Source organism: Streptomyces sp. NPDC096079, assembly GCF_040303145.1.
Lineage (GTDB): Bacteria > Actinomycetota > Actinomycetes > Streptomycetales > Streptomycetaceae > Streptomyces.
This window is the reverse complement of record NZ_JBEOST010000004.1, coordinates 127,805-185,475: the sequence shown is the minus strand read 5'-3', so window position 1 is coordinate 185,475 and position 57,671 is coordinate 127,805. Positions and strand designations below refer to the sequence as shown.

Here is a 57,671-nt window from a genome sequence, read left to right as displayed (position 1 = left end):
CCCTCCTCGACCGGGCGTTCCGCGGCGCCGACGCCGTCGTCCACCTGGCCGCGCTCCCCTCCGTACCGCGCTCCCTGCGAGACCCCCTGGCCAGCCACCACGCCAACGCGACCGGCACCCTCCAGGTCCTCGAAGCCGCCCGCCGCGCCGGCGGCCCGCACGTGATCGCCGCCTCCTCGTCCTCCGTCTACGGCGCCAACCCCCATCTGCCGAAACACGAGGACCTCGCGTCCGCCCCGATGAGCCCGTACGCGGTCACCAAGCTCACGACGGAGGCGTACCTGAGCGCCTACCACCACAGCTTCGGCCTTCCGGTCCTGCCCTTCCGCTTCTTCAACGTCTACGGCCCTGGCCAGCGCGCCGATCACGCGTACGCCGCCGTCATCCCGAAGTGGATCAGCGCCGTCCTCGCCGGCCGGCCGGTGACCATCCACGGCGACGGCACCCAGACGCGCGACTTCACCTACGTGGGCACGGTCTGCGACGTCCTCACCGACGCGCTCCTCCGCCGGGTCGTGGACCCCCGCCCGGTGAACCTCGCCTTCGGAACCCGTACCTCGCTGCTGGACCTGCTGGAGGAGATCGAATCCGCGACGGGGCAACTCGTCGACCGGGAATACAAGCCTCCGCGCGCCGGCGATGTCTCTCACTCACAGGCGGACAGTGCTCGCCTGCGAGCACTTTTCCCCACAGTGACACCATTACTGATCCAGAAGGGAATCGCGACGTCGGCGGGCTGGTTCCGTTCGCAGACCGGAGTCACACCATCGATCTGAGCCGTCAACCCGGTCACCGCCTTGAAGGCTTGCAGAGTAGTGAGCTTCTCACCCCCTGCGAGCCTTCTCTCCAACCTCTCACGTCAACATCTGCCGAAGACGGGCCTGCGCCACGAACGAGACCCTGCGCCGGGCCGCGGTCAATAAAGAAGGCCACTTCTTAGAACGGAAGACCATGTCGGCTATACGGCGCACCTTCGGGGGCGTCTTCGAAAGCCACCCGACGGTACAGCCCATTTCCTCCGACAGCTCAGTGAAAGCTTCCTCCGGGGCATCTAACCCGGCGACGTCCTCCTGGCCACCCAGCCCGTCCCTCGGTGAGACGTGTATTTCACACGCCTCAAATGCTCCAGATGGAACAGTCCGTTGCAGGCTCAGCAGGCAAGGTCTACAGCAGAGGCGGCGAAGTCGTCATCAAGCTGCCGGGCAACATCGTCCTTCACCTGCAGAACGTCAGCTTCGAAGAGCCTGGAGGTCAGCGCCTCGGTCAGGGGTGGGGGTACGGCGTTGCCGATGATGACCTGAACCTCAGTGCGAGTCAGCTCGTAGCGAGGCTTGACCCTCTCATCGACGATCTTGAAATAGTCCGGGAAGCCTTGGATGCGCGCGGCCTCGTGGGCGGTCAGACATCGAGGAACAGCAGGGTGGACGAAGCGTCCGCGACCCATCGTCGCAAAACCGCTGGTGATGGTCTGAGACGGACGGTCCCACCACAGACGGCCATACATTGCGACGTAATTGTGATTGCCCCGGTGACACACGGGGCGCTCTTCGTTCGGCAGATTGTATTCGTCATTATCGAAGAGATATTTCATACGCCGCTGATTGTCCGCGTTGGGTACGGCAGCTTCATCGAAGAATGATTTGGCGGACACGTCGAGCAGGTCGCCGATTGCCCAACGCAGGTCATGCGGTGCGGCATTGCGGTCTTCGATCTTCAATAGGTCAGCAGCCGAGAAACCAAAAGGCAACGCGTCTTCACGGACGGCCAGCAGTATGTGGCGCTTTCGTGTCTGAGCAACCCCGAGCTTGAGTAGGTCGATACGGCTGGTGGCGACATCATATCCAAGCTTCTTGAGGTGAACGATGGCGCGGGAGACCACCTGCTGCTTGTCATTGACAACGGCAAGCACGTTTTCAACGACGACTGCGCTGGGTCGCAGAACCTCTGCGGCACGAACCATGCGCAGGTACAGGCGGTTCTTGGGGTCATCGCGGCGGGTGTGGTTGTTGAGGTTGCTGTGCCCCTGGCACGGCGGCCCTCCGATCAGGAGATCCACCTCTCCTACCGTGGAGAGGGTCTCGTCCTCCTGAGCGGTCAACGGGGCGCCAAGGTCACCATCGAAGAAGGACTCGACGGTTCCCTGTTGGACGTTGGCTTTGGGAAAGTTGGCCGTGAAGACCTTGGTGGGAGCCGCCTCGAAATCAACCGCGAGACGAACATCGAGCGAGACGCCATGCTTGTGTGCTGCCTGGGCGATACCGAGGGTGAGGCCACCGCAGCCAGCGAAGAGGTCCACGACTCGCAGGGAGCCGACACCCTCCTCAAATCTCGGCCGCCGCTTGGCCCGCAAGGGGTGTCGCTCACCCACGTGTGACCCCCATCTGCACTTGCTTGTAGATCTGGCGGAACGAGCGGTCATCGTACTCGATCAAGGGTGATCACGTGCTGCAGACCGGCACCTGTCCCTCGCCTGACGTGCCGACCGCGACGGCTCTACGGCTCGCCTTCGGGCAATGGGGGCCTCTGAATGAGCTCATCAACGACCACCACCCCACAACCCTGTCGCTACCGCGGCGTCGACAGGCCGACGTCCCGCGCTTCCTCGAAGGGATCGCAGGCAACCTTGAGCGTCGCAGTGCCAAGAGCAGTGATCGCCGATTCTGAGGTTCCCCTCGTAACGTGGAGTCCGTGACAGCAGGGGATGTCGGTTGTCATGACGGAGAAGCGTCGTAAGTTCACGGCGGAGCTTCGCGAGGGGGGCGGCGGTACGGATCGCGACCGAGACCGGGAAGCCGGCCCCCGAGGTCTCGTAGGACCTGGGGATCAACGAGACGACGTTGGCGAGCCGGGTCTCGCGAGCGAAGCGGGGCCGGGAAGACCACGCCGGAGGACAGGGACGAGTTGATCGCTCGGCTGACGGCGGAGAACGCGGCCGCCGTGGCCGGGGTGATCAGCGACAACGGGACCGAGCACGGCATCCCGCACACCGTCACGTGCCACGCTCAGGGCGTGAGCGAGTCGTGGTCTACAAGTGGCGCGACCGTCCGCCCATCGGGCGTGAACAGCGGCGGAAACAGCTGGCCGACGAGATTGAGGCGCCTACGGATCGCCGAGGATCTTCGTCCTACCGGTCCGCAGGGGCTGGCGCATCTCGGTGAAAACCGTGGCGAAGCTAATGGCCGAGCTCGGCCTCGTCGCCCAGGTGGTCAGGCGGCGAAGCGGACTGACCAGACAGGGCAAGCGGCCAGCCGCGCCGGACTTCGTCAAACGGGACTTCACCGCCCGGGAACCTGATCCCGTCTGGGCGGGCGACATGACGGAGATCCCCACCGAGGAGGGCAAGCGAGCTCTACCTCGCTACGGTCATCGACTTGTTCTCCCGGCGCCTGCTCGGCTACGCGATGGGCGCCCACCGCGACGCGGACCTGGTCGTGGCCGCGCTGAACACGCAGCGGCCTCCCGCAGCGGCGACGTCCGAGGCGTGATCTTCCACAACACCCACCGACTACGCAACGTGTGCGGGTTCAAGAGCCCGATCGGCTACGAGATCGAGTACTGGGCCGGCCTCACCGTGGAGCTGGCTGCATAGGCAGGACTCCACAGTTCGAGGGGATTGACAATCCTCATGGCTTGCGGCATCGCCACGCACTGGCGAGCCAGGGGCACTTTCGCGCCTAGTCGTGGCATTTGATCTACCGTCGGGCGTGCTGGCAGCTAAAATTCTGCAGCTCCCGGCTCGGTCGACGAAGGACAGCAGCATGCCGCTAGAGGTCAACAAGCACGTCCAACGGATACGTCGTTACCAGCCGTTCGACGTCGACGCCTCTGAGATGGTCTACGAGCTGCAGGCAGACTGGACACAGCCACAGTTCCCCGTTGTGACGCTGGACTACCTGCTGAGTGCCATCGAGCGACAGACCACGAAGACCATCGTCCTCACCGGAGACGCCGGACATGGCAAGACGAGCCTGTGTGCCAGCCTTCTGGCCCAACTACTGGCCGGCGATGAGCCGATCACGCCAGATGTCCGGAAGGCGGTCTTCCTCGAGCTGTCCGAGGCAAAAGGCGCGAGCCGCCCTGTCGGCCGGACCCGTAGCGGCCGCCCGCTGTACATCCTCAGCGATCTGAGCGAGCTCAGCCCGCAGGCTGGTGCCCACAAGCTCGTTGAGCTTCTCGACCCTCCGGACAATGGCATCGCGATCATCTGCGCGAACGAGGGCCAACTGCGCAAGTGCGTTGCCGAGGATGACAACCTTGGCAAAGTCGGCACTGGGCGCGCCAAGGTTCTAGTGCAGACCCTAACGGAAGGCATAGTTCGCGGGCAGGTCAGTGATCCTCATGGTGCAGTCACCGTCATCAACCTCAACTACCAGTCCGTAGCGGCCGACAGCTCCAACGGCGGGCTCATCCCTTGGGTTCTGAAGCAGTGGACAACTACCCAGTCGTCGCGGTGGAAGCGCTGCGAGACCTGTGATGCACGCGAGGTCTGCCCGATCCTGGCCAACCGCAACGAACTGAGTGATCCCACCCGCGGGCCTCAGCGCCGGGCCGCGATCCGGGACATGTTTGCTGCGGCCGAGCAGACCGGGGCCGTAATCACGACACGTCAGGCGCTATCGGTGACCAGCTACATGCTCACCGGCGGCCTGTCCTGCGATGACGTCCACGCCAGGTACCAGCGGTCGCATTCGAACCGGCTGTGGCAAGCTCCCCACCTGTACCACCAAGCGCTCTTCGGTGACCGGTTGAGTCAGCAACAGCGTCATCTGGTTCCTGCCTTCTTCGCGCTACGGAAGTTGGACCCGGGCCGGGTCTCCCGTCGCCAGGTCGACGACCGACTGGACCCTGACACGGCGGGCGACTTCCCTCCCGCGGACGCCAGCAGCTACCTGCAGAAGGTCCGCACGAATCGGGACGCCCAGAAGCAGGCCGAACAGTTGCGGGGCCTGTACACGTTCCTGCGGCGAGCCGACTTCTTCAACAGTGACGACGACACGGACCGTTTCGCCCGCATGGGCCTGCAGGCTGGCGACGACTTTGTGCGTGTCCAGGACAAGAACCGGGATCCGGCAGACACCAGAGTGCGAGACCGATTCCTCAAGGGCCTGGAGGCCGCCCAGGGCATTCACCGAGCAGCGAGCAACCCTGACTTCTTCGTACTTGACCCCGCCTTCTTCACACACCGCGCCCGCGCGGCCGTGATCTCCCGGCGAGTGCCCAGCAAGGGCGTCGAGGTGGTCGACCAGGTCACCCAGTGGCAAAGGGAAGCTGGCACGAGCACCACCCCCGAGATGCGGAACGCCGTCGAGTGGCTCAACCGGGCCATCTACATCCGTATCCCGGCCGTCGCCCCTGACCAGGACGCAGTCTCGGTGGAAGCGGACCTTTTGCGTTTCGAGTTGTTGACGCGGTGGGCCGCGGGCCTGCGCAGCGAGGTGCAGCACGAGGCAGAGATCCGCGGCCTGAGTGGGTCCCTGGCTGAGCTGGCTGACTCGTCGAACAAGGACGACGAGATCCAGGTACTGGTGGGCAACGTCATGCGAAAGCTCATGATCGACGTTGGCGACAAGATCAGGTCGGTGCGTGCGTAATGGCTGATCGTTCCAAGGCCGAGGTCGTCCTTCGCCTCTTCGGGGTGAATCTCGAACAGCAGGGCCGCGGTTTCTACGTCCCGCTTGAGATGCTCGCGATCGCCCGCGGCATCTACCTGGCGCATCAGGAAGACCCGGAGAAGTTCGCAGGGCTCCTAGACAACGGAGCTGGCACGGCTTACAAGAGGACCTCGCACGACCTGGCCCGGCGGATCGCGACCAAGACCCGCATTGTCGAGGGCGATGAGGAACTCGGCAAGGCCGTCGAGCTGGACTCTCCCGAGACTATGGAAACGCTCCACGCCCTGTTCTCGTCCTTGTTGGTGGAGATCCCAGGGCGTCGCAGCCAGCCCAGTTGGTTCGGCGCGCACATCTATCCGTTCGTTGGTGAACTCATTCACTACGACGCAGTCGAACGACGAGTCAAGCAAATCGATGCCAAGAAGAGCGCGAAGAAGCGCAAGCAGGCCACCAAGGTCGCTGTCGGCATCAACGCTCCGAGTATCGAGCGCTACCTCTTTCGCGATGGTGGGAGTTGGGCCTACAAAGTCCTTCGTGCCGACCCCGATCCTGACCGCAAGGAAGCGACCCGACAGGGCCTGTGCGACCTCGTGCAGGACAGTGGAACCCCGCTGGGCAATCTCGCCAAGGCCCTCAGCGCGCACGACTTCGACTACGACGAAGCGCCCGTGGAAGGCTCAGACACAGGAATCGAGCTGTATGAGGACCTCAGCCCGTGGCCTGATCTACTCAGGGAGGGGACCTGCAACATCGTCACTCGGATCGCTACGGTCCCGAGGGCCAAGCGCACTGAGAGCCTCATGCACTGGGTCCCCTACTGCTTGGCACGCCACCAGCTCCACCTCGCACGCACCAAGCTCGGTGCCACCAACCGCGAGTCGATCCTGTTGGACTTCGGCAACGAGGCAACCCCGCTGCGCAGGGAATCGCAGAAGAACCTCGCTGGCTTCCGCAACGACATCGTCAATGCGATCAACGTCCAGGCTCGGGTGATGATCGGCGAAGCCGAAGACGACGAGGATAAAAAGCGGCGCTACGGGAGATTCACGAAGGAGGGTGGGACCGCGGTCGCCTCACCCCGAGCGTTCTTCAGCGAGACCCTCGCCGCAGTCGGAGCCCTGAACGCGACGGGCGGGCGCCGGCACTTCACCATGAAGCCTCCGATGCTCGAGGCTCTGGTCTCTGCCACCGTCGCGCAGGACGCGGAGATGGAGTTCGATAAGTTCTGCACGCTCCTGTACGAGAAGTATGGGCTTGTGATGGAAGACAAAGTCGCGGCAGCGAGTCCGTTGGCCTACGAGGTCGACCCATCGGTCCTTGACCACAACGGCAAGGCGTTCCGGGAGAAGCTCGCCGCTATTGGTCTGCTCACTCAATACTCAGATGCAACCAGCATGGTTCGAGGAGAGCCCCGGTGACCGACAGCAGTATCCGAGCGCTCGGCCGGTTCGTCGCCGACGAAGCACTCCGCAAGGTCACTGAGGCCAACGGAGCCCGCGCCGCGCTACGGGTCAGTGGCTTCGACCGGCCGACCGTGGCCGAGGCTCTCCGCCGCACCGCCCAGCAGCTATCGAGCGCGCCGGACCGTCAGATTGTCGTCAAGGTCGGCACCTCAGAGCCAATCGAAGGTGTACCTGCTGAATACCTGCTGGGGCCGCAGGACCAACTGACCAAGTGGCGAAATTCGGGACAGGGCAAGGCAGTGCTGCTGTTCGAGTGGGGGCAGTCTCCGGACGCACAGGGCCTGGCGGCCATGAACCCCCTGAACGACGCCACGATCCTGGGCAACTACCGCGACCCTGCCGGCGAGCGCGGGTTCGACAGGTTCATGGCGGAAGCGTGGATGGAGGCGGGGGGTGTCGGCACCGTTCCGGCCGTGATGGGCACCTTTCTGCCGGAGATCTGGGGTGCCGTCACCGATGAGGAGCCCCGGTCCTTGCACCGCTGGGCGGCATTCCTGGTCGACACTGCGCAGAAGGTCGCAGCAACTCAGGTACACACCCCTGACATGGTCTGCCCGGAGATCTCTGCAGCCCTGCCGGCTCTTGATCTCTTCCCAGACCGCGAACTCTTCATCAAGCCCGCCGCGCTGCCCACCCGGATCAAGAAGAACGTCTCGGTCAGTGCCTTCAAACAGCCCACGGGCAAGGAGATCACCGAGGACGACCTGATAGACCGCATAAGCGCGACCGAGTTCAGCGATGAGTCCCTGGACCACATCGGTACGGATTCTGAGACTGCCAAGGCACTCATGCGCAGCCTCGTACTCAACCTCAATCGCAGTGGCTCTACTCCGCAGGATTCTCGTCAGTTGCGCCGCGAGCAGGACCTGACCCTCTGGCTGGAAGTCTTCGAGCAGAAGTCCAAGAAGATCGGCCTGGGCCAGCAGGTCCGACAGGATATCGAGAAGGCCGACGAAGATCGGGTCGACGAGTTCGACGCCATGGTGATCGAAGATGCACTCGACCGCGGAGATCAGGAAGCCGCACAGCGCTTCCTTGACGAGGCTCCTATCGGCGGAGCGGAGTCGCTGGCTGACCTGTTGTCCAAGCGGTCACGCCGCAAAGTCGAGAAGCTTGCCTTTCCGGACTCTCAGTTCGTCCAGGACCCACTGCGTGCCCTGCTGCGCGAGCTGACCTACTTCTCCGATGAAGACGAAGGCTCCGTCGTCGTCGGACTTGAAGGCAACCAGGAAACCGGGCGGTGGAGCCGCTGGCTGTTTGCCTTCCTGTACGCCAACACCCTGGATGACGTCCGGGAATCCACCGGTCTTCGCCTGACCCTGGACGTCAAGAAGTGCCTGTTGGACCTGACCAAGCCGCCCCTGACGGAGGAAGACGAGCCGTTCGACCCGAACACAGAGTGGGCCCCGCTGCGCATCCTGGTCGAGATGGACGGAGCCCAGCGACGCTTTCGCTGGGACCCTCTTGGCATTCCGGGGCAGATCGCGCTGGCGGCCCTCATCCACGGCTGGCGAACTCCCCCTGGCTATGCCAGCAAGTTGACCTTCGACAATTTCCTCGAGAAGTTCAACGACCCCCGGCAGTGGCAGGTCGACGAGCCCGTGCCCGTGCCCACGTCGCAGTTCGCCAGTCAGCTGGAGCGCCTCAGGCTGGAGCACTTCAACCGGTTCTGCGACGGGCTTGACGCCGGGAAGATCAACGATTATGTACGCGAGTGGGAAGGCGTGCTCCGCGAAGCTCGCACCACTCTGGTTCCCAACAACGCTCCGAACGCAGACCTCGAGGCTGTCGTCCTGACCGATGTCGTCGGGCTGGCCGACCACCGCATGATGATGCTGGCCACTCACCCGTTGAAGCTGCGCTGGCTGGCAAAGAACTACGAGGAGGCTGCCGGGAGCATCGTCACCGCCCTGAACAAGGAGGGAGGTCTGAGCCTCAACCAGGAAAACGAGGAGCTCTTCTTCGACGCCATCGACCGCATCTCCCCTCATGGGACACCGGCGGTCCTCGTCGGTCCCGGCGGCACGATTGCCATTCCGATGCGGGAATCGGCCGGGCACGAGGAGTACGCACCGGTCCGCTACGGCGGAAACGAGTCCAAGGACTGGCTCTCCAGCGTCGACGAGACCGCGATCGACGAGATGGTCCGCGTCATCACCGACTACCTGACGACCTACCCCCACAAGCTTGATGGGTTGCGCGTACTGCTTCTGGACCGCAACGGCGACCCTGTCCTGCCGATGCGCGTGGCAAAGCAGATGCGGGCCAAGAACCCTCGTCTGAAAGTCGATCTAGTTGTACTGGCTCCGCAGTCCACCCACCACGAGATCATCCAGGGTTTCGACCTGCAGTTCTCCGGTGCGGAGATGTCCGACGACAGCTTCCTGCCTGATGTCCAACTGATTCTTCAGGCGTGGGAGCCCGACCAGGAAGCAGACCTGTCAGGGCTGGAGGACACCATCGACCTCGCTCTGGCGCCGGCACTGTTCGGCGCACAGACCAGTGTGAAGGAGAGCACCAAGAAGGAGTCCTTGTCGGGTTCCTTCAACCCCTGGAAGCACCCAGCCTCACACAACCTGGCTCAGACCAGCGAGAACGTCGTGAGAGCGCTGTTGCCTGAGACCGCCGACGAGACTCTTGAGTCCTGGTCGACCTTGTGCGTGCGCTACGACCGCCGTTCCCCAGTCTCCCGGGAGAGTGTCGACGGCATCGACTACTTCGAGATGCAGGTGCAGTTCGACCAGCACCAGGAGCTGTTCGAGACCCTGCACCGTGTGGCCCACTGGGTCGTCACTCTCGACAGCTTCATCGGCCGTGAGCAGATCGACGCCCTGCGCAACCGCCCTGACGTCATTCTCGTCAAGCCCAGCGTCGGCAAGAATGAGTCCTACACCCTCATTGTCAGCTCGCAGACCGGTCGGCAGTTCGTCGTCCAGCGACTGCGCCGCCGCCTTGAGCAGATCGGCGTCGTCACCCCGCAGGACTCGGAAAGCACCGCTAAACGAATCTACGAGGTCGGCCGCAACGTGGCCCCTGGCGCCGTGCTGCGCTCCCTCGGCATTGGCACCACGGTCAACGAAGTCGTCGGCCTGGTTGCCACGCGGTTTGTCATCGACCAGCAGTTTCCCGTCTCTCGGCAGGGCACGAGCCTGGTCACCTGGATCAGCTTCGACGAGCACCACCGCTGGTTCGGCCGCGGACACAAGACCCGTGCCGACCTCGGCCGGTTTGTGCTGACGGTCCAGGAGGACGGCAGTGTTCGCCTGGATGTCCTGGTCGCCGAGTCCAAGTTCCGCCAGACCTTCGACGTCGGTTCGGCTGAGGAACAGCTCAACCGCACGACCGACCTGTGTGGGGATGCCTTCCGTTCGGACGGCGAGGCTCGCCACGACCGTCCCTTCTGGCTGGACGAGCTTGCCGCCGCGATCGCTCAGACCAGTGGAAAGACCACGCAGGCCGAAGACCTTCCAGCCCGCACCCTGATCGGCAATGACGACCACCGCCAGGTCGAGGCGAAGGTCCTTGATGCCCTACGCTCCGAGGATGTCCAGCTCGGTCAAGTCACTGGGGTTGCCGTGGCCATCTCGGCCGAGGATGACCAGCCGGCACCCGCGGTCGGAAGCCTCGGCAGGCACACCCTGGTGAGGCTGAACAAACGGGAACTGCTGAACCTAATCGGCGCTCTGCGCGCCAAGCAGGACCCCGCCAACGCCGATCCCATTGTTGTCTCTGGGGACCTCAGCGGGACCGTGAAGGCCGCCAATACTGTCGTCAAGACTTCTTCTGCGGGCCTTTCCGCCGAACTACCCAATCCGGAAGAACCAACGGCACCTGCCGAGGCTGGCGGGACGGCCACTCGAACAGCCCTGCCCGGATCGGCACTTGCGCGTCACCCTGCCTCAGAGGTAGCCCCTGTCCCTCTGAAGGCTTATCGCGGTGGGCTCTCCGAGGAGGAGCTGGCGCTTAGATACAACAAGATCGTTGACGTTTTTGCCCGCCACAAGGTCGCGGTCACCGCACCGGAGGTCGGCAAGTGGCAGGAGGGACCCGGCTTCTACATCTTCCGGTTCATCCCCAATCCTGGGGTCACCGTGGATAAGTTGACCAACCGACGCGACGAGATCTTTCTGGCTCTGGCATTGCCCTCCGGGTTCAGCATTCGTACCCGCAGCGACCGCGGCTCCGTGCTGTTCGAGATCCCCAAGATCGACGACGAGAAGTATGGGGTCGACGCCAAGGCGCTGTGGCAGCGGTGCCCGGCCGACCCCGAGCGTCTCATCGCCCCGCTGGGCGCCGACATCGAAGGCAACCCGGTCACCATTGACCTGTCCTCCGCAGACTCACCTCACTTGCTGGTGGCCGGCACTACCGGATCTGGAAAGTCAGTCGCGCTGGACACGATCCTCAAGGGCCTGGTCCGGTACGACAAGAGCACCCTGCGACTCCGCCTTGTCGATCCCAAGGGCACCGAGCTTGTCGACTTCGAGGACGACCCGCACCTTGACGGCATGATCGGTATGGACGCCGCCGACGCTATCGAGATTCTTGAGGAAACGGTCGAAGAGATGGCCGTGCGCTACAAGGACATGAAGTCGATCCGCACACGCAAGCTCGTCGAGTACAACGCCAAGGTCGACAAAGCAGACCGAAAGCCCTGGATCGTCATCGTCCTGGACGAGTACGCCGATCTCACTAGCGATCCCGAAGAGAAGAAGCAGATCGAAGCGCTGCTCAAGCGCCTGACGCAGAAGGCCCGCGCTGCGGGCATCCACGTCATCACAGCCACGCAGCGACCGAGTGCGGACGTTATTTCTACGACCATCCGCTCCAACTTCCCTGCCCAACTCGCCCTGCGCGTCAAGACGGCGACCGACAGCCGCATCATTCTGGACGAGACTGGAGCCGAAGCTCTGGCCGGACAGGGCGACGCCTTTCTCCACACGGCTAAGGGCACCACACGACTGCAGGTGGCCTACGACGGCAGCTGACCAGGTCCCGTCGCATTTGATCAACTCCATCTCGTAGAGAAGCCAAGGAGGCCACCAGCGGTACGAGCTCTTCTCGCTGAACCCGGCGGAGTTCAGCTGACTGTTGCGGCCAGCGACGCGACGGTCAGGAGGTCTTCCTCGGACACTTCGAGGCCGGGGCCTCCTGCCGCCGAGCTGCCACTGCCTCGATGACAGTGGCAGCACACGCCTCTGGTTCGAGGTGTTCCCAGAAACGGAGCACCAGCCAGCCCGCTTCCGCGAGGCGGTCGTCTGTGTCCCGGTCGCGCTGGATGTTCCGGCCGATCTTTTCTTCCCAGTACGGCTGGTTCGTCTTGGGCATCACGAAGTGCTCCGGGCAGCCGTGCCAGAAGCAGCCGTCGATGAAGACTGCGACTTTCACAGGGCGGAAGACCATGTCGGCTGTGCGGCGCATCTTCGGGAGCGGTTTTGCCGCTACCCGGTAGCGCAGTCCAGCGGCGTGGACAAGCGAGCGGAGGAGCAGCTCGGGCGCAGTATCACGACTCCGGTTGCCAAGCATGCTCCGCCGGGTCGCGGCCGACGACGCCCACGACCCCTCCGGCGGTGTCCACTGCTCGGCCGGCGCTTTTGGTAGTTCTTGCTCGCTCATATCTCCAGCAGCTCAGAGACAGCTTCCTCCGGAGCGTCCCGCCTGGCGAGGACCGGTTCCTGTCCGTCCAGCTCTATTCTCGGCGCTTCCCTGTGGCGAGGGCGCGCGGTCGCAAGCCTCGCACCCACGGCCGCCACGCGGCCGTACACCGACGATCCCCGATCACTGCAACGGGAGTGGCCTCGCGACGGCGGGATCTTCACTCACAGAGTCCCGTTTTGCAGCAGCGCCTTGAAGGCGTCTACCTCTCACTGCAGCACAATGCGCCCGTCGCCGTCGCTGAACGCCAGGATCCGGACGCCTGCATCCAGGCCCGCCTCCGCGAGGAGCCCCAGTGGCAGGGACACACGGCCGTCGTCATCGATCTGAAGTTCTGCTGGTTCGCGTATCACAATCGCAGTCTGCCAGTCCCCAGGTAGGACTGGGCTGCCCTGGCCGGTCCGGCGATCAGGGCAGCCCGGGAGCATCACCCTCTGTGACACGTAGATCCGCAGGCGCGACCAGGGGTAGCGTTGGGTAACGCCCCCAAGACCACCGCACCCCAACACTCTGAACAGGCAATACACCAAACCGCCCGGTGCCTATCCAGCCCGAACCTCATTCGGGACGAAGAGGTTGCAGGTTCAAGGACGCCACCCGGATGAGCGCTTCGCCAGACTGCCCAGGGAAGCGCAGACCGGCCATCCCGCCGCATCCTCGTCCCGGAAGCGTCGGAAGTTTGACCCACTGCCCCGCAGCTGAACACAAAGCAGCAGGTCAGAGCCACCTCATGCCCCCACCCGCCAAGTGCCTTATAAGCACTTGACAAAGGTTCGAGCCCTGCGGAGGCGCGCGACGGAAGGCATTCTCCGGTTACGCACAGCTCCTCAATGGCGATCGAACGATCGGCGCGCCCGGCCCCCGGGGCGACGTGTCCGCCCCCAGCTCCGAATGAGGCCCCGTCCCTCGGGATGAACACACGTCGCGCCCTTCGCGTAGACAGCGAGGGTGGGTCACCGGCCGCCCCAAGCACTCGATTCGGCCCGAACCGAAAATCTTGAGCACTCAAACAGCCCCTCCACGAGGGGGTGGCTTTCGGTCATTGTCCGCCCGGAACACCTCACCGACCGCCTTGTGCAGGTTTGCGGTATGGCGCCCCCTCCTCCACCCGAGGACGATGCCCCTCTGTGTCCGCCCCTGATCTTCAGCGCGGTCGACACGAGGAGACACGGGGGTGGGACCTTGTCGTACGCGGAGCACCAGTCGGTGTTCTCAGCTCCTGCGGTACCTCTGGGCACCGCAGCCAAAGTTGGAGAGACGATCGGCCACGGCACCTACACCGAAGGCGTCACCCGTCGGTTGAGCGCTGCAGCCTTCGTCCGTGCCGACTGGTGGGCCGTCCTCCGCGCCATCCTGGCGCAGCATTGGAAAGCGCTGAAGGCCGCGGTGCGGAAGCGTCTGCGATGGATCTTCCCGGAGAAGCCCCAGGAGGTCGCCGAACAAGAAGAGCCGGCGCCCCCAGCGGTCGTACTGGGCGAGGACTACGCCGTTTGGGTCCGTCGTCGGATCAAGAAGCCGGCCCGACCGGTGCCGGTCTACGGCTTCCACCAGGAGCCGGTGGTGCACGCGTGCGACCGGGCCGTCCGGCACATGCGTGGACGCCGGACGGCGATCGTGGTCCTCGTCGCTGCCGTCGCGTGGCAGACAGGCGTCGGTACCCTCGGTGCGGGGTGGGCGGCCCTCGTCCTACTGGCCGGGTCATGGGGCGTGCACCTGGTGGATCGCTACTTGGCGCAGTTGCGGCTCAATGCCCTACTGGCCGGGGAACTGCAAGCGCCTGAGGCAGCGGATCAGGCCTACGCCCTGCCCTACCAATACGAATGCCGCCCGACCGGCGACCGGCACCGATTCATCGGGGCGGGACTCCAAGCGTGGCACGAGGCCGTCATCGGCATCGATGTCGAGCCGGCCCCTGAGAACCAGGACGCCGAGCACGATGCCGCAGCGGAACCGTTCCCGAGCCCTGGCTCACCGACGGTGCGCTCCGGAAGCCCCGACATGGCGGCGGTGGCCAAGGCGGTGCTCGACGCGTTGACGAAGCACAACGAGCCGGTGGCCAAGAAACCGCTGAAGCACTTCACCGCCGCTCAGCTGCACGCTTACATCGCACGCCGTCTCGACGACCCGGCACCTTCCCACCACCAGAGCCATCCGAAACTGCGGGTGGAGGTCGTGGGAATCTCCGGCATCCACCAGAAGCGGTGGAGCCAGATCGATGACGACACCTGGCGCAGCCTCCATGCCCTCGCCGTGGACGAGACCGGTGACAAGCCCGCCGAGGAGGTCGCCCGTCGATACATCTGGGCCCGGGTCACCGCCTGGAACGGGGAGCTCGTGGCGGCAGTTCTCGTCCACTTCGCGTACCAAGGCGGTTTCCTGCGCGTCACCGTTCGCCCCCACATCATGGGGCCCCTCAATCCGAGGGTGGCCGGGCTCGTCCCGGCCGTCCCGCTCACTCCCACGTGGCTGGCCCGGGCCGCCTTCAACGCGCTCGTGGACGTCTACGTCGGCCTTGACCGTCTTCTACGCCGCAAGACCCGCCCGCGCCCCGAGCTCGACCCCGGCAGCGGCCCCGTGAGCCTCCGCGAGGTCTACAGCACCCGCCGCCTGGACGACATGCACGCGTACGACGACGCCCGCTATTACGTGCAGATGATGCAACGCAGGGTCTTCGACTCCACGGAGATCTTCTTGCGCGACCACAACGTCGACATCGCCGCCTACCGCCAGCAGTCCACCGCGATCTACAACTTCGGCGTCATGAACGGCGGCACCATGACCGGCCCCGTCCAGGCAGCGCCCCTCTCGGCCAATCCGTCCATGAGCAACTGACCCTTCGAACAAGCCAGGAGCCCAGCATGCCCCTCCGAGGCCAGCCCGACCCCGTCCCGAACGGCGTGAACTTCGGCATCATCAACACCGGCCGCATGACCGGACCCGCCCAAGCCGCCCCCTTCTCCCAGAACGCCGCTCAGACCAACAACCTCACCAACGAGGCCGTGGACAGGGCCCGCGAGAGCATCGACGAACTGCGCCAACGCCTGGAAGAGCTGCGCGACCAGCACCCCGGAGCGGACGGCGCCCTGCGCGACCTCGACATGATTGCCCCACGGTTGGACGAGCCCGACCGAGACCCCGGAGCCCTCCGCTACATGATCGAGAGCCTGGTCGAACGGTGCGGAGGCATCCCCGGCGTCCTCGCGGCGGCCCAACTCGTTCAATCCGCGGTCACGGCGCTGCTGCCCGGCTCCTGATGCCTCCCCGTCGCGCAGCCATGTCCGACCGCTGCTACAGAACCCGACGCTAAAGACCGGGAAAGAACGCGATGCCGGGTTCAGTCGCAGCATGAGCGGCGGTCGTGAACGGCCCGGGCGGATCACCGGTACGACGCCCGTAACGGCGATGCGCCCCGATGGTTGATCAGGCGTGAGAATCCAGGGACGCCACAGGGGGACGCCGGCGCCGCGCGATGCCAACGCGCGGCGGGTCATGGTCGCCCAGCGAAGCCGGGACACGGCTCCCGAGCTTGCGCTTCGCCGAGCTCTGCACTCGTTGGGCTTCCGCTACCGCGTGGACCTGCCGATCGTCGGGATGCCGCGTCGTCGCGCCGACGTCACGTTCACGAAGTGGCGCACCGCCGTGTTCGTACAGGGCTGCTTCTGGCACGCCTGCCCGAGTCACCTGCATGTGCCCCGGCACAACTCGGAATGGTGGCGGCAGAAGCTTCGGGGAAATGCCCGCCGTGACGAGGAGACCGATGCCCACCTCACGCTGATCGGTTGGCTGCCCCTCCGCATCTGGGAACACGAGACCGTCGACGGCGCGGTCAAGCGGGTGGCGGCGGCGCTCGCCGCCCGGGGGCATCCCCGCGCCCTGGCCATCAGCACCTGGACGCCCGTGTCGGAACGGGCGATCGAGGGCTCGTAGAGGAGCGCGTGCGGCATCCAAACACACGCGGGACGGGACTCTCAGTCGTGGGGAAGCCACCACGACGCCAACACCACCCCAGTGGAGGTGGAAGACGCCTTGCGTAACCGGCAAGACAGGGAGGGGAACGACCTGAGCGACCCAGCCCTGACCTGACACCCCATCAGAACGAGCGCCAAATGAGCGTCACGAGCGTCATCTCAGCGTCAAGATATCGCCCGTAACGCCCACACGGCACATACCGCGCACCCGCAAAGTCGCAGGTCGGCGCCCTTACTTCACCGGCTCCAGAATCGCCACGCACTCCACATGATGCGTCATCGGGAACAGGTCGAACGCCCGCAGCGTCCGCACCTTGTAGCCGCGTTCCGCGAAGTACGCCAGGTCTCGGGCCAGGGCTGCCGGGTCGCAGGCCACGTAGGCGATGCGGCGGGCGCCCAGGTCGGCCAGGTGGTGGACCGTCTGCTTGCCGGCGCCCGCGCGGGGCGGGTCCAGGACGATGAGGTCGACCTCGGTGATGCCCGTGCGCGGGAGGACCGCCTCGACCTTGCCCTGTTCGATGCGGACGCGCGGGAAGCCGGCCAGGTTGTGGCGGGCGTCCTCGACCGCGCGCTTGCCCGACTCGATGCCGAGGACCGCGCCCTGCTCGCCGACCCGGTCGGCGAGGGCGCCGGCGAAGAGGCCGACGCCGCAGTAGAGGTCGAGGGCCGTCTCGCCCTTGCGGGGGGTCAGGCCCTGCATGACGGCGAGCATCAGGGTCTGCGCGGCCTTCGGGTGGACCTGCCAGAAGCCGCCGCTGCCGACGCGGTAGGTGCGGTCGTCGGCGCGCTCGCGGACGAAGGCGCGGCCGTGGACGCGGTGGACGCCGCCGTCCTTCTCGTCGACGCGCATCACCGAGACGGGCTTGTCCAGCTCGACCAGCGGGAGGCGGGCACCGGGGCGGGGGGTGAGGATGACCTGGCGGTCGTGCGAGCCCGAGGCCGCGATGGCCTCGACGGCGGCCATGCCCGCCCAGTCGCGCTTCTCGATGCCCAGCTCCGAGACGCCCTCCGCCGCGATCATGCAGTGGTCGACGACCTCGACCTCGTGCGAGCGGTGCTTGCGCAGGCCCGCGTGGCCCTCGGCGTCGACGGCGTACTGGACGCGGGTGCGCCACTTCGGGACCTCGCCGGCGGGCAGCTTGTCGCCCTCGGCGGGCATGACCGTGCCGTCCCAGCCCGCCTCCTCCGGGGTGAGTCCGGCCAGGCGCAGCAGCTGCTCCGCGATGACCTCGCCCTTGAGGCGGCGCTGGGCGCCCGGCTTGGCGTGCTGCCAGTCGCAGCCGCCGCACTTGCCGGGGCCGGCGAAGGGGCAGGGGGCCTCCACACGGTCCTTGGAGGCGTCGAGGATCTCGATCGCGTCGGCGCGCAGGAAGCGGGAGGTCTCCTCGCCCTCGGTGACGCGCACCCGGACCCGCTCGCCCGGCAGGGCGTGGCGGACGAAGAGGACCCGGCCGGCCTCCGTACGGGCGATGCAGTGCCCGCCGTGGGCGACCGGGCCGACCTCGACCTCGTACTCCGCCCCGACCAGCGACGTAACAGGGGTGTTCTGCATGACCGGGGACTCCAGAGGAAGGGGGAGAGGAAGAAGAGAGGGGGCTGCCGTGTGTACGGCAGCCCACCAGTCTAGTTGTTCTTTGCGGCCGGTTCCTTCTGGCGCTTCTCCACGGGTCCGCGGCGGACCGAACCCGGCGCGTTCCACTCCTGGCGCTTCCGTGCCCGCTTCCGCGCGGCCTCGGAGGACTGGAGCTGGTACGGGACCGAGGTGACCATGACGCCGGGGGTGAAGAGCAGCCGGCCCTTGAGGCGCAGGGCGCTCTGGTTGTGGAGCAGGTGCTCGTACCAGTGGCCGACGACGTACTCCGGGATGTAGACGGAGACCGCGTCGCGCGGGCTCTCGCGGCGCATGCTCTTCACGTACTCGATCACCGGCCGGGTGATCTCGCGGTACGGCGAGTCGAGGATCTTGAGCGGGACGTTGATGTTGCGCCGCTCCCACTCCCCCTTGAGCGCCTTCGTCTCGGCCGGGTCGACGTTGACGGTCAGTGCCTCCAGCTCCCCGGCGTGCATGAGCTTGGCGTAGGCCAGGGCGCGCAGGGTGGGCTTGTGGAGCTTGGAGACGAGGACGATCGAGCGGACCCGGGAGGGGCGCACGTACTCGTCGGGGCGCTCCTCCGCGGCGGCGATCTCCGCGGCGACGGAGTCGTAGTGCCGTCGGATCGCGGTCATCGTCCCGTAGAAGATCACCATGCCGAGCAGGGCGACCCAGGCGCCGTGGGTGAACTTGGTGGCGAGGACGACGACGAGGACGAGGCCGGTGAAGAAGGCGCCGAAGGCGTTGATCGCGCGGGAGCGGATCATGTGCCGGCGCTTGGCCGGGTCGCGTTCCGTGGCCAGGTGCCGGTTCCAGTGCCGGACCATGCCGATCTGGCTGAGGGTGAAGGAGACGAAGACGCCGACGATGTACAGCTGGATCAGCCGGGTGGAGTCCGCTCCGTAGACCCAGACGAGGAGGATGGCGGCGCCCGCGAGGAGCACGATGCCGTTGGAGAAGGCGAGGCGGTCGCCGCGGGTGTGCAGCTGGCGCGGCAGGTACCGGTCCTGGGCGAGGATCGAGCCGAGGAGCGGGAAGCCGTTGTACGCGGTGTTGGCGGCCAGGAAGAGGACGAGCGCGGTGGCGGCGGCGAGGACGACGAAGAAGAACGTCCCGTCGCCGAAGACGGCGGCGGCGACCTGCGAGATGACCGGGTCCTGGACGTAGCCCTCGCCGACCGGCACGCCGTTGTGCAGCAGGTCCTCCGCGGGCTTCTCGGCCATGCGCACGTCGGTGGCCATGGCCAGGAAGATGATGCCGCAGAACATGGTGACGGCGAGGCCGCCCATGAGCGCGAGCGTGGTGGCGGCGTTCTTCGACTTCGGCTTGCGGAAGGCGGGGACACCGTTGGAGATGGCCTCGACACCGGTGAGCGCGGCACAGCCGGAGGAGAACGCGCGCAGCAGCAGGAAGACCAGCGCGAAGCCGGCCAGCCCCTGGTGCTCGGCCTTGATCTCGAAGTCCGCGGTGGGCGCCCTCATGGTGTCGTCGAGGACGATGCCCCGGTAGGCGCCCCAGAGGATCATGATGAAGACGCCGGCGACGAAGACGTACGTCGGGATCGCGAAGAGGGAGCCAGACTCCTTCACACCGCGCAGGTTCATCACGGTGAGCAGCACGATCACGCCGACCGCGCAGGCGACCTTGTGCTCGACGACGAAGGGGATCGCGGAGCCCAGGTTCTCGATGCCCGAGGAGATCGACACCGCGACGGTCAGGACGTAGTCGACGAGCAGGGCGCTCGCGACGGTGAGTCCGGCCTTCGGCCCGAGGTTGGTGGTGGCGACCTCGTAGTCGCCGCCGCCGCTCGGGTACGCGTGCACGTTCTGCCGGTACGACGCGACCACCGTGAACATCAGGACGACGACCGCGAGCGCGATCCACGGGCTGAAGTGGTAGGCCGACAGGCCGGCGACGGAGAGGACGAGCAGCACCTCGCCGGGGGCGTACGCCACCGAGGACAGCGGGTCGGAGGCGAAGACGGGGAGGGCGATCCGCTTCGGGAGAAGGGTTTCTCCCAGCTTGTCGCTGCGCAGGGCCCGCCCGATCAGGATCCGTTTGGGCACGTCGGTCAGTTTGGACACGGAGAGGATCGTAAGCGTTCGAAAAGAGCCACGCGCACCGGCACCCCCGATCCGCACCGAATCTCCCTGAGTACCACCTCGGATGCGGTCCCCGCCACCGTTGCCGCTTAAGCTCGGACCGGGCGACCCGTCGGGGCGTCGCCCGCCACGGCCCGGGCCGATCGGGCGAGGAAAGTTGTGAGCAGGGTGTTTTCGCAGGTCAGCAAGGCGATCAGGAGTGCGGGGTAAGGGGACGTGCACATCGTCATCATGGGCTGCGGGCGAGTGGGAGCCGCTCTCGCGCAGACCCTCGAACAGCAGGGGCACACCGTCGCGGTCGTGGACCAGGACCCGACGGCTTTCCGCCGCCTGGGTTCGGGCTTCGGTGGTCGGCGGGTCACGGGCGTGGGCTTCGACCAGGACACGCTGCGTGAGGCCGGCATCGAGGAGGCCGGTGCCTTCGCCGCGGTGAGCAGCGGCGACAACTCCAACATCATCGCGGCGCGGGTCGCGCGCGAGATGTTCGGCATCGAGAACGTGGCGGCGCGGATCTACGACCCGCGGCGTGCCGAGGTCTACCAGCGCCTCGGGATCCCGACGGTCGCGACGGTCCGCTGGACCGCCGACCAGATGCTCCGCCGGCTGCTGCCCTCGGGCGCGGAGCCGCTGTGGCGCGACCCGAGCGGTGGCGTGCAGCTCGCCGAGGTGCACACCTCCCCGGCGTGGATCGGCCACAAGGTGAGCCGGCTCCAGGAGGAGACCGGTGTCCGTGTCGCCTTCCTCACCCGACTGGGCGAAGCGATTCTGCCGACCTCGCAGACGGTGCTCCAGGAAGGTGACCTGGTGCACGTGATGATGCGTACGGACGAGATCGCGAAGGTCGAGGCGGCCTTCGCCGAGGGTCCCGAGGAGGGCGGTCACTGATGCGTGTCGCTATTGCGGGCGCGGGTGCGGTGGGCCGGTCCATCGCGGGCGAGCTGCTGGAGAACGGCCACGAGGTCCTGCTGGTCGACAAGGCGCCGACCGCCATCTCGGTGGAGCGGGTGCCGCAGGCGGAGTGGCTGCTGGCCGACGCCTGCGAGATCACCTCGCTGGACGAGGCGGCGCTGCAGCGCTGCAACGTGGTGATCGCGGCGACCGGTGACGACAAGGTGAACCTGGTCGTCTCCCTGCTCGCGAAGACCGAGTACGGCGTGCCGCGCGTGGTCGCCCGGGTGAACAACCCGAAGAACGAGTGGCTGTTCAACGAGGCCTGGGGCGTGGACGTGGCCGTCTCGACGCCGCGTCTGATGTCGGCCCTGGTCGAGGAGGCGGTGAGCGTCGGCGACCTGGTCCGGCTGCTGCGCTTCAGCCACGGCGACGCGAACCTGGTCGAGCTGACGCTCCCGCCGGAGTCGGCGGTCGCGGGCACCTCCGTGGGCGACGTGGCCTGGCCGCAGGACACGTCGCTGGTGACGATCATCCGTGGTTCGCGGGTGCTGACGCCGAGCCCCGAGGAGACCCTGGAGGCGGGCGACGAGCTGCTGTTCGTGGCCGCGCAGGCCCGGGAGGAGCAGCTGGAGGACCTCCTCCAGGTCCGCCGGGAGACCCCCGAGTCCTGATCCGGGAAGCGGTACGCGAGAGGGCCCGGACCTGTTCATCAGGTCCGGGCCCTCTCGCGTACGGCTTCTCAGGCGTCCGGGTGGCGCTGCGCGGCCGCGGCCGCCTTGCGCTCCTTCTCGGCGCGCTCCTCGGCCTCCATCTCGGCGAAGACGTCGATCGGCGCCGGGGCCTTCGCGAGGAACACCCACGTGAGGTAGACCGCGAGCAGGAACGGCGGGATCTTCAGGGCGACGAGGACCCAGCCGAACTTGGTGGTGTCGGCCCACCAGTACATCGGGAAGAGGATCGCGCACTTGCCGAGCAGGATGAGGCCCCAGGCCCAGCTGGCCTTCGTGTAGGCCTTCTTGCGGCCGGGGTTGCGGGTGCGCCAGGAGAGGTTCTCCTTGAAGACCGGGCCGAGGATCAGGCCGATCAGGGGCACTCCGGCGAGCGCGGTGATGATGTACGCCAGGGCGAGACCCAGGGTGTACAGCATGCCCGGCAGGTAGAAGTCCTTGGCGTTGCCCGTCATCATCGCGAAGACGACACCGAAGGCGACGCCGAAGACGCCGCTGAAGGCGTGCTTGACGGTGTCCCGGCGGATCAGCCGGACGGCCACTAGGACGAGCGAGACCGCGAGCGCGGCGATCGCCGAGACGTGCAGGTCCTTGTTGATCGTGAAGATCGTGACGAACAGCAGGCCGGGCAGGACCGTCTCGATCATGCCCCGCAGGCCGCCGAAGGCCTCGAAGAGCGCGGCCTCGGTCACGGCCTTGTCCGCCTGGGCGTCCTGGTCGGGGGTCGACCCGTCCGGGGTCGACCGGTCCGCGGTCGGCTTGTCGAGGGACGTCACCGGCTACTCCTGTCCGAGCGGTCGGAGCTCGTATTTGGGGTTGAAGAGGACCCGCCGGCCGTGGCTCATGGAGATGCGGCCGGAGGCGATCAGCTTGCGGCCCGGTTCGATGCCCACGATGGAGCGCCGGCCGAGCCACACGACGTCGAGCGGTGCCGTGCCGTCGAAGAGTTCGGCCTCCAGCGCGGGCACACCGGCCCGGGGACGCAGCGTGACCGTGCGCAAGGTACCAGTCACCTTGACTATCTGGCGGTCGGAGCAGTCGGAGATCCGTGTGCACCCCGACGCTTCGGCGTCCTCCTGGAGCTCCTCCGACTCCAGGTCCTCCGGGGAGGAGGAGAGCCGGTCGAGCATCCGGCGGAACCTTCCGGCCGGCTTCTCTGTACGCGGTGCAGCACTCATACAGAAAGCGTACCGGCCTGCGGTGTCACCGGAAGCGGCCCCGGACCACCCTTCCGTACGCCTCCCGGTTCAGCGTTCGAAGCGGTAGCCCATGCCCGGTTCGGTGACGAAATGGCGCGGGTGGGAGGGGTCGGTCTCCAGCTTGCGGCGGAGCTGGGCCATGTAGACCCTCAGGTAGTTGGTCTCCGTGCCGTACGAGGGCCCCCAGACCTCCTGGAGGAGCTGCTTCTGGCTGACGAGCCGGCCGCTGTTGCGGACGAGGACCTCCAGGAGGTGCCACTCGGTGGGGGTGAGCCGGACGTCCCGCCCGTCACGGTGCACCTTCTTGGCCGCGAGGTCGACGGTGAAGCCCTCGGTCTCGACCACGACGACGCCGTCCTCGGCGCCGCCGACCGGCTCGGCGCGGCGCACGGCCGCCCGCAGCCGGGCGAGCAGTTCGTCCATGCCGAAGGGCTTGGTGACGTAGTCGTCGGCGCCCGCGTCGAGCGCCTCGACCTTCTCGTCGGAGGTCTGCCGGGCGGAGAGGACCAGGATCGGCACGCGCGTCCAGCCGCGCAGGCCCTTGATCACGTCGACGCCGTCCATGTCGGGCAGTCCGAGGTCGAGGACGACGACGTCGGGGTGGCGCTCGGCGGCGAGCCGGAGGGCGGTGGCGCCGTCGGGCGCGGCGTCGACCTCGTACTTCCGCGCCTTGAGGTTGATCACCAGGGCGCGGACGATCTGCGGCTCGTCGTCGACCACGAGGACCCGGGTCATGGAGGGGGCCTGCTTTCTTCGTTGTGTCGGAGGGTACGGATACGAGTACGGGTGCGGGGACCGGGACGGGCGACGGTGGGACCGGGGCTGCCGCGCGGACGCCGGTGCGGGCGACGGTACGGCGACGGGTGCCGCGCGGACACCGGTACGGCTACGGATATCAGCACGGGCGCCGGTACGGATGCGGTTCAGGTCACCGCGTGGGCCGGGAGGTCCGGGGACGGGGCCTGGGGCCCGCCCGGAGCGGCCCGCAGGGTGAGCACCATGGTGAGGCCGCCGCCCGGGGTGTCCTCGGCGCCGAGGGTCCCGCCCATGGCCTCGACGAAGCCGCGGGCGACCGCGAGGCCGAGGCCGACGCCGGAGCCGCGCGGGGCGTCGCCGAAGCGCTGGAAGGGCTCGAAGATGCCGTCCTTGGCCTCGTCGGGGACGCCGGGCCCGCGGTCCACGACCCGCAGTTCGACCCGGTCCCCCAGGGCGCTGGCGGCGACGGCGACGGGCTCGCCCCCGGGGCTGTACTTCACGGCGTTCTCCACGATGTTGGCGACGGCGCGCTCCAGGAGGCCCTTGTCGACCTCGACCATGGGCAGCGACTCGGGGATGTCGAGTTCGGCGCTGCCGTCCGGCACGCCGCCGAGCGCCATGGGGACGACCTCGTCGAGGTCGACGGCCCGGATGAGGGGGGTGACCGTGCCGGTCTGGAGGCGGGACATGTCGAGGAGGTTGCCCACGAGGTGGTCGAGGCGGTCGGCGCCCGCCTCGATGCCTTCCAGGAGCTCGGCGCGGTCCTCCTCGGACCATTCGACGTCGTCGGAGCGGAGGGAGGAGACGGAGGCCTTGATGCTCGCGAGCGGGGTTCTCAGGTCGTGGCTGACGGCGGCGAGCAGCGAGGTGCGGATCTTGTTGCCCTCCGCCAGCTTCCGGGCCTCCTCCGCCTCGCCGACGAGCCGCTGCCGGTCGAGGACGACCGCGGCCTGGGCGGCGAAGGCCCCGAGCACCCGCCGGTCCTCCGCCGGCAGCACCCGGCCCGTCAGGGCGAGGGCCAGGTGGTCGCCGACGGGCATGTCGACGTCGGCGTCCTCCGGGCGGGCGGCCGGGTGGGGTCCGACGCTCGCCGCCCGGGTCCAGGGCTCGACCTCGTCCGCGCGCTCCAGGAGGGCGACGGACTCCATGGAGAAGGTCTCGCGGACCCGTTCCAGGAGGGCGTCCAGGCTCGTCTCGCCGCGCAGCACGCTCCCGGCGAGGTAGGAGAGCACCTCGGACTCGGCGCGCAGCCGGGCGGCCTGGTGGGTGCGCCGGGCGGCCAGGTCCACGACGGAGGCGACCGACATCGCCACGCCGAAGAAGACGGCGATGGCGACGATGTTCAGGGGGTCGGCGACGGTCAGCCGGTGGAGCGGCGGGGTGAAGAACCAGTTGAGGAGGAGGGAGCCGACGGCGGCCGAGGCGAGCGCCGGCAGGAAGCCGCCGAGGAGCGCCGCGCCGACGGTGAGGGCGAGGAAGAGCAGCATGTCGTTGGCGAGCCCGAGGTCCGCGTCGACGTGCGTGAGGAGGAGGGCGAGGGCGAGCGGGCCCACGACGCCGACCAGCCAGCCGCCGAGGATCCGGGAGCGGCCGAGCCGGGCCCCGCGCGCGACGGGCAGGCCGCGGCCCTTGGCGACCTCGCCGTGGGTGACGATGTGGACGTCGAGGTCGGGCCCGGAGTCGCGGGCCACGGTCTGGCCGACGCCGGGGCCGAACACGTACTGCCAGGTCCGGCGGCGGCTGGAGCCGAGGACGATCTGCGTGGCGTTGACGCCGCGGGCGAACTCCAGGAGCGCGGAGGGGATGTCGTCGCCGATGACGTGGTGGAACGTTCCGCCGAGGTCCTCGACGAGGGTGCGCTGGACGGCGAGCTCCTTCGGGGAGGCCGCGGTGAGTCCGTCGCTGCGGGCGATGTAGACGGCGAGGACCTCGCCTCCGGCGCCCTTCTCGGCGAGCCGGGTGGCGCGCCGTATGAGGGTGCGGCCCTCGGGCCCGCCGGTGAGACCGACGACGATGCGCTCCCTGGCCTGCCAGGTGGAGCGGATGTTGTGCTCGCCGCGGTACTGCCGGAGGTACTCGTCGACCCGGTCGGCGGTCCACAGCAGGGCCAGCTCGCGCAGGGCGGTGAGGTTGCCGGGGCGGAAGTAGTTGGAGAGGGCCGCGTCGACCTTGTCCGAGGTGTAGACGTTGCCGTGGGCCATCCGGCGCCGCAGGGCCTCCGGGGACATGTCGACCAGTTCGATCTGGTCGGCCCGGCGCACCACCTCGTCGGGGACGGTCTCCCGCTGGCGTACGCCGGTGATCGCCTCGACGACGTCGCCGAGGGACTCCAGGTGCTGGATGTTGACGGTCGACACGACGTCGATGCCGGCCGCGAGGAGTTCGGCGACGTCCTGCCAGCGCTTGGGGTTCCGGGAGCCCGGGACGTTCGTGTGGGCGAGCTCGTCGACGAGGGCGACCGCGGGGCGGCGGGCGAGGACGGCGTCGATGTCCATCTCGGTGAAGGTCGTGCCCCGGTACTCCAGGGTGCGGCGCGGCACCTGCTCCAGGCCGTGCAGCATGACCTCCGTGCGCGGCCGGCCGTGGTGCTCCACGAAGGCCACGACGCAGTCCGTGCCCCGCTCCACCCGGCGATGGCCCTCGGAGAGCATCGCGTAGGTCTTGCCGACGCCCGGGGCAGCGCCGAGGTAGATCCGAAGCTTGCCGCGTCCCATGGCTCGACCATACGTCCAGCCAATCGGACATTCCGTACGCGGGGAGAGGCGGGGGACGGTATTGACGTGATCCTGATGGGCCCGACACCCGACCGCCCCGCTCGGCCGGCGCCAGGCACCGCGAGACGCCCCCGCCCCGCCGGTGCTACGCCCGCGCCCCGCTCCGCCGCCAGGGGCCCGGCCCCTTCGCCGGACGCCCCCCGTCCCTCAGTGCTCGATGATCTCGCCGTCGCTGAGCTCCAGGACCCGGTCCGCCAGGCCGAGGAGCTGGGGGTCGTGGGTGGCGACCAGGGCTGTGCAGCGCTCGCTGCGCACCACCGCGCGCAGCAGCTGCATCACGGCGAGCCCGGTCTCCGCGTCCAGCTGGCCCGTCGGCTCGTCGGCGATCAGCAGCGCCGGCTTGTTGGCGAGGGCGCGCGCGATGGCGACGCGCTGCTGCTGGCCGCCGGAGAGCTCGCCCGGCCGCTGGTTGGCGTGGTCGGCGAGGCCCACGAGCCCGAGCATCAGGGCGACCCGCTCCTCGCGCTCCTTGGGGTCCGCCTTGCGCAGCCGCAGCGGCACGCCCACGTTCTCGGCGGCGGAGAGGATCGGGAGCAGCCCGAAGGACTGGAAGATGAAGCCGATCCGGTCGCGGCGCAGCTCCAGGAGCCCGCTCTCGCCGAGGGTGGAGAGGTCGGTGCCGTCGATGACGATCCGGCCGCCGTCGGCGCTGTCGAGGCCGCCGACCAGATTGAGCAGGGTCGTCTTGCCGGAGCCCGAGCGGCCCTTGAGCGCGACGAGCTCGCCGCGCGGGATGTCGAAGGAGACGCCGCGCAGGGCGTGGACGGCGGCCTCGCCCGTCCCGTACGAGCGGCGCAGGCCCTCGACGCGGACCATCGGCGGTCCTGCCGGGTCCTCGATGACGGCCGTGGCGGACCTGCTGCTGCTCTCACTCACGCTGTGTTCCCCCTCCTCGGACATGTGCGCCGTCAGTATGGTCCGCCGCCGTGCCCGAGGGCCAGAGCAGGAGCCCGGGCCTGTGGACGACACGACGGCCGGTGGGCCGCTTCCCGTGCGCGAGGTACGGGAAGCGGCCCACCGGCCGTGTCTCGATGTGTGCCGGGCCGCCGGAGCGGCCCGGTGGGGTGTCAGCGGATCTCGGAGATCTCCGGACCGCGCTGGAGCTGGCCCATGCCGCCGGAGAAGCGGGAGTTCTCCTGCTCCTCCTGCTGCACGCCGTCCGGCACCATCTGCGCGTCGTTCGGCAGCTTGAGGACGATCGGGTCGCGCGGGGCCATCGGGCCCTCGCCGCGGACGACCACGGTGTCCCGGACGATCTGCTCCAGGAGGCCGGCGGCCTCGGGCTGGACCGCGCCCTGCCCGGAGATCACTCCGCGCAGGAACCAGCGGGGCCCGTCGACGCCCACGAAGCGGACCAGCTGCACACCGCGGTTGCCGTCCGGCAGCTGCACCGGGACCTGGGCCCGCAGCTCCCAGCCGAGCGGGCCCTCGACCTCGTCGATGGCACCGCCCTGCTGGACGATGCCGGTGGCGATCTCGTCGCGGACCTCGCCCCAGATGCCCTCGTTCTTGGGCGCGGCGAAGGCCTGCAGCTGCACGGCGCTGTCACGCAGGACGACGGTGGCCGCGACGATCGCGTCGCCCGCCACCTCCACGCGCAGCTCCATGCCCTCGACGCCGGGCACGAAGACCCCGCCGAGGTCCACGCGGCCCTCGTCGGGCTTGGCGACCTCGGAGATGTCCCAGGGTCCGTCGGGCCGGGGCGCCGGCGGAAGGTTCACGCGGCGCGGCGCCTCGGCGCCGTCCTCGTCCTCCACCGCGTCGACGACCTGCTCGGCCTCGCTCGCCGCGTCCTCGGCGGCTCCGCTCTTCTTGCGACGTCCGAACACGTCACTGTCCTTCCCGGTCGGATACGACCGAAGCGTATCGATTCCCACCCGTGGTGCCGTCCACGGCGGCATGACCGCCGGTGGACCCGAAGCCCCCCTCGGCCCGCGCCGAACCGGGAAGCTCCGCCACCTCGTGGAAGCGGACCTTCTCGACCTGCTGGACGACAAGTTGGGCAATCCGATCGAATCGTTCGAACCGCACGTCCTCGCGCGGGTCGAGATTGACCACGATCACCTTGATCTCTCCACGGTACCCGGCATCCACCGTCCCCGGGGCATTCACGAGCGCCACTCCGCAGCGGGCCGCGAGACCGGAGCGCGGGTGCACGAAGGCCGCGTACCCGTCCGGCAGGGCGATGGAGACCCCGGTGGGCAGTACGGCGCGCTCGCCGGGGGCGAGCACGACGGCCTCGGTGGTGACGAGGTCGGCCCCGGCGTCGCCGGGGTGCCCGTAGGCCGGGATCGGCACCTCGGGGTCCACGCGGCGGATCAGTACGTCGACAGGGTTGCGCATCAGGGGTTCACCTCGAAGGCGCGGGCGCGCCGGACCTGGTCGGGGTCGGACATGGCGGCCTGGATCTCCTCCGGGCGGCCGTTGTCGATGAAGTGGTCGACCTTGACCTCGATGAAGAGGGCGTCGGCGCGGACGGCGACGGGGCCCTCGGGCCCGCCGATCCGGCCGACGGCGGTCGAGTAGATCTTGCGGCCGTGCACGGCGGTGACGGCGGCCTCCAGGTGGAGCACGGTGCCGACCGGGACGGGCCGGGCGAAGTCGGTCTCCAGCCGTCCGGTCACGGCGATGACCCGCAGCAGCCAGTTCAGGGAGCCGAGGGTCTCGTCGAGCGCGGTGGCGAGCACGCCGCCGTGCGCGAGACCGGGGGCGCCCTGGTGGTCGGGGGTCACCGTGAACTCGGCGGTGACGGTCACGCCCTCGCCCGCGCGCGCTTCCAGGTGGAGGCCGTGGGGCTGTCCGCCGCCGCACCCGAAGCAGTGCTCGTAGTGAGCGCCCAGCAGCTCGCCGGGGGCCGGCGCGTCGGGGTGGCGTACCGGCGGTATGGCGTCGGCCGGCGGGGTGAGGGCGGCAGATGTTGCAGTCACAGCCGCAGACCTTACCCGCGCGGATGGGCGCAGGTCGCGCCGTGCCAAGCTTGGACGCATGCAGCCTTCCGCACCGTCCCCGGCCCCCTCCCCCGCGTCTCCCGCCGCGCCGCGCTTCGACGAGCGGCTGACGGCGCCGCGGTCGTGGTGGGTGATCGTGGCTCTGCTCGGCCTCTCCGGCGGCCTGATCATGTTCCCGCTGGGCACGGTCCCGACGCTGGTCGGCCTGATCGCGGCGAGCGTGCTCGCCGGTGTGGCGGTCTCCTCGTACGGCTCCGCGCGGATCCGGGTGGTGGCCGGTTCGCTGGTGGCGGGCGACGCGCGGATCCCGGTCGCGGCGCTGGGGGCGGCCGAGGCGCTCGGCGCGGAGGAGGCGCGCGCCTGGCGCACCCACAAGGCGGACCCGCGCGCCTTCATGCTGATGCGCAGCTACGTGCCGACGGCGGTACGGGTCGTGGTGGCCGACCCGGCGGACCCGACGCCGTACGTGTACCTGTCCAGCCGCGAGCCGGAGGCGCTGCTCGCGGCCCTGGAGGCGGAGCGCGCCTGACGCGCGGCGTCCCCGCCGGCGCGGCGCGCGGTCGCGCCGGCTAGAAGCCGAGCTCCTTGGGGTTCTCGGGCTGCTCCAGCGGGGGCAGCCCGGTGAGGGCGTCCCAGGGCACCTGGCGGGTGCGGAGGTCCTTGCGGATGTGCGCGGCGAGCCTCTTGGTGTCGCGGCGGTTCATGACGGCACCGACGGCGGCGCCCACCATGAAGGGCATGAGGTTCGGCAGGTTGCGCACCATGCGTTTCATGATCTGCTGGCGCAGTTCGCGCTTGAGCTGACCGCCGAGGGCCGCGTTGACCGTGGTGGGCTTGGCGGGATCGATGCCCCGTTCCTCGGCCCAGGAGGTCAGATAGGCCGTCGAACGCTGGGTGAGGCGGCCGGGGGGCCGCAGTCCGTAGACCTCGTGCAGTTCGGCGATGAGTTTGAGCTCCACGGCGGCGACGCCGGTGATCTCGGCGGCGAGCTCGGCCGGCAGCGCCGGGGGCACGGGGAGCATGGCGGCGGCGCCGACGCCCGCACCCACGGTCGAGCTCGCGTTCGCCGCGCCGGCGACGAGTTTGTCGGCGAGCTCCTCGGGGCCGAGGCCGGGGAACTGTCTGCGGAGGGTCGCCAGGTCGCGGACGGGGATCCGCGGGGCGAGGTCGATGAGCCGGTCGGCCAGATGACCGAGGCCGGCCTTCGCGCTGTCTCCGCCGCGCTTCACGCCCTGCCGGACGCCCCGCGTGACGCCGCGCCGGACGGCGTCGATCCGGTCGGAGTCGATCCTGATCCGGTCGAGCCCCGCGCGTGCGGGATCGGCGAGCCGCCTGACGGCGCCGAGGCGTCCGCCCTGCCGTGCGCCGGTCGGCCCGTCGTCCTGCGCGGACCGCTCCGGCAGGTGCTCCGGATCGGTCTCGGCGATCTCCATGACCGCTTCGAGCGAGGCCGGGAGGCCTCGCTCGTCGTCACGTGCGCCGAGGGAGGGCAGGGAGGCGGTGCGCTCGGCTTCAGGTGCCTCTGGGGCGCCCTCTGCCGGGCCCGAGCCGCCCTTGTACGTCTCCGGGCTCCCTGGGAGCCGCAGACGCCGCTTCCGGGACGGTGTGTCGCCTGCCACGGCCGAGCGTTCTCAGTCGCAGTCGCGGCAGATCGGCTGGCCGTTCTTCTCCCGGGCCAGCTGGCTGCGGTGGTGCACGAGGAAGCAGCTCATGCAGGTGAACTCGTCGGCCTGCTTGGGCAGGACCCGGACGGCCAGCTCCTCGTTCGAGAGGTCGGCGCCGGGAAGCTCCAGGCCTTCGGCGGCCTCGAACTCGTCGACGTCGACGGTCGAGGTCGACTTGTCGTTCCGGCGGGCCTTCAGTTCCTCAAGGCTGTCCGAGTCGACGTCGTCGTCGGTCTTGCGTGGGGTGTCGTAATCCGTTGCCATGTCGCTCTCCCCCTCTGGGTGGTTGCGGTGTCTCCAGCGCACGTAACGCGTGAGAGGTCGGACTTGTGCCCGACCTGAGGCGGAGATTTTGCCTCACATCAAGGTCTGTTACTCAATCGACACCCGTCGCGCACTCTCGCGAGTGATCGGCTTCGGGTGGCGAACCGGACCGTACACGGTCCTCCGGGCGGCCCTCACGGGCGCCACCCCGTGTACTTCCCGTCATTCGAGGCCCCGGAAACCCGGACTTTTCCTGGTTTTCCGAGGGATTTCTCGGTCACGGAGAGTGGAGGGCCGGGCACCCTCTCCTGTGATCGATCACACATGAGCGTCTCAGGATCGGGGCTCCGGAATTCCGCGCAAAGCGAACGGAACCGGTCGGCTCGTGCAGTGTGTCAGATCGGCAGAGTGACGCGCATCACGAGTCCGCCGCCCTCGCGCGGCTCCGCGATGATACGGCCGCCGTGGGCGCGGGCCACGGAGCGCGCGATCGACAGGCCGAGACCGACCCCCTTGTCGCTGCCGGTCCGCTCCTGCCGGAGCCTTCTGAACGGCTCGAAGAGGTTGTCGATCTCGTACGCGGGGACCACCGGTCCCGTGTTCGAGACGACCAGCACCGCCTGGCCGTCCTTGGCCTCGGTGGTGACCTCCACCCAGCCGCCCTCCGGCACGTTGTACCGCACGGCGTTCTGCAGCAGGTTCAGCGCGATCCGTTCGAGCAGCACGCCGTTGCCCTGGACGACCGCCGGCGCGCGCTCGCCCCGGATCTCCACGCCCTTGGCCTCGGCCTCTGCGTGCATCTGGTCGACGCCGCGCTCGGCGACCTCGGCCAGGTCGACGGGTTTGCGCTCGATGATCTGGTTGTCGCTCCGGGCGAGCAGCAGCAGGCCCTCGACGAGCTGCTCGCTGCGCTCGTTGGTGGCGAGCAGGGTCTTGCCCAGCTGCTGGAGCTCGACCGGCGCCCCGGGGTCGGAGAGGTGGACCTCCAGGAGGGTGCGGTTGATCGCGAGCGGCGTCCGCAGCTCGTGCGAGGCGTTCGCGACGAACCGCTGCTGGGCGGTGAAGGCCCGCTCCAGGCGGTCCAGCATCTCGTCGAAGGTGTCGGCGAGCTCCTTCAGCTCGTCGTCCGGGCCGTCCAGCTCGATCCGCCGGGACAGGTCGGAGCCGGCCACCTGGCGGGCGGTCCGGGTGATCCGGCCGAGCGGGGAGAGCACCCGCCCCGCCATGGCGTAGCCGAAGGCGAAGGCGATGATGCTCAGGCCGAGCAGGGCGAAGAGGGACCGGCGCAGCAGGTCGTCCAGGGCGAGGTCGCTCTGGTGCCGGAGGCAGACCGACACCGCTTCGTTGAGCTGTTCCCCGGTGCCCTGAACGGGCAGCCGGCACCAGGAGGTGGTCGGCTGGACCTTGCCCTCGACGACCTTGAAGGGCAGCTCCGAGACGCTGTCGGTGAGCGCCTGCGCGGTGAACAGGTAGATGATCGACAGCAGCAGGATGCCGGCGATCAGGAACATCCCGCCGTACAGCAGCGTGAGCCGTATCCGGATGGTGGGGCGCAGCAGCGGCCGGACGGGGTCCCGGGGGTCCCAGTTCGGCTTCGGGGGCGCGTGGGGGTGGGGAGCGGGGGTCGTGGCCATCAGGTCAGATCCGGTACCCGGAGCCGGGGACGGTGACGATGACCGGCGGTTCGCCGAGCTTGCGGCGCAGGGTCATGACGGTGACGCGGACCACGTTGGTGAACGGGTCGGTGTTCTCGTCCCAGGCCTTCTCCAGGAGCTGCTCGGCCGAGACGACGGCGCCCTCGCTGCGCATGAGGACCTCGAGGACGGCGAACTCCTTCGGCGCGAGCTGGACCTCCTTGCCCTCGCGGAAGACCTCGCGGCGGTTCGGGTCGAGCTTGATCCCGGCCCGCTCCAGGACGGGCGGGAGCGGGACGGTGGTGCGGCGGCCGAGGGCGCGCACGCGCGCGGTGAGCTCGGTGAAGGCGAAGGGCTTGGGGAGGTAGTCGTCCGCCCCGAGCTCCAGGCCCTCGACGCGGTCGCTGACGTCGCCGGAGGCGGTGAGCATCAGGACGCGGGTGGGCATGCCGAGCTCGACGATCTTCCGGCAGACGTCGTCGCCGTGGACGAGCGGGAGGTCGCGGTCGAGGACGACGACGTCGTAGTCGTTGACCCCGACGCGCTCCAGGGCCGCGGCGCCGTCGTACACGACGTCGACGGCCATGGCCTCCCGGCGCAGTCCGGTGGCCACCGCATCGGCGAGCAGCTGCTCGTCCTCGACGACGAGTACGCGCACGTCCTGTTTCCTTCCCGTCGAGCCGCTGTCCGGGGTGGGGAACGGCTGAAAGCTGAGCACTGACTGTGCGTGTCCATCCTGCCCCGGACGCGCGTAAACCGGCTGTAAGGCGGCGGGGCGGGGCCGGGGGCGGGAGGGTGGTGAGCGGGGGGCGCGCGGCTGGGCGCGCGAGCCGGAACGAAGAATTCACCGGATTCTCGGGCCAGTTGAGGTTTCTCTGAGGAAGGGGCTGGGGAGGACGACTGCACACCCCGTGATCACGCCCTGTATGTGGCGCGCCACCGGCCGCTCTCTGTCCCCCAGAGCTCGCAGTGTGTGATCCACCCACCCTCGGCACACCCCCGTGCCACCGGACCCACGAGGAGGGGGCGCACGATGGACGCTTTCACCGCAGGACTGCTGCACCGCATCAGGACCACGCAGACGGACCTCACGCGGGCCCGTGAGACGGGCGACGACTACCTGGCGGAGGTGGAGCAGGCGGAGCTGGAGGACCTGCACCGGCTGGCCGCCGAGCACGGCGTGGAGGTGGCCGCGCCGGGCGTCTGACCCGTCCCACCCGTCCGCACGCGGGGGCCCCGGCGCCGTCCTGGCACCGGGGCCCCCGTGCGTCCGTCTGCGGGCCCGCTAGTCGTGCCAGGCCCCCAGGTCCTCCAGGAGCTCCTGGAGGGGCCCGAAGAGGCCGGGAGAGGCCGCCAGGGTCAGCTCTCCGGACTCCGGCTCGCCGGGCCTGCCTCCGGTGAGCCCGCCGGCCTCGCGGGCGATGAGCGCGCCCGCGGCGAGGTCCCAGGGGTTGAGTCCGCGCTCGTAGTACGCGTCGAGGCGGCCGGCCGCGACGTCGCAGAGGTCGATGGCGGCCGAGCCGCCCCGGCGGATGTCGCGGACGCGCGGGATGACGCGCTGGGCCACGTCCGCCTGGTGGGCGCGGCGGGCCTGGACGTATCCGAAGCCGGTGCCGAGGAGGGCCTGGTCGAGGGCGGGCGAGGGGCGGACGGCGAGGCGCCGATCCCCCGCGTGGGCGCCGCCGCCGAGGACGGCCCGGTAGGTCTCGCCGCGCATCGGGGCCTCGACCACGCCGACGACGGTCTCGCCGTCCCGTTCGGCGGCGATGGAGACCGCCCAGGTGGGCAGGCCGTACAGGTAGTTCACGGTGCCGTCGAGCGGGTCGATCACCCAGCGGATCCCGCTGGTCCCGGGGCTGGACGCGCCCTCCTCGCCGAGGAAGCCGTCCTGCGGGCGGTGCTCGGAGAGGAAGCCGGTGATCAGCTTCTCGGCGGCGATGTCCATCTCGGTGACCACGTCGATGGGGCTCGACTTGGTCTTCGCCACGGCCAGGTCGTCCGGGCGGCCGTCGCGCAGCAGCGCTCCGGCCCGGCGCCCGGCCTCCAGGGCGAGGTCGAGCAGTTCGGTGAGCAGGGGGTCGGGAAGGGCGGTCACACCGTCTCCTTACGCGTACGGGCTGTCGGCGCCGGCCGCGGCGGGCCGCTCCGCCCTGGCCGGGCAGCAGCCGATCGGGCAGAGGTCGTGGGAGGGTCCGAGGGCGCCGAGGGCACATCGCTCGGCCCTGGTGCCCCGCTCGGTCGCCGCGCGCTCCAGGACGAGCTCGCGGACGGCGGCGGCGAAGCGCGGATCGGCCCCGACGGTCGCCGAGCGCCGGACGGGCAGTCCGAGCTCGGCCGCCTTGGCCGTGGCCTCGGTGTCGAGGTCGTAGAGGACCTCCATGTGGTCGGAGACGAAGCCGATCGGGACCATGACGGCGGCGGGCGCGCCGGCGCCGTGCAGCTCCTCCAGGTGGTCGCAGATGTCGGGCTCCAGCCACGGGATGTGGGGGGCGCCGCTGCGCGACTGGTAGACGAGCTTCCAGGGGTGGTCGACTCCGGTCTCCGCGCGGACCGCTTCGGCGATGACCCGCGCGACGTCGAGGTGCTGGCGCACGTAGGCCCCGCCCTCGCCGTGCTCGGTGACGGGGCCGGAGCTGTCGGCGGCGGAGTCGGGGATGGAGTGGGTGGTGAAGGCGAGGTGGGCGCCGTCCCGCACGGCCGGGTCGAGGTCGGCGAGGGAGGCGAGGACGCCCTCGGTCATGGGCTCGACGAAGCCGGGGTGGTTGAAGTAGTGCCGGAGCTTGTCGACCCGGGGCAGCGGGAGTCCCTCCGCCTCCAGGGTGGCGAGGGCGTCGGCGAGGTTCTCGCGGTACTGGCGGCAGCCGGAGTACGAGGCGTACGCGCTGGTGGTGAGGACGGCGATGTGGCGCCGTCCGTCGGTGATCATCTCGCGGAGGGTGTCGGTGAGGTACGGCGCCCAGTTCCGGTTCCCCCAGTAGACCGGCAGGCCCAGCCCGGCCTCCTCGAAGTCCGTCCGCAGCGCGTCGAGGAGCGCGCGGTTCTGGTCGTTGATCGGGGAGACGCCGCCGAAGAGGAAGTAGTGCTGCCCCACTTCCTTGAGCCGTTCCTTCGGGATGCCGCGGCCGCGGGTCACGTTCTCCAGGAACGGGACGACGTCGTCCGGGCCCTCGGGGCCGCCGAACGAGAGCAGCAGCAGGGCGTCGTACGGGGCGGGATCGTGCTGATCGGACATGGACCCGATCCTCCCACCCGCGTCGGCCCGTCCGAAAAAGGGGGATGACCCATCCAGTTCAACACCGTAGGCTTTAGCTATTAATTACACGTGTTGACCAAGGACTCATCTTGCCCAGTCCCTACCGCGCGATCTTCGCGGCGCCCGGAACCGCCTCGTTCTCCGTAGCGGGGTTCCTCGGCCGCATGCCGCTGTCCATGATGGGCATCGGCATCGTGACCATGATTTCGCAGGTCACCGGCCGGTACGGCCTGGCCGGCGCACTCTCCGCGACGCTCGCGATGTCCGCCGCGGTCCTCGGGCCCCTGGTCTCGCGCCTGGTCGACCGGCACGGACAGCGCAGGGTGCTGCGCCCGGTGACGCTGGTCTCGATGGCCGCGGCCGCCGGACTGCTGGTCTGCGTGCAGCAGAAGGCCCCGGACTGGACGCTCTTCGTGTTCACGGCCGTGATCGGCTGCGTGCCGAGCGTCGGCGCGATGACCCGCGCCCGATGGGCGGAGATCTACCGGGGCGAGGAGCGGCGCCTGCACACGGCGTACTCCTGGGAGTCGATCGTCGACGAGGTGTGCTTCATCTTCGGCCCGATCCTCTCCATCGGCCTGTCCACGGCCTGGTTCCCGGAGGCCGGCCCGCTGTTCGCCGGGGTGTTCCTTGCGGTCGGCGTCTTCTGGCTGACCGCGCAGCGCGCCACCGAGCCGGTCCCCCACCCCCACCAGGGCGCCCGGGGCACCTCGGCGCTCCGCTCCCCCGGCCTCCAGGTGCTCGCCCTCGCCTTCGTCGCCACCGGCGCCATCTTCGGCTCGATCGACGTGGTGACCGTGGCCTTCGCCGAGGAGCGGGGCCAGAAGGCCGCCGCGAGCCTCGTCCTGGCGGTCTACGCGCTGGGCTCAGGACTGGCCGGCGCGGTCTTCGGACTGCTCCACCTCAAGGGCGAGGCGTCACGCAGGTGGCTCCTGGGCATCTGCGCGATGGCCGTGAGTATGATCCCCCTCCTACTGGCCGGGAACCTGCCGTTGCTGGCCGTGGCGCTCTTTGTCGCGGGCCTGTCCATCGCACCGACGATGGTGACCACCATGGCCCTCGTCGAAGCGCACGTACCGCGCACCAAGCTGACCGAGGGCATGACCTGGACGGGTACCGGGCTCGCGGTCGGCGTGGCGCTCGGCTCCTCGGCCGCCGGCTGGGTGGTCGACGCGTCGGGGGCCGAGGCGGGGTACGTGGTGCCCGTCGTCTCGGGCGCGCTCGCGGTCGTGGTGGGTGTCCTCGGACACCGCCGGCTGCGCAGGCCGGCGCCGAACCGGGAGGGGCAGCGTGGGCAGGACGGCAGCAGCGGGGACAGCGGGGTCGGCGAGCGCCAGGACGGCGAGCAGCCCGTGGCGTAACTGGGCGGGGAACGTCACCTCCCGCCCGGTGCGGGAGGTGAGCCCGGCCTCGGCCGAGGAGCTCGCCGAGGCGGTGCGCCGCGCGGCCGAGGACGGCCTGCGGGTCAAGACCGTCGGCACCGGCCACTCGTTCACCGCGATCGCGGCCACCGACGGCGTGCTCATCCGGCCGGGCCTGCTGACCGGGATCCGGCGGATCGACCGCGAGGCGATGACCGTCACGGTCGAGTCGGGCACCCCGCTGAAGCGGCTCAACGTGGCGCTGGCCCGGGAGGGCCTGTCGCTCACGAACATGGGCGACATCATGGAGCAGACCGTCGCCGGCGCCACCTCCACCGGCACGCACGGCACGGGCCGCGAGTCGGCGTCCATCGCCGCGCAGATCCGCGAGCTGGAGCTGGTGACGGCCTCCGGCGAGCTGCTGACCTGCTCGGAGAAGGAGAATCCGGAGGTCTTCGCGGCCGCCAGGATCGGCCTGGGCGCGCTCGGTGTGGTCACGGCGATCACCTTCGCGGTGGAGCCGGTCTTCCTGCTCACCGCGCGCGAGGAGCCGATGACCTTCGACCGGGTCACCTCGGAGTTCGACGCGCTGCACGCGGAGAACGAGCACTTCGAGTTCTACTGGTTCCCCCACACGGACAACTGCAACACCAAGCGCAACAACCGCAGCGCGGGCCCCGCCGCTCCCCCGGGACGGATCAGCGGCTGGATCGAGGACGAGTTCCTCTCCAACGGGGTCTTCCAGCTCGCTTGCGCGCTGGGCCGCGCGGTGCCGCCGGTCATCCCGTCGATCGCCAAGGTCTCCAGCCGGGCCCTGTCGGCCCGTACGTACACCGACATCCCGTACAAGGTCTTCACCTCGCCGCGCCGGGTCCGCTTCCTGGAGATGGAGTACGCGCTGCCGCGCGAGGCGGCGGTCGCCGCGCTGCGGGAGCTCAAGGCGATGGTCGAGCGCTCGCCGCTCAAGGTGAGCTTCCCGGTGGAGGTGCGCACGGCGCCGGCGGACGACATCGCGCTGTCCACGGCCTCGGGGCGGGAGACCGCGTACATCGCCGTCCACCTCTACAGGGGAACGCCCCACCACGGTTACTTCACCGCGGTGGAGCGCATCATGACGGCGCACGGGGGCCGCCCCCACTGGGGCAAGGTCCACACCCGCGACGCCGCCTACCTCGCCGAGGCCTATCCGCGCTTCGCCGAGTTCACGGCGCTGCGCGACCGGCTGGACCCGGACCGGCTCTTCGCCAACGACTACCTCCGCCGGGTCCTGGGCGACTGACGGTCACTCGGCTCCGGCGTCGGCCCCGGCCGGCGCGGGAGCCTGCGTGGTCGGTGCCACGGGCTGCCCCGTGCCCGACGTCGGCGCCGGGGTCGGCGCCGTCGGTTCGGCCGTCGGCCCGGTGGGCGTCGGGGCGGGGGTCGTCCCGCCGTCGGTGGAGCCGGAGGGCGTGGGCTCGGCCGAGGGCGTGCCGGTGGCGGGCTCCCGGGTCGGGGTGGATCCCGTCGTGGGCGTGTCCGTGCCGCCCCCCTGCCGCCCGGAGTGCTCCGCCGAGCCGGACGGCGTCGGCGCGGGCCCCCGGTCCCGCTCGGAGGTGTCCTGGCCCGTGCTCCCGGCGCCCCGGACGGCGGAGCCGAAGGTGGTGGTGCCCTGCCTGCCGCCGAAGTCCTCGCCCGCGACCAGCTCGTAGGAGGTGATGCCGCCCATGGTGACGCCGAAGACGAGGGCGGCGGCGATCGCCGGGCGCTTCCAGCCCCGCACGCGCGTGCCGTGGACGGTCGCCTCGCCGAACTCCTCGTCGGGCGGCGGCGGGAGCGTGCCCGGCATCAGGACGCGGTCGTCCCGCGAGCCGGCCGGGACCGGGACCTGACGCGTCTTCGGCTTGGCCGAGGCGGTCACGTCGCGGACCTGCTCGCCGGTCCGCTTGAAGAGGTGCTGGAAGAGCGGTCCGCCGCAGGTCGCGATGACGCTGATCACACCGGCGCCGAGGATCGTGCCGTACACACCGAGGGTCGAGGCGAGTTTGGCGGCGATGACCGCGGCCAGGGCGCTGCCGGAGACCTGAGCCACGCTCAGATCGATCCTTCTCCCGCCGTTCTTCCTCGCCTCCTCCGGCTCGTCCCCGTCGGTTTCCGGCCTGTGACGCATCTCCGACCCCTGATGGTTCATCCGTTCGTCTTGCACCCAGAAGGGACATACGGGAGAAGCGATTAGTTCCGTTTCTGCTGTTTCTGTGAAGAGCGACACGTGCGGGGGAAGATCACGGAGACTCAACTCCCGTACCGCCCGAGAAGTTGAGCGGCGCGCCGGTCCACCCAGGTGGCCCGAATGGAGTACATTGACGAACCCTGGGTCCGGACGCCCTCACGGGTGCCCGGGATCACGGGGAGGGAGCCGGACACGGCGCTCGAACCGGCGGCGCCTCGGCATCGCACGGAAACCGGCTGCGGAGAGTGACGGCCAGTCACTCCGGGTAGCTAACAGGTAACCGTGCCATAACGGCGTTCCAGGGTCCATGCCCGACACGCCGGGCAACTCGGCAAGGTAGTGGCAGGCTGCACCCGGGCAGGCCACACTCGACTAGCGGAAGCAGCGACGCACGTGACGTCGGCAGGCACCACCCGGGAGGTCCCCATGCCCGAACTGCGTGTCGTGGCCGTCTCCAACGACGGCACACGACTGGTGCTGAAGGCTGCTGACAGCACGGAGTACACGCTTCCGATCGACGAGCGGCTCCGCGCCGCCGTGCGCAACGACCGCGCGCGCCTCGGCCAGATCGAGATCGAGGTCGAGAGCCACCTCCGCCCCCGTGACATCCAGGCGCGGATACGAGCCGGTGCCTCCGCCGAGGAGGTCGCCCAGCTCGCCGGCATCCCCGTCGACCGCGTGCGCCGCTTCGAGGGCCCCGTGCTCGCCGAGCGCGCCTTCATGGCCGAGCGGGCCCGCAAGACCCCGGTCCGCAGGCCCGGCGAGAACAGCGGCCCGCAGCTCGGCGAGGCGGTGCAGGAGCGGCTGCTGCTGCGCGGCGCCGAGAAGGACACCGTGCAGTGGGACTCCTGGCGCCGCGACGACGGCACCTGGGAGGTGCTGCTCGTCTACCGGGTCGCGGGCGAGGTCCACACGGCCAGCTGGACGTACGACCCGCCGAGGCGGCTCGTCCAGGCCGTGGACGACGAGGCCCGCGCCCTGATCGGCGAGACGGACGACACGATCGCCGCCGCGCCCGAGCCCAGCTTCCCCTTCGTGCCGCGCATCGCCCGGCTGCCCCGGGACAGGCCGCTCGACCGCGCCCTGGACCGCCAGATCGACCGGCCCGACCGCCTGGAGCGGGCGCCCGCGCCCGTCGAGCCGGAGGAGGAGCGGGACTCGCTGACGAGCCTCCTGGAGGCCGTGCCGAGCTTCCGCGGCGACATGGTCGTGCCCGAGCCGCCGGACACGGAGCCCTCGGAGGAGGCGGAGGCGGAGGAGCCGCCGGCCCCGGCCGCCTCGGCGGGCGCGGGCTCGGCCTACGCCGACGTCCTGATGCCCCGCGCGGTCTCGGGCCACCGGGACAGGCTGCACGGCGCCACGGACCGGCAGGCCGAGGCGGACGGCGTCCGCCCCGGCCGCCGCGCCGCCGTGCCGAGCTGGGACGAGATCGTCTTCGGCACCCGAAGGAAGAAGCAGGACTGACGGCCGTACGCGAGGAGGGCCCGCACCGCTCGACGGCGCGGGCCCTCTCTCCGTACGTCTCCGATCGCGTACGCCGCTGCCGCGGGCCCTCTTCCCGTACGCGCTACCGCGGGTCCGGGCCCGTGGCGACCGGGCGGGCGGGGTCCGAGGACCACTCCGACCAGGAACCGGCGTAGAGGCCCGCCGGGATCCCCGCGATCTCCAGGGCGAGCACCTCGTGGGCGCCCGAGACGCCCGAGCCGCAGTAGACGGCGACCGGGGTCCCGTCGGCCGCGCCGAGCGCCGTGAAGCGGTCCTTCAGGACATCGGCCGCCAGGAAGAGGCCCTCCGCGTCGACGTTCTCGGTCGTCGGGGCCGAGACGGCACCCGGGATGTGCCCTCCGACCCGGTCGATCGGCTCCACGTCCCCCCGGTAGCGCTCGGCCGCCCGCGCGTCCAGGAGCAGCCCCGCACCGGGCAGTGCCGCCGCCGCGTCCGCGTCGAGCAGTCCGAGGGCGCCCGGCTCCGGCCGGAAATCACCCGGCTCCGGGGCGGTGACCTTCTCCGTCAGCTCGCCCGTCCAGGCCGCGAGGCCCCCGTCCAGGACCCGCACGTCCGGGTGACCCGCCCAGCGCAGCAGCCACCAGGCGCGGGCCGCGCCCCAGCCGAGGCCCCCGTCGTAGACGACGACCGGCCGGTCGGCCGAGACGCCGGCCCTGCGCATCACGGCACCGAAGGCCTCCGGGTCGGGCAGCGGGTGGCGGCCGCCCTTCCCGGGCGGTCCCGCGAGTTCCGCGTCCAGGTCGACGTAGACCGCGCCGGGAAGGTGGCCGGCCTCGTACGCGGGCCGTCCGGGCGGGCCGCCGAGCGTCCATCGGACGTCCAGGAGGACCGGCGGCCGGGGACCGGCCGACTCGCTCAGGAGTTCGCTTGCGGAGATGATGGGCTTCATGGGGGCCATCCTCGCGCAGCCGCACGGCCGCGGGGGGACGGACCCGGCGACCTCCGTCGGTATCGCGCCACGATCGGTGCGGCCGGGACGCGCCGCACCCTCGTCGGTGGCACCATCGGACGGGGGCACGGCCACGACGATGGTCCGAGGAGAGAGTGACGATGACCGAGGCGACTCCACGATCGCCCGGCACACCCTGCTGGGTGAGCCTGATGGTGCACGGGCTTGACGCCACGCAGGAGTTCTACCACGAGCTCTTCGGCTGGGAGTTCGTCCCGGGTCCCCAGCAGCTCGGCCCCTACGTGCGCGCGTTGCTCGGCGGCGAGGAGGTGGCGGGCATCGGCCAGCTGCCGCCCGACCGGCACCTGCGCATCGCCTGGACGCCCTACCTGGCCGCCGAGGACGCCGACGAGACCGCCGAGAACATCCGCTGCTGCGGCGGCACCGTCGCCGTCGGCCCGCTGGACGCGGGTGAGGCGGGCCGTCTGGCGATCTGCTCCGACCCGACCGGAGCGGTCTTCGGCGTCTGGCAGGCCGAGGCGCACCACGGCACGGTGATCGCGGGACCGCCCGGGACCCCGGTGTGGAACGAGCTGATCACCTACGAGACCTCGTCGACCGGCAAGTTCTACCGCGCGGTCTTCGGCTACGAGGTGGAGCCGGTGGTCTCCGCCGACCACGACTACGCGACGCTCCATGTGGCGGGGACCGCGGTGGCCTCGCTGCACGGCGTGGGGAACGCGCTGCCCCGGGACCGGGGCCCGCACTGGATGACGTACTTCGAGGTCGCCGACCCGGACGCGGCGGCGCGGCTCGTCCTCGAACTGGGCGGCCGGGTGCTGCGCCCGCCGCGCGAGGGCACGGCGGGACGGCTGGCGCTGGTGGCGGACCCGGAGGGCGCGGTCTTCACGCTGGTGAGGTCCGCCGAGCACTGATCACCCGCGACGCGCGGCACGTCCCCCGACGGCTCGACCCCCGTCCGATCAGACCCGCCGGCTCGGCCCCGCCGACTCGGCCCCCGTCCGGTCAGGCCCGTCCGCTCGGCCCAGACGGCTCGGCCCCCGTCCGGTCAGGCCCGTCCGCTCGGCCCCGTCCGCTCGGCCCCGCCGACTCGGCCCCGCCGACTCGGCCCCGCCGACTCGGCCCGGGCCGCTCGGGCCCCGGCCCCTCAGCCCCGTCGGCTCCGTACCAGGCTCCGCCGCAGCCGGGACCTGCCCGTGCGCGCGGGGGCCGGGCCGCCACCGGGCAGGCCGAGTTCGGTCAGCCGCTCGACGGTGAAGTGGCGCGCCGTGCCGGGGTCCGCGTGGTGTTCGGCCAGGAAGGCGGCGGCCTCCGCGCGCAGCCCCGGGTGGACCTTGTGCCGCATGCAGTAGCCGACCGCCCGGACCAGCGGCGTGAGCGAGGCGGGGGCCGCTCCGGGGACCGCGGGCTCCTCGCCGCCCTCCAGATCCGCGACCAGGTGGTCGACGACGGTGAGCGGGATCCGGTTGCTGTTCTCGAAGGGGGTGAGCCGTTCGAGGACCTGGGCGGTGCCCACGCGCGCGATGGGCACGCCGTAGTACACGGCGGCGGTGAGCATCGCCGTGGAGAAGCAGCCGACGACGAGCCCGGGCCGGCAGCGCTCGTAGAAGGTCTCGGCGAGCAGCGGCCCGTCGAGGACCGTGAGCCGGACGCCGCTGCGCTCGGCCTCCTCGTCCAGTGCCTGCGAGTAGCGGGCGGGTGCGGTCGGGTGCGGCTTGAAGACGATCGAGCGGTGTCCGGCCGCGGCGGCCCCGCGCAGCATCCGTACGTGCAGCTCCTCTTCCTCCTCGGCGGTGAGGAGGGACAGGGCGGCGAGGTACTGGCCCAGCAGCAGGGCCGTCGGCTCGGCGGCGGCCGCCGACGCGATGTCCGGGTCGTCGGCCGCGTCCGCGGCGATCTCGGCCAGGACGGCGCGGAAGGCGGCGTCCGGGACGAGTTCGGGCTCGACCCCGTACTCGCTCAGGAGGAGGGGACGGAGGCCCGGCACCAGGTCGAGGTGGAGGACCCGGCGGACGCGGCAGGCGATGGACTGCGCGAGGTCGGAGCGGGTCGGGCCGTAGCTCATCAGACCGTCGGCGTACACGTGCACGGAGCTCTCGGGGAAGGTGCCGGCGAGCGCCTTGGCCGGGTTGACCTGGATGGATTCGACGATCAGCTCGACCGGTCCGGCGCCCAGGTCCCAGGCGGTGCGCAGGACGCGCTGCCAGAGCGGGGCCTCTTCGGGGCGGGGGGCCCAGGCGGCGGGGTGGTACGGGTGGATCGTCTCGTTCCAGTCGAGGGTGCCGTCGAAGCGGGCGGCGATCCGCTCGTACCCGGTCATGGTCTCCAGGCGCAGCGCGGTCTCCGGGATCTCGGCGTTGTGCGAGATCAGCAGGAGCCGGCGGGCGGAGTCGCGGGGGCCGAACTGTCCGGCGTCGAGCGCGGCGGCCAGGGTGGCGGCGCCGTACAGGGTGGACACCTGGAAGATCTGGACCGGCAGGTCGGCGGCCGGTGCCTTCTCGGGGGCGGGGGCCATGGGTCAGGCGGTCCTTCCGGTGTCGCGCAGGCTCCGGAGGAGGGTGCTGCGCGGGGTGTCCATGGTGGCGAGGGTCTCGTCGAGGACCTCCCGCGGCATGCGGTGCAGGGCGTCGCGGACGTCGGCCCGCAGCCGCGCGCCGACGGCCGGCTCGTACGTGTCGACCTTCCCCATGTGGAAGGCGATCATCGCGCAGTACGTGCGGACCGCCTTCGGGAGGAAGCGGTCCGCCTCCGGGTCCCGCTGCACGTCGTCGAGCAGGAGGTCGTACGAGGGGATGAAGTCCAGCTGCCGGTTGTCGGTGATCTGGGTGAGCGAGGTGGTGACGCCCCGGCGGTAGAAGACCCCGTGCAGGGAGAGCGCGGCGAAGGTGCGCGCCTTGAGGTGGAGCCGCCAGATCCAGAGCCGGTCCTCGGCCGTCCTGAGCGAGGTCTCGAAGCGGGATTCGCCGTTCTCGAAAAGGCGCGCACTGTAAATACCGAAGGGTACGAACGGATAGTCGACCATCGTCACCATGCTGGCCGGCGAGATGCCGTCCCTGGGATCCATCACGGTGTCGCGCCGCTTGGCCGGGGCATAGCGGATCTGTCGTTTCCGCCCCTCCGAGAGGACGTGGTCGGTCCGTGCGAAATCGCAGTCGAGGCGGGAGATTCCGGCCACGGCGGCGCTCAGATGGCCGGGCGCGTACCAGTCGTCGCCGTCGAGGAAGGTGACGTAGTCGCCGCGTGCCGCGTCGATCCCGGTGTTCCGGGCCTGGGCGACGCCCTGGTTCGTCTCGTGCCGGATGACGGTGGCGTTCGGCAGGCGGTCGCGCCAGCGGTCGAGGATCTCCGGGGTGTCGTCCGTCGAGCAGTCGTCGATCAGCAGGAACTCGAATTCCGGATCCGCGTTGTTCGCGAGACTGCGCAAGGTGTCGGGAGCGTATGCCCCGACATTGTGGAACGGTACGACGACGGACAGTTTCGGCACTCGGGATCCCCACACTGAATCGAACAATTAAACGCCGTTATGGCGGGCACAGTAATGACCGACTTCTCCCGGTGAACGAGCCGCGCGTGCACTCCGGGTGAACTCTTGTCGTCCCCGCCGGAAACCCCGTCACCCGCGGGCCCTCCGGCGGTGCAGGATCCCCGTCGCGGCCAGCGCGAGGAGCGCCGCCGCGCCGACCGCGCCGCCGAGCGTGATCCCCGGCGGCCGGAAGGAGCAGCTGACCGTGGTCGCCCGTCCGTCGAGGGGGACGGAGACGAGACCCTCGTACGCGCGCGCGGGGCGGGCGTCCGCGTCACCGGCGGCGCAGCGCCAGCCGGAGATGCGCGGCGCGGCGAGGACCGCGAGGCCCTGGCTGCCCGGGGGCAGTTCGGCCGTGACGGTGTGCCCGTCGGCACGCACGCGCGTGGCGCCGGTCGCGGTGAGCCGGCGCACCGCGGAGTCCAGCCGGGCCCGGACCAGGCAGCCGACGGCCTCGCGGGGCAGCCGCACCCTGCCCTCGGGCCCGAGGTCGATCCGTACCGCGCCCGAGTCCGGGACGGTGCCGAGGGCCTGCATGGGGGCGCGTACGGAGGGCGGTTTGCCGTCGAACTTCCTGGGCCGCTCCCCGGCCAGGGCCGCGGTGCCCTTGTACTCGGGCGCCCAGAACCAGACCTGGGAGCCGGCGGGGCAGGTGGCGGTGAGGGTGCGTCCGGTACGGCGCGGGGCGGGCAGCTCGTACACGTCGGAGCCGAGGAGCCGCTCCTGGCGGGCGAAGGCCGAGTCCCCGGGGTGCGTGGCCGGCCGGCCCGGCGGACGGACGGTGACCAGGGGCGGGACCGGCGTCGTGGTGACGGTGACCGTGCCCCGGGGTGCGGCGTCCTGCCGTACCGGCTCCGTGGGCTTCGACCGCAGGCGGGTGCCGACGGAGAAGAGGGCGTCCGTGACGGGGTTGTCGAGGGTGACCGGGTGCCGGCCCTTGGCGTAGTAGCCGAAGCCGAGCGAGGCCAGGGTCCGGGAGGTCACGTCGGCGGTGAGGCTGCTGTAGTAGTCGGCGCCCTGCCCTCCGACGAGCAGGACGTCATTGCCCCCGGGGACCTCTCCGGGGTCCGTGCGGTGGGCGGGCCAGGCGTCCGCGCGGGCCGTCTCGGCGGCGACGGCCTCGTGCCAGGGGCCGACCCGGGGCGACCAGGAGACCTTGCTCCGCTGCTGCTCCTCGATGCGCTTCCCGGTGACGGCCACCTCGCCGGCCTGGGCGGCGGCGAGGAGGATCACGGCGAGAACGGGGAGTACGCGCGCGTGGCTCCGGCGGTCGCCGGCCAGGGCGAGGAGGACGGCGGCGAGCGCGAGGACCGCGGCCGCGCCGAGGGCGGGGAAGGTCCACCGGTCGATGTCGACGCTCCCCCGGGCCGCCCACGCCAGCGCCCCGAGCAGCACCAGGCCCGCGAGGAGCGCGGGCGGCCGGGGCACGCCGCGGGCGGCGGAGAACCAGGCGCCGATCAGCAGCAGGCCGCACAGGACGAAGGTCTGCCGGTACGGGATGCCGTTGGGCGACGCGCCCGCGTGCCACAGGAGATGGGTGGGCTCCCACTGGAGGGAGAGCGTCACCAGGACGATCGCGGCCGTCCAGCCGGCCCGTACGCGGGGAGCGACGGCCCGGTTGAAGGGCAGGGTCAGCGCCAGCGCGAGCGCGGGCGTGCCGATGAAGAGGGCGGGGCTGGCGACGCTCGCGGTGGCGGGCAGGAACCGGGCGAGGACGTCCGTCCAGGGCGCGGGCGCGAAGGTGGTCTCCGGGGTGGGGTCGGCGACCTTCGTGGCGAGGAAGACGACCGCCACCAGCGGGGCGGCGAGCCCGATGCCGATGAGGACGGTCCGGGCGGCGCGCAGGGCCCCGGCGAGGCGCCGCCGGGCGTCGGCGGTCTCCTCGGCGGTGAGGAGGCGGACCACGAGGACGACGGCCGCGCCGAGGGTCGCCATGTACGCGGTGTAGAAGTTGGCGATCCAGGCCAGGGCGACGACGAGGGGGCCGAGGACGGGGCGGCGGCCGGTGCGGGCCCACTCTCCGACCAGGCACAGCAGGGGGAAGGCGACGAGCCCGTCGAGCCACATCGGGACGGTGGCGCCGTAGTTGAAGGTCCAGCCGGAGAGGGCGTACGCGGTGCCGAGCACGGCGGCGACCGGCCAGGGCCCGGGGCGCAGCCGCAGGAGCAGGAGCGCCATCGCGGCCGCGGCGGCGCTGATCTTCGCGGCGGTGACGACGTACAGCGCGAGCTCGACGCGGTCGGCCGGGAAGACCACGACGATCAGGTCGAAGGGGCTGCTCAGGTAGGTGCCGATGTCGCCGAGGAAGTTGGCGCCGAAGCCGGAGTTCCAGTTGAGGAAGGCGTCCCCGTGCGTCTCGCCGAGCAGGAAGGACCGCCAGTAGGCGTGGTAGGGCAGGTACTGCTGGCCGAGGTCGACGATGTTCCGGGTCACCGGGCCGAAGGGGTACGTGCGGGAGAGCCGGGTGGCGAGGCACAGCAGGACGGCGGTGAGCAGGGCGGCGGCGGCCGGGGCCCGAAGGACCGCGAAGCGTCGCGGCGCGTCACCGCCGGTCTCGTCGCGTACGGTCCCGCCCTCGGGATCGTCGACGTACACGGCCTCGGCGGCGGGTGGCACACATCCTCCAGGGGGCGCACGGCACGGGGACGCCCGGGGGGGTCGTCACGGGCCGACCGCCATTACCGCCGAGGCGGACGACCCGCAACCGATCAGCAGGCGCTCTTCAGGCGCACCTCGGGTGAACTCCGGGTGCTCCGCACGGGCGGTGCGGCCCCTGGGCGCCCCCGCGCGGGCCCCACGCGTGTTCTCCCCGCGCGGGGAGCCGCCGCTCGTGCCGCCGGGGCCGCCCCCCGTTCTCCCCGGCCCCGGCGGCGTCGCCGGCCGTCAGCCGGCGGTCACGGGGTCGACGAGCTCGTCGACCGTGCGGGCCACCGTCCCGAACAGGTCCCGGACGGTGGTGAGGCTCGCCGCCTGGAGGGCCTCCGACGGCTGCACGGTGCCGTCCGGCGCCTGGAGGGGGCGGGTCGCGGTGGCCTCGGCGACCACGGTCGGGCGGTAGCCGAGGTTGAAGGCGCCCTGGGCGGTGAAGAGGACGCACATGTGCGTCATGAAGCCGGCGATGACGAGGTCGCCGCCGACGCCGAGGTCCTTGAGCGTCTCCTCCAGGACGGTGGCGTGGAAGGCGTTGGGGAACTGCTTGACGACGACCGGCTCGCCCTCGATCGGGGCGACTTCGTCGCTGATGGAGCCGATCTCGGCCCGGATGTCGTACGGAGTGCCCGCACCGCCGTCGTTGACGATGTGGACGACCGGGGCACCCGCGGCGCGGGCGGCGGCGAGGAGGCGGGCGCCGGCGGCCACGGCCTGCTCGGCCCCGTCGAGCCGCATGACGCCGGTGCGGTAGGTGTTCTGGAAGTCGATCATGATCAGGGCGGAGTCGGCGAGGCTCGGGAGCTCCTGGGGCAGGCCGATCACGTCACGGAGGGTGGTGGAGGCGGTCATGGCGGTTCCTTTCACGGAGGGTTGACGAAGGGACGGGGTGTCAGGAGAGCTTCTTCGGGGTGCCGTCGGGCGCGAGGTCGACGAGCTTGTCGGCGATGCCCCGCGCCCGGAACGCCGTGACCAGGGACGCCATGTCCTCGGAGTAGATGTTCCAGCTGTCGGTGTGCACGGCGACCACCCGGCGCGGGTCGAGGTCCTTCGCCACCTGGGCGGCGTTCACGGAGGTGAGGGTCAGCGGGGCGTTGCCGAGGATCGCGGGGGTGCGGGCGGCACCGGCGAAGAGGACGGCCGTGTCGATGGGGCCGATCTCCTTCCTGACCCGGTCGCCGACCTCCTTGGCGACCTTGACGGAGGCGTTGTCCCCGGAGATGTAGGTGGTGGGGACGCCTTCGCCGCTGAGGACGAAGCCGGTGACCTCGCCGTCGGCGCCGCGGTCGACGCCGTCGGGCCCGTGCAGGGCGGGCACGGCGGTGACCTCGACCGTGCCCCCGGCGGTCTTCAGCCGCTGGGACTCCCAGCTCCGCATGCCGGTGACGTGGTCGCCGAGCCGCTTGCGGGCGCCGGGCGTGGAGAGGACGACGGGCACCTGCCCGAGGAGCGCGCGCCCCCGGTCGTCGAGGTTGTCGTCGTGCTGGTCGTGCGAGAGCAGGACGGCGTCGATCCTGCCGATCTCGTCGCTGCCGAGCGCGGGGGCCCGGGTCTTCTCCAGGCCGCTCTTGTACGTCTTCGGCGCGTCGAAGGTGGGGTCGAGCAGCAGGCGCAGTCCGCCGATCTCCAGGATCGTGGTCGGCCCGCCGACGTGGGTGGCGGTGAACGCCCCGGCGGGGGCGGCGGCGTCCTCGTCCGCGCCGCTGCCGCAGCCGGCGAGGAAGACCAGGCTCGCGGTGGCGGCGACGGCGCCCGAGGTGACGCGTCGCCGGAGGAACGTCGAACGGTTCATGGGTGAACACCAGCTCTCGCTTGCGAACGATGTTCAACACGCTAACACAACTCGTAAGCATCGATAACACCGGAGCCGGTCTCCCAGGTCAGCACTGTTAGCGCTGTTATCGTGGGGGCCATGTCGACGGCACGAGAGCGCATCCTGGAAGCCACGGGGGAACTGCTCGCCACCAAGGACGCACTGGCGATCTCGACCCGCGCCATCTGCGACCGGGCGAAGGTCGGCGCGCCCGAGATCTACCGCCAGTTCGGCGACAAGCAGGGGCTGCTCACGGCGGTGGCCGACATCGGCTTCGAGCGCTTCCTCGCCGAGAAGCGGCGGAACCCGCTCACCGAGGACCCGGTGGCGGACCTGCGGACGGCCTGGGACAGCCATGTCGCGTTCGCGCTGCGCAATCCGCACCTCTACCGGCTGATGTTCACGCCGACGGGCGACGCCAAGCCGCAGGCCATCAAGGAGGCGCAGGCGATCCTCCTGAAGGCCGTGGAGCGCTGCCGCGACGCCGGGCGCCTGCGGACGGCCCCGGAGCTGGCGGGCCAGTCGATCCTCTCCGCCAACGTGGGCGTGTGCATGATGGCGCTGTCGTTCCCCGAGCTCTTCCGGGACCCCGCGATCTCGCACGCGGTACGGGACGCCGTCATCGGAAAGGTCACGGGCGACGAGCGCGAGGACACCCGGATCGCCGGCGCGACCGTCCTCGCCCAGGCGCTGCTCGGCACCCTGACGGGAACGGCCTCGGTGGCCCCCGCCGTCCTCGAGGACCTGACCGACGCCGTGCGGCCGCCGGCCTGAGGCCTGCCGTCAGGCGTCGCAGGCAGTCGGCTCCGTCAGGCGTCGCAGGCAGTCGGCTCCGTCAGGCGTCGCAGGCAGTCGGCTCCGTCAGCCCTGGCCGACGGGCAGGACGTCCGGGGAGAGGGCGCCCGCGCGGGCGGAGGCCGCGGTCATGCGGCGGCGGTGGTGGCGACGGCACAGCACCTCGTAGCCGATCTCCTCGGCGGGTCGGTTCACGTCCCCGACGACGACCTGCTCGCCCTCGACGACCATCGCGCCGCCGACCGTACGGGCGTTGTGCGTGGCGCGGGCTCCGCACCAGCACAGGGCCTCGACCTGGAGCTGTTCGAGCCGGTCGGCCAGTTCGATCAGCCGCTGCGAGCCGGGGAACAGCTTCGTGCGGAAGTCCGTCGTGATGCCGAAGGCGAAGACGTCCAGGCTGAGGTCGTCGACGATGCGGGCGAGCTGGTCGATCTGCTCCGGGGCGAGGAACTGGGCCTCGTCCACGATCACGTAGTCGGCCTTGCCGCCCTGGGAGAGCTGGGTGACCAGGTACGCGTACAGGTCCATGTCCCGCGGCGCCTCGACCGCGTCCGTCACCAGGCCGAGCCGGGAGGACAGCTTGCCCTCGCCCGCCCGGTCGTCACGGGTGAAGATCACGCCCTGAAGCCCCCGCGCGTCGCGGTTGTGGGCGATCTGGAGCGCCAGGGTGCTCTTCCCGCAATCCATGGTTCCGGAGAAGAAGACCAGCTCGGGCATGACGGGACGGGGACCTTTCGGGGTCAGGGGTCGGGGGCGGGGATCAGGAGCGGACTTCGAGCAGCGGGACGAGCTGCTCCGCGGGGGTCATGGACCCGTGCATGCCGACCATCGCCGACTCGTGGGGCTCGTTGACGGAGGCGGTGATCGCCACGTCGTCGTGGGCCGCGGCGACGACGTCGCCGATCCGGCCGTACACCCGCTCGTCGACCTCGGCGCCGAACCAGCCCAGGTCGATGGCCTCGTCGCGGCTCGCCACCCAGAACTGCTCGCCGACGACCTCGCGCCAGCAGGTGAGGACGTCCGCCTCGGCACCGGGCACGGCGTAGATGTGACGGGCCCGTCCCTCGCCGCCGAGGAGGGCGACGCCCGCGCGCAGCTCCCAGTCCTCGTCGAAGTCGATCCGGTGCTGCTCGTCGAAGGGGATGTCGACCATGCCGTGGTCGGCCGTGACGTACAGGGCCGCGCGGGGCGGCAGCTGCTCGGCGAGCCGCTGCACCAGCCGGTCGACGAACATCAGCTGGCCGCGCCAGGCGTCGGAGTCGATGCCGAAGCGGTGACCGGCGCCGTCGAGCTCGCTGTAGTACGTGTAGACCAGCGAGCGGTCGCCGCCGGCGAGCTGCTCGGCGGCGAAGTCCATGCGCTCCTCGCCGGAGAGCCGCCCGTGAAACGTTCCTCCGCTGAGCGCGACCTTCGTGAGCGGGGTCTGCTCGAAGATCGGCGAGGAGACCTGCGCGGTGTGGACACCGGCCTCGTGCGCGAGCTGGAAGACGGTCGGGTACGGCTGCCAGACGTGCGGCGCGGTCCACGGCCTCCAGCGGAGCTGGTTCATCAGCTCGCCGGTCTCTGGGTTGCGCACGGTGTAGCCGGGCAGTCCGTGCGTCCCGGGGTGGCGGCCGGTGCCGACGGAGGCCAGCGAGGTCGCGGTGGTGGCGGGGAAGCCGGCGGTGACCGGGCGTCCCGTGCCGCCCCGCGAGGAGCCGAGGAGCGAGGTCAGGTACGGGGCCTCGTCCGGGTGCGCCTTGATCTGCTCCCAGCCGAGCCCGTCGATGAGGAAGACGCAGTTGCGGTCGGCCGGGGCCAGCTCCGCGATGCGCGCGTCGAAGCCGGGCACGCCCTGGCCCGCCACGAGCGTCGGCAGCAGGTCGCCGAGCGAGCCCGTGGCGTACTCGGGCACCGGCGCGGTCTCCGGCGCGAGCGGGACCGGGTCGTCGGGCCAGCCGTGGCTCACGGCGGTGGGCTGCGCCATCAGCGGGTGGGCGCGGCGGTGGCCGCGATCGCTTCGGAGAGGGCCTGGGCGAACGCGAGGGTCTGCCGGACGGTGTCCGGGCCGTCCCCGGCGTCGCTCACGCGCAGGCTGAGGTCGTCGGCGGTGGCGTTGCCGGTGTAGCCGTGGTCGGCGTCGCAGTTCGGGTCGCCGCAGGCGGCGGGCTCCAGGTCGATGCGGGAGACGGCACCCCAGCCGATGGTGAGGACCACCTCGCGGGGCAGCGTGCCCGGCGTGTACGACTCGGGGTTGGCGACGACGCGGCTGACGACGACCGACGAGATCCGGTCGAGCTTCACGGACTCCGTGGACGTCGTGGCGTACGGGGTCGGGGAGCTCGTGTCGGCGGCCTGCTCGTCGGTGTGGCTGACGATGAAGCGGTGCGGCGTCAGGACGAGGACGGTGACGTGGCGCCGCACCTCGTTCGCGTCGAAGGTGGTCTCCTGGTGGACCACGTACGACGTGATGGCCTCGCCGCCGACGGCGGCCTCCACCGCCTCGGCCACGAGGGCCGGGTAGTAGCCGCTGCGCTCGATCGCCGCGCGCAGCCCCTGGGTCGTCGTACCGCTCTTTGCCATGGACTCCATCCTACGGGGCCGAGGGGCCCCCTCAGGCCCGTCAGTAGCGCGGCAGGCTCCGCGGGCCGAGGTCGGTGCGGGGCGGCGGCGGGGCCAGCCGGACGGTCGCGCCGAGCACGGAGAGTCCCCGGGGCGCCACGACCACCGGCTCCAGGGAGACGGCGACCACCTCGGGATGGTCGTCGACGAGCCGGGAGACCCGCAGCAGCAGTTCCTCCAGGGCCGGGGTGTCGACGGGAGCCGAGCCGCGCCAGCCGAAGAGCAGCGGGGCGGTGCGCAGGGAGCGGATGAGTTCGGCGGCGTCCCGGTCGGTGGCCGGGACCAGCCGGTGGGCCGTGTCGCCGAGCAGCTCGGAGGCCGCGCCCGAGAGCCCGAACGAGAGGACGGCGCCGACGGCCGGGTCGATCGCCGAGCGGACGACCGTGTCGACGCCCCGGGGCACCATCGCCTGGACGACCGGCTGGAGCTCCTCCGGCTTGCCGAGGACCTCGGTCAGCTCGGCGTACGCCGTGCGCAGCTGTTCCTCGGTGGCCAGGTCGAGCCGGACGCCGCCGAGGTCGGGGCGGTGACGGAGGTGGGGCGCGGTGGTCTTGAGCGCGACGGGGTAGCCGAGCCGACGGGCGGCCGCGACGGCGGCGTCGGGCGTGGGGGCGGGGAGCGTCGGCCGGACGGTGATGCCGTACCGGGCGAGCAGCGCACCGGCCCGCTCGGTGTCGAGGGTCACACCGCGTGCGTCCACGTCCTCGCCGAGGACGCCCGCGATGAGAGCGGCGGCCCCGGACTCGTCGATGTCCTCGTACTCGGGCACCCGTCCGGGCTCCGCGGCCTGCCGCCGCCACTGCCCGTACCGCACGGCCTCGGCCAGCGCCCGCACGGCCCGCTCGGCGGCGGGGTAGGCGGGGATGGTGGCCTGCTGTTCGGGGGTGGAGGGCTGCGGTGCGGAGGTGGCGGCCTGGTGCTCGGGGGTCGGGGGCTGCGGTGCGGAGGTGGCGGCCTGGTGCTCGGACGTCGGGGGCTGCGGTGCGGAGGTGGCGGCCTGGTGCTCGGACGTCGGGGGCTGCGGTGCGGAGGTGAGGGCCTGGGCGGTCTGCGTCGGGGGGACGACGGGGCGCGGCGGGCTCGTCGCCGCGCCGCCGGAACGGTTCTCCACGGTGACGGCCCCGCGCGCCGCCGCCGGCGGCCGGGTGCTCGTCGCCACGGCGAGCGCCTCCGCGAGCCCGCCCATCTCGACGTGGACCACCACGACCGGCTTCCTCGGCGCGGGCGCGGCGGCGACGGCCTCGCGGAGGGCGGCGGCGAGCACCTCGCCGTCGCCGAACTCGGTGGCCCCGTCCTCGCCGACCCAGGGGATCGCGGTGACGACGACCGCGTCGGACGCCTCGTCCGCGAGCGCCGCCGCCAGCGCGTCCCGGAAGTCCGCCGGGACCGCCGCCGTCGTGAGGTCGAGCGGCCGTGACGGGCGCAGTCCCTCGGTCAGGCAGGCGTCGTACGTGAGGAGGCCGAGCGACTCGGAGTTGCCGAGGATGGCGACCCTGGGTCCGGCGGGCAGCGGCTGGGCGGCGAGCAGCAGTCCGGCGTCGACGAGTTCGGTGACGGTGTCGACGCGGATCACCCCGGCCTGGCGGAGCAGCGCGGAGACGGTGGCGTGCGGGATGCGGGTGACGGGCACCCGGTGGCCGGGCGGGGCGCTGCCGCTGTGCCGGGCGCCCTTGACGACCACGACCGGCTTGACGGCGGCGGTGCGGCGGGCGAGGCGGGTGAACTTCCGGGGGTTGCCGATGGACTCCAGGTAGAGGAGGACGACGTCGGTGCCGGGGTCGTCGTACCAGTGCTGGAGGAAGTCGTTGCCGGAGACGTCCGCGCGGTTGCCGGCCGAGATGAAGGAGGAGAGCCCGGCGCCCCGCCGGTGCAGGCCGGCGAGGAGGGCGATCCCGATGGCGCCGGACTGGCTGAAGAGCCCGATCCGCCCGGCGGCCGGCATCTGGGGGGCGAGCGAGGCGTTGAGCCGGACGTCGTCGGCGGTGTTGATGATCCCGAAGGCGTTGGGGCCGATGATCCGCATGCCGTACGAGCGGGCCTGCCGTACGAGCTCGCGCTGGCGCTCACGTCCCGCGGCCCCGCTCTCGGCGTATCCGGCGGAGAGCACGACGAGGCCGCGCACGCCGTGCTCGCCGCAGTCGGCGACGGCCTCGGGCACGCGTTCGGCGGGGACGGCGACGACGGCCAGGTCCACGGGTTCGCCGATGGCACCGACGGAGGGGTGCGCGGGGACGCCGTCGAGCTGGGTCTCTCCGGTGAGCGCGGCGTTCACCGCGTACACCCGTCCGGTGAATCCGGCGCCGAGGAGGTCGCGCAGGACGGTCCGTCCGACGCCCCCCGGCGCGCGTCCGACCCCGACGACGGCGACGGAGCCGGGGGTGAGGAGCCGCTGCACGGAGCGTGCCTCGGCACGCTGCTCGCGGGCGCGCTGGACGGCGAGGGAGCGGTCGGTCGGTTCGAGGTCGAGGTGGAGCCGTACGGAGCCGTCCTCGAAGCTGCGCTTCTGGGTGTAGCCCGCGTCGGTGAAGACCTTGATCATCTTGTTGTTGGCGGGGAGGACCTCGGCGGCGAAGCGCCGGATGTCCCGCTCGCGGGCGACCGCCGCGATGTGTTCGAGGAGGGCGGAGGCGACACCCCTGCCCTGGTGCGCGTCCTGGACGAGGAAGGCGACCTCGGCCTCGTCGGCGGGGGCGGACGCGGGCAGCCCCCGGTCGTCGATGCGGTCGTAGCGGACGGTGGCGATGAACTCGCCGCCGACGGTCGCGGCCAGCCCGACCCGGTCGACGAAGTCGTGGTGGGTGAAGCGGTGGACGTCCTTGGCGGACAGGCGGGGGTAGGGCGCGAAGAAGCGGTAGTACTTCGACTCGTCCGAGACCTGCTCGTAGAAGCTGACGAGCCGGTCGGCGTCGTCGGCGGTGATGGGCCTGATGCGCGCGGTCCCGCCGTCACGGAGCACCACGTCCGCCTCCCAGTGATCGGGGTAGGCGTGCTCCGGCGGCGCCGGCCGCGCCGCAGGTGCCGGCGGTTCCGCCGCTTCCGACTGCTCCGACGCGCTCTGCATGGGCTCAGCCTAGGGGGTGTCTTGTCGATCAGGCCGGATCAGGGAGCGGCGTCTGGTGCCGTGCATCGCAAGGCGGAGGAGGGAGGCAACGCGGAGCGTTGTCGACCGACGACAACGCGGCGAGGCGCGGTGCCAGACGCCGCGAGCCCGGCCTGATCGACAAGACACCCCCTAGGGCCGCGACACGAGAGGGGCAGTGGGTCGCGGGGCGGGGGTGCGGGAGGCAAGGTGTTGCAAGCTGGAGCGGACCGACGGTCGGTCCGGTACGGGCCGAAGGGCGGTCCTTCGCGGGCCGTAGGTCGGCGCGAGCACCGCGCAACCCGTGAGAGACTGGTCTAGACAACCCGCTTGAGACTTGAAGGGCAACACCATGGCTGAGCGCCGCGTCAACGTCGGCTGGGCCGAGGGCCTGCACGCCCGCCCCGCGTCCATCTTCGTCCGTGCCGCCACGGCTTCCGGCGTGCCGGTGACGATCGCCAAGTCCGACGGCACCCCCGTGAACGCCGCCTCCATGCTCGCGGTGCTCGGCCTGGGCGCGCAGGGCGGCGAGGAGATCGTGCTCGCTTCCGAGGCCGACGGCGCCGAGGCCGCCCTCGACCGCCTGGCGAAGCTGGTCGCCGAGGGTCTGGACGAGCTCCCCGAGACCGTCTGATCGGGTCCCCCTGACGACGAATGGCCGTGCCCGCCGGCCGCCTCGGAGAAGTCGAAGGGTACGGCGAGGCGTGCCAGGGCGAGGCGTACGCG

46 protein-coding genes and 1 pseudogene (1 of these 47 cut by a window edge) are annotated in these 57,671 nt (G+C 70.6%); 18 read left to right on the top strand and 29 right to left on the bottom strand.

Translation table 11 applies throughout. The annotated features are described in order from the left end of the window. A protein-coding gene (locus tag ABTY59_RS11255; protein WP_352018647.1) for an NAD-dependent epimerase/dehydratase family protein crosses the window boundary here: on the top strand, nt 1-776 show its 3' portion. It extends 175 nt beyond the left edge of the window; the window shows 776 of its 951 coding nt (coding positions 176-951); the start codon falls outside the window, past its left edge; it ends in the stop codon at nt 774-776. Nucleotides 777-1,150: 374 nt separating this feature from the next. Here the strand turns inward: ABTY59_RS11255 and ABTY59_RS11250 are convergent, their stop codons facing one another. Beyond that, nucleotides 1,151-2,296, bottom strand: a complete 1,146-nt coding sequence (locus ABTY59_RS11250) for a DNA cytosine methyltransferase (protein WP_352018646.1) — start codon at nt 2,294-2,296, stop codon at nt 1,151-1,153. Nucleotides 2,297-3,106: 810 nt separating this feature from the next. Between ABTY59_RS11250 and ABTY59_RS11245 the strand changes: the two are divergent. The 4 genes and pseudogenes from ABTY59_RS11245 to ABTY59_RS11225 all read left to right on the top strand — a co-directional run. Then, nucleotides 3,107-3,205: pseudogene (locus ABTY59_RS11245) on the top strand (hypothetical protein); the annotation flags it as partial. Nucleotides 3,206-3,758: 553 nt separating this feature from the next. Beyond that, nucleotides 3,759-5,591, top strand: a complete 1,833-nt coding sequence (locus tag ABTY59_RS11235; protein WP_352018645.1) for a hypothetical protein — start codon at nt 3,759-3,761, stop codon at nt 5,589-5,591. Beyond that, nucleotides 5,591-7,030 (top strand): hypothetical protein, encoded by a 1,440-nt coding sequence (locus ABTY59_RS11230; RefSeq protein WP_352018644.1) that lies wholly within the window; start codon nt 5,591-5,593, stop codon nt 7,028-7,030. The genes ABTY59_RS11235 and ABTY59_RS11230 overlap by 1 nt, the downstream gene beginning before the upstream one ends. Further along, nucleotides 7,027-12,063 (top strand): FtsK/SpoIIIE domain-containing protein, encoded by a 5,037-nt coding sequence (locus ABTY59_RS11225; protein WP_352018643.1) that lies wholly within the window; start codon nt 7,027-7,029, stop codon nt 12,061-12,063. Before ABTY59_RS11230 ends, ABTY59_RS11225 begins: the two co-directional genes overlap by 4 nt. Nucleotides 12,064-12,187: 124 nt before the next feature. Here ABTY59_RS11225 and ABTY59_RS11220 read toward each other — a convergent pair whose 3' ends face one another. Further along, entirely contained in the window at nt 12,188-12,691 is a 504-nt protein-coding gene (locus ABTY59_RS11220) for a very short patch repair endonuclease (RefSeq protein ID WP_352018642.1), read from the bottom strand. 1,221 nt (nt 12,692-13,912) lie between these two features. Between ABTY59_RS11220 and ABTY59_RS11215 the strand changes: the two genes are divergently transcribed. From ABTY59_RS11215 to ABTY59_RS11205, 3 genes are all read left to right on the top strand, one after another. Continuing rightward, entirely contained in the window at nt 13,913-15,562 is a 1,650-nt protein-coding gene (locus tag ABTY59_RS11215; protein WP_352018641.1) for an AbeC-like domain-containing protein, read from the top strand. A gap of 26 nt (nt 15,563-15,588) precedes the next feature. Further along, nucleotides 15,589-15,984: a hypothetical protein gene (locus ABTY59_RS11210; RefSeq protein ID WP_352018640.1), complete on the top strand. Its 396-nt coding sequence runs from the start codon at nt 15,589-15,591 to the stop codon at nt 15,982-15,984. 172 nt (nt 15,985-16,156) lie between these two features. Continuing rightward, a complete protein-coding gene (locus ABTY59_RS11205; RefSeq protein ID WP_352018639.1) occupies nt 16,157-16,657 on the top strand; it encodes a very short patch repair endonuclease in 501 nt (166 codons plus the stop codon). 273 nt (nt 16,658-16,930) lie between these two features. On the opposite strand, the gene ABTY59_RS11200 is transcribed toward ABTY59_RS11205, so the two are convergent. Continuing rightward, nucleotides 16,931-18,250 carry a class I SAM-dependent RNA methyltransferase gene (locus tag ABTY59_RS11200; protein ID WP_352018638.1) on the bottom strand — a complete coding sequence of 440 codons (1,320 nt, stop codon included), beginning with the start codon at nt 18,248-18,250 and terminating at the stop codon, nt 16,931-16,933. A gap of 71 nt (nt 18,251-18,321) precedes the next feature. Next, complete coding sequence (locus ABTY59_RS11195; protein WP_352018637.1) at nt 18,322-20,373, bottom strand: APC family permease; 2,052 nt, start codon at nt 20,371-20,373, stop codon at nt 18,322-18,324. Between the two features lie 234 nt (nt 20,374-20,607). Here ABTY59_RS11195 and ABTY59_RS11190 point away from each other — a divergent pair, with 234 nt between their 5' ends. Next, nucleotides 20,608-21,276, top strand: coding sequence for a potassium channel family protein (locus tag ABTY59_RS11190; protein ID WP_041131658.1), 669 nt, complete (start codon nt 20,608-20,610; stop codon nt 21,274-21,276). After that, entirely contained in the window at nt 21,276-21,953 is a 678-nt protein-coding gene (locus tag ABTY59_RS11185; RefSeq protein WP_352018636.1) for a potassium channel family protein, read from the top strand. The genes ABTY59_RS11190 and ABTY59_RS11185 overlap by 1 nt, the downstream gene beginning before the upstream one ends. Nucleotides 21,954-22,021: 68 nt before the next feature. Here ABTY59_RS11185 and ABTY59_RS11180 read toward each other — a convergent pair whose 3' ends face one another. From ABTY59_RS11180 to ABTY59_RS11145, 8 genes are all read right to left on the bottom strand, one after another. After that, nucleotides 22,022-22,786 (bottom strand): DUF3159 domain-containing protein, encoded by a 765-nt coding sequence (locus ABTY59_RS11180; RefSeq protein WP_352018635.1) that lies wholly within the window; start codon nt 22,784-22,786, stop codon nt 22,022-22,024. A gap of 3 nt (nt 22,787-22,789) precedes the next feature. Further along, the gene (locus ABTY59_RS11175) at nt 22,790-23,188 is read right to left on the bottom strand and encodes an OB-fold nucleic acid binding domain-containing protein (protein WP_015036728.1); all 399 of its coding nucleotides are present in this window, start codon (nt 23,186-23,188) and stop codon (nt 22,790-22,792) included. Between the two features lie 69 nt (nt 23,189-23,257). Continuing rightward, nucleotides 23,258-23,944 carry a response regulator gene (locus tag ABTY59_RS11170; RefSeq protein ID WP_352018634.1) on the bottom strand — a complete coding sequence of 229 codons (687 nt, stop codon included), beginning with the start codon at nt 23,942-23,944 and terminating at the stop codon, nt 23,258-23,260. A 188-nt stretch (nt 23,945-24,132) separates the two neighbouring features. Continuing rightward, nucleotides 24,133-26,679, bottom strand: a complete 2,547-nt coding sequence (locus tag ABTY59_RS11165; RefSeq protein WP_352018633.1) for an ATP-binding protein — start codon at nt 26,677-26,679, stop codon at nt 24,133-24,135. A 207-nt stretch (nt 26,680-26,886) separates the two neighbouring features. Next, nucleotides 26,887-27,615, bottom strand: a complete 729-nt coding sequence (locus ABTY59_RS11160) for an ABC transporter ATP-binding protein (protein ID WP_352018632.1) — start codon at nt 27,613-27,615, stop codon at nt 26,887-26,889. 191 nt (nt 27,616-27,806) lie between these two features. After that, nucleotides 27,807-28,568: a DUF3710 domain-containing protein gene (locus tag ABTY59_RS11155; RefSeq protein ID WP_352018631.1), complete on the bottom strand. Its 762-nt coding sequence runs from the start codon at nt 28,566-28,568 to the stop codon at nt 27,807-27,809. Nucleotide 28,569: 1 nt separating this feature from the next. Beyond that, on the bottom strand, nt 28,570-29,082 hold the full coding sequence (dut, locus tag ABTY59_RS11150) for a dUTP diphosphatase (protein WP_116158406.1): 513 nt from the start codon (nt 29,080-29,082) through the stop codon (nt 28,570-28,572). Next, nucleotides 29,082-29,666, bottom strand: coding sequence for a PaaI family thioesterase (locus tag ABTY59_RS11145; RefSeq protein ID WP_351186886.1), 585 nt, complete (start codon nt 29,664-29,666; stop codon nt 29,082-29,084). The genes dut and ABTY59_RS11145 overlap by 1 nt, the downstream gene beginning before the upstream one ends. Nucleotides 29,667-29,724: 58 nt before the next feature. Here ABTY59_RS11145 and ABTY59_RS11140 point away from each other — a divergent pair, with 58 nt between their 5' ends. Beyond that, the gene (locus tag ABTY59_RS11140) at nt 29,725-30,216 is read left to right on the top strand and encodes a DUF3093 domain-containing protein (protein WP_352018630.1); all 492 of its coding nucleotides are present in this window, start codon (nt 29,725-29,727) and stop codon (nt 30,214-30,216) included. Between the two features lie 40 nt (nt 30,217-30,256). Here the strand turns inward: ABTY59_RS11140 and ABTY59_RS11135 are convergent, their stop codons facing one another. The 4 genes from ABTY59_RS11135 to ABTY59_RS11120 form a co-directional block, all read right to left on the bottom strand. Beyond that, nucleotides 30,257-31,306, bottom strand: coding sequence for a hypothetical protein (locus ABTY59_RS11135; RefSeq protein ID WP_352018629.1), 1,050 nt, complete (start codon nt 31,304-31,306; stop codon nt 30,257-30,259). A 12-nt stretch (nt 31,307-31,318) separates the two neighbouring features. Beyond that, complete coding sequence (locus ABTY59_RS11130) at nt 31,319-31,615, bottom strand: DUF4193 domain-containing protein (protein WP_003955561.1); 297 nt, start codon at nt 31,613-31,615, stop codon at nt 31,319-31,321. Nucleotides 31,616-32,010: 395 nt separating this feature from the next. Next, nucleotides 32,011-33,249, bottom strand: coding sequence for a sensor histidine kinase (locus ABTY59_RS11125; RefSeq protein WP_352018628.1), 1,239 nt, complete (start codon nt 33,247-33,249; stop codon nt 32,011-32,013). A gap of 4 nt (nt 33,250-33,253) precedes the next feature. Further along, complete coding sequence (locus ABTY59_RS11120) at nt 33,254-33,907, bottom strand: response regulator transcription factor (protein ID WP_017237674.1); 654 nt, start codon at nt 33,905-33,907, stop codon at nt 33,254-33,256. A 375-nt stretch (nt 33,908-34,282) separates the two neighbouring features. On the opposite strand from ABTY59_RS11120, the gene ABTY59_RS11115 reads away from it, so the two are divergent. Then, entirely contained in the window at nt 34,283-34,456 is a 174-nt protein-coding gene (locus tag ABTY59_RS11115; protein ID WP_015036717.1) for a hypothetical protein, read from the top strand. Nucleotides 34,457-34,534: 78 nt separating this feature from the next. On the opposite strand, the gene ABTY59_RS11110 is transcribed toward ABTY59_RS11115, so the two are convergent. Both ABTY59_RS11110 and ABTY59_RS11105 read right to left on the bottom strand, forming a co-directional pair. Next, the gene (locus tag ABTY59_RS11110; protein ID WP_352018627.1) at nt 34,535-35,344 is read right to left on the bottom strand and encodes an inositol monophosphatase family protein; all 810 of its coding nucleotides are present in this window, start codon (nt 35,342-35,344) and stop codon (nt 34,535-34,537) included. Nucleotides 35,345-35,353: 9 nt separating this feature from the next. Then, nucleotides 35,354-36,481 (bottom strand): ferrochelatase, encoded by a 1,128-nt coding sequence (locus ABTY59_RS11105; RefSeq protein ID WP_352018626.1) that lies wholly within the window; start codon nt 36,479-36,481, stop codon nt 35,354-35,356. A gap of 110 nt (nt 36,482-36,591) precedes the next feature. Between ABTY59_RS11105 and ABTY59_RS11100 the strand changes: the two genes are divergently transcribed. Both ABTY59_RS11100 and ABTY59_RS11095 read left to right on the top strand, forming a co-directional pair. Then, nucleotides 36,592-37,863: an MFS transporter gene (locus tag ABTY59_RS11100; RefSeq protein ID WP_352018625.1), complete on the top strand. Its 1,272-nt coding sequence runs from the start codon at nt 36,592-36,594 to the stop codon at nt 37,861-37,863. Next, nucleotides 37,793-39,142 (top strand): D-arabinono-1,4-lactone oxidase, encoded by a 1,350-nt coding sequence (locus tag ABTY59_RS11095; RefSeq protein WP_352018624.1) that lies wholly within the window; start codon nt 37,793-37,795, stop codon nt 39,140-39,142. The genes ABTY59_RS11100 and ABTY59_RS11095 overlap by 71 nt, the downstream gene beginning before the upstream one ends. A 3-nt stretch (nt 39,143-39,145) precedes the next feature. Here ABTY59_RS11095 and ABTY59_RS11090 read toward each other — a convergent pair whose 3' ends face one another. Next, nucleotides 39,146-40,009 (bottom strand): hypothetical protein, encoded by an 864-nt coding sequence (locus ABTY59_RS11090; RefSeq protein ID WP_502995352.1) that lies wholly within the window; start codon nt 40,007-40,009, stop codon nt 39,146-39,148. Between the two features lie 486 nt (nt 40,010-40,495). On the opposite strand from ABTY59_RS11090, the gene sepH reads away from it, so the two are divergent. Then, nucleotides 40,496-41,533 carry a septation protein SepH gene (sepH, locus tag ABTY59_RS11085; protein ID WP_352018622.1) on the top strand — a complete coding sequence of 346 codons (1,038 nt, stop codon included), beginning with the start codon at nt 40,496-40,498 and terminating at the stop codon, nt 41,531-41,533. A 103-nt stretch (nt 41,534-41,636) separates the two neighbouring features. Here sepH and ABTY59_RS11080 read toward each other — a convergent pair whose 3' ends face one another. Beyond that, the gene (locus ABTY59_RS11080; RefSeq protein WP_352018621.1) at nt 41,637-42,464 is read right to left on the bottom strand and encodes a sulfurtransferase; all 828 of its coding nucleotides are present in this window, start codon (nt 42,462-42,464) and stop codon (nt 41,637-41,639) included. Nucleotides 42,465-42,625: 161 nt separating this feature from the next. On the opposite strand from ABTY59_RS11080, the gene ABTY59_RS11075 reads away from it, so the two are divergent. Then, complete coding sequence (locus ABTY59_RS11075; protein WP_352018620.1) at nt 42,626-43,399, top strand: VOC family protein; 774 nt, start codon at nt 42,626-42,628, stop codon at nt 43,397-43,399. A 233-nt stretch (nt 43,400-43,632) separates the two neighbouring features. Here the strand turns inward: ABTY59_RS11075 and ABTY59_RS11070 are convergent, their stop codons facing one another. The 5 genes from ABTY59_RS11070 to ABTY59_RS11050 form a co-directional block, all read right to left on the bottom strand. Continuing rightward, entirely contained in the window at nt 43,633-45,000 is a 1,368-nt protein-coding gene (locus ABTY59_RS11070) for a polysialyltransferase family glycosyltransferase (RefSeq protein ID WP_352018619.1), read from the bottom strand. Between the two features lie 3 nt (nt 45,001-45,003). Beyond that, nucleotides 45,004-45,969: a glycosyltransferase family 2 protein gene (locus ABTY59_RS11065; protein WP_352018618.1), complete on the bottom strand. Its 966-nt coding sequence runs from the start codon at nt 45,967-45,969 to the stop codon at nt 45,004-45,006. 129 nt (nt 45,970-46,098) lie between these two features. After that, nucleotides 46,099-48,624 carry a YfhO family protein gene (locus ABTY59_RS11060; protein WP_352018617.1) on the bottom strand — a complete coding sequence of 842 codons (2,526 nt, stop codon included), beginning with the start codon at nt 48,622-48,624 and terminating at the stop codon, nt 46,099-46,101. A gap of 267 nt (nt 48,625-48,891) precedes the next feature. Further along, the gene (locus tag ABTY59_RS11055; protein ID WP_352018616.1) at nt 48,892-49,509 is read right to left on the bottom strand and encodes an isochorismatase family protein; all 618 of its coding nucleotides are present in this window, start codon (nt 49,507-49,509) and stop codon (nt 48,892-48,894) included. Nucleotides 49,510-49,549: 40 nt separating this feature from the next. Further along, on the bottom strand, nt 49,550-50,449 hold the full coding sequence (locus ABTY59_RS11050; RefSeq protein ID WP_352018615.1) for an MBL fold metallo-hydrolase: 900 nt from the start codon (nt 50,447-50,449) through the stop codon (nt 49,550-49,552). A gap of 120 nt (nt 50,450-50,569) precedes the next feature. On the opposite strand from ABTY59_RS11050, the gene ABTY59_RS11045 reads away from it, so the two are divergent. Continuing rightward, nucleotides 50,570-51,244, top strand: a complete 675-nt coding sequence (locus ABTY59_RS11045) for a TetR/AcrR family transcriptional regulator (RefSeq protein WP_352018614.1) — start codon at nt 50,570-50,572, stop codon at nt 51,242-51,244. An 87-nt stretch (nt 51,245-51,331) separates the two neighbouring features. On the opposite strand, the gene ABTY59_RS11040 is transcribed toward ABTY59_RS11045, so the two are convergent. From ABTY59_RS11040 to ABTY59_RS11025, 4 genes are read right to left on the bottom strand one after another with little or no spacing between them, the layout of a single operon-like run. Then, nucleotides 51,332-51,982 carry a thymidine kinase gene (locus ABTY59_RS11040; RefSeq protein ID WP_352018613.1) on the bottom strand — a complete coding sequence of 217 codons (651 nt, stop codon included), beginning with the start codon at nt 51,980-51,982 and terminating at the stop codon, nt 51,332-51,334. 43 nt (nt 51,983-52,025) lie between these two features. Further along, nucleotides 52,026-53,231 (bottom strand): alkaline phosphatase family protein, encoded by a 1,206-nt coding sequence (locus tag ABTY59_RS11035; RefSeq protein ID WP_352018612.1) that lies wholly within the window; start codon nt 53,229-53,231, stop codon nt 52,026-52,028. Beyond that, nucleotides 53,231-53,827: a DUF5998 family protein gene (locus ABTY59_RS11030; RefSeq protein WP_123455795.1), complete on the bottom strand. Its 597-nt coding sequence runs from the start codon at nt 53,825-53,827 to the stop codon at nt 53,231-53,233. The genes ABTY59_RS11035 and ABTY59_RS11030 overlap by 1 nt, the downstream gene beginning before the upstream one ends. Before the next feature lie 40 nt (nt 53,828-53,867). Further along, a complete protein-coding gene (locus ABTY59_RS11025; protein ID WP_352018611.1) occupies nt 53,868-56,927 on the bottom strand; it encodes a bifunctional acetate--CoA ligase family protein/GNAT family N-acetyltransferase in 3,060 nt (1,019 codons plus the stop codon). Between the two features lie 370 nt (nt 56,928-57,297). Here ABTY59_RS11025 and ABTY59_RS11020 point away from each other — a divergent pair, with 370 nt between their 5' ends. Next, nucleotides 57,298-57,579, top strand: a complete 282-nt coding sequence (locus ABTY59_RS11020; protein WP_015036698.1) for an HPr family phosphocarrier protein — start codon at nt 57,298-57,300, stop codon at nt 57,577-57,579. The last annotated feature ends 92 nt before the right edge of the window (nt 57,580-57,671 follow it).

What these genes read in the sequence shown, in the direction of transcription:
- ABTY59_RS11235 (WP_352018645.1), top strand. Translation starts at nt 3,759, where the DNA reads ATGCCGCTAGAGGTCAACAAGCACGTCCAACGGATACGTCGTTACCAG.
- ABTY59_RS11230 (WP_352018644.1), top strand. Translation starts at nt 5,591, where the DNA reads ATGGCTGATCGTTCCAAGGCCGAGGTCGTCCTTCGCCTCTTCGGGGTG.
- ABTY59_RS11220 (WP_352018642.1), bottom strand. Translation starts at nt 12,691, where the DNA reads ATGAGCGAGCAAGAACTACCAAAAGCGCCGGCCGAGCAGTGGACACCG.
- ABTY59_RS11210 (WP_352018640.1), top strand. Translation starts at nt 15,589, where the DNA reads ATGCCCCTCCGAGGCCAGCCCGACCCCGTCCCGAACGGCGTGAACTTC.
- ABTY59_RS11200 (WP_352018638.1), bottom strand. Translation starts at nt 18,250, where the DNA reads ATGCAGAACACCCCTGTTACGTCGCTGGTCGGGGCGGAGTACGAGGTC.
- ABTY59_RS11185 (WP_352018636.1), top strand. Translation starts at nt 21,276, where the DNA reads ATGCGTGTCGCTATTGCGGGCGCGGGTGCGGTGGGCCGGTCCATCGCG.
- ABTY59_RS11175 (WP_015036728.1), bottom strand. Translation starts at nt 23,188, where the DNA reads ATGAGTGCTGCACCGCGTACAGAGAAGCCGGCCGGAAGGTTCCGCCGG.
- ABTY59_RS11170 (WP_352018634.1), bottom strand. Translation starts at nt 23,944, where the DNA reads ATGACCCGGGTCCTCGTGGTCGACGACGAGCCGCAGATCGTCCGCGCC.
- ABTY59_RS11165 (WP_352018633.1), bottom strand. Translation starts at nt 26,679, where the DNA reads ATGGGACGCGGCAAGCTTCGGATCTACCTCGGCGCTGCCCCGGGCGTC.
- dut (WP_116158406.1), bottom strand. Translation starts at nt 29,082, where the DNA reads ATGCGCAACCCTGTCGACGTACTGATCCGCCGCGTGGACCCCGAGGTG.
- ABTY59_RS11140 (WP_352018630.1), top strand. Translation starts at nt 29,725, where the DNA reads ATGCAGCCTTCCGCACCGTCCCCGGCCCCCTCCCCCGCGTCTCCCGCC.
- ABTY59_RS11130 (WP_003955561.1), bottom strand. Translation starts at nt 31,615, where the DNA reads ATGGCAACGGATTACGACACCCCACGCAAGACCGACGACGACGTCGAC.
- ABTY59_RS11125 (WP_352018628.1), bottom strand. Translation starts at nt 33,249, where the DNA reads ATGGCCACGACCCCCGCTCCCCACCCCCACGCGCCCCCGAAGCCGAAC.
- ABTY59_RS11115 (WP_015036717.1), top strand. Translation starts at nt 34,283, where the DNA reads ATGGACGCTTTCACCGCAGGACTGCTGCACCGCATCAGGACCACGCAG.
- ABTY59_RS11105 (WP_352018626.1), bottom strand. Translation starts at nt 36,481, where the DNA reads ATGTCCGATCAGCACGATCCCGCCCCGTACGACGCCCTGCTGCTGCTC.
- ABTY59_RS11090 (WP_502995352.1), bottom strand. Translation starts at nt 40,009, where the DNA reads ATGCGTCACAGGCCGGAAACCGACGGGGACGAGCCGGAGGAGGCGAGG.
- sepH (WP_352018622.1), top strand. Translation starts at nt 40,496, where the DNA reads ATGCCCGAACTGCGTGTCGTGGCCGTCTCCAACGACGGCACACGACTG.
- ABTY59_RS11080 (WP_352018621.1), bottom strand. Translation starts at nt 42,464, where the DNA reads ATGAAGCCCATCATCTCCGCAAGCGAACTCCTGAGCGAGTCGGCCGGT.
- ABTY59_RS11075 (WP_352018620.1), top strand. Translation starts at nt 42,626, where the DNA reads ATGACCGAGGCGACTCCACGATCGCCCGGCACACCCTGCTGGGTGAGC.
- ABTY59_RS11070 (WP_352018619.1), bottom strand. Translation starts at nt 45,000, where the DNA reads ATGGCCCCCGCCCCCGAGAAGGCACCGGCCGCCGACCTGCCGGTCCAG.
- ABTY59_RS11055 (WP_352018616.1), bottom strand. Translation starts at nt 49,509, where the DNA reads ATGACCGCCTCCACCACCCTCCGTGACGTGATCGGCCTGCCCCAGGAG.
- ABTY59_RS11050 (WP_352018615.1), bottom strand. Translation starts at nt 50,449, where the DNA reads ATGAACCGTTCGACGTTCCTCCGGCGACGCGTCACCTCGGGCGCCGTC.
- ABTY59_RS11045 (WP_352018614.1), top strand. Translation starts at nt 50,570, where the DNA reads ATGTCGACGGCACGAGAGCGCATCCTGGAAGCCACGGGGGAACTGCTC.
- ABTY59_RS11040 (WP_352018613.1), bottom strand. Translation starts at nt 51,982, where the DNA reads ATGCCCGAGCTGGTCTTCTTCTCCGGAACCATGGATTGCGGGAAGAGC.
- ABTY59_RS11035 (WP_352018612.1), bottom strand. Translation starts at nt 53,231, where the DNA reads ATGGCGCAGCCCACCGCCGTGAGCCACGGCTGGCCCGACGACCCGGTC.
- ABTY59_RS11030 (WP_123455795.1), bottom strand. Translation starts at nt 53,827, where the DNA reads ATGGCAAAGAGCGGTACGACGACCCAGGGGCTGCGCGCGGCGATCGAG.
- ABTY59_RS11025 (WP_352018611.1), bottom strand. Translation starts at nt 56,927, where the DNA reads ATGCAGAGCGCGTCGGAGCAGTCGGAAGCGGCGGAACCGCCGGCACCT.
- ABTY59_RS11020 (WP_015036698.1), top strand. Translation starts at nt 57,298, where the DNA reads ATGGCTGAGCGCCGCGTCAACGTCGGCTGGGCCGAGGGCCTGCACGCC.